General features: G+C 65.5%; 48 protein-coding genes, 4 tRNA genes and 1 other RNA gene. 23 read left to right on the plus strand and 30 right to left on the minus strand.

What is annotated here, in order from left to right:
* Positions 1-745 (minus strand): biotin/lipoyl-containing protein (locus tag BP26_RS0114235; RefSeq protein WP_029921247.1); only part of this gene is annotated, 745 nt, incomplete at its 3' end.
* A gap of 12 nt (positions 746-757) precedes the next feature.
* Positions 758-3,475: a pyruvate dehydrogenase (acetyl-transferring), homodimeric type gene (aceE, locus tag BP26_RS0114240; protein WP_084183099.1), complete on the minus strand. Its 2,718-nt coding sequence runs from the start codon at positions 3,473-3,475 to the stop codon at positions 758-760.
* A gap of 187 nt (positions 3,476-3,662) precedes the next feature.
* Between aceE and BP26_RS0114245 the strand changes: the two genes are divergently transcribed.
* A complete protein-coding gene (locus tag BP26_RS0114245; RefSeq protein WP_029921249.1) occupies positions 3,663-4,607 on the plus strand; it encodes a LysR substrate-binding domain-containing protein in 945 nt (314 codons plus the stop codon).
* A complete protein-coding gene (locus tag BP26_RS0114250) occupies positions 4,588-5,265 on the plus strand; it encodes a DUF2459 domain-containing protein (protein WP_084183100.1) in 678 nt (225 codons plus the stop codon). Before BP26_RS0114245 ends, BP26_RS0114250 begins: the two co-directional genes overlap by 20 nt.
* Positions 5,266-5,513: 248 nt before the next feature.
* Here BP26_RS0114250 and BP26_RS0114255 read toward each other — a convergent pair whose 3' ends face one another.
* Positions 5,514-5,756, minus strand: coding sequence for a hypothetical protein (locus tag BP26_RS0114255; RefSeq protein WP_157572535.1), 243 nt, complete (start codon positions 5,754-5,756; stop codon positions 5,514-5,516).
* A 274-nt stretch (positions 5,757-6,030) separates the two neighbouring features.
* Between BP26_RS0114255 and BP26_RS0114260 the strand changes: the two genes are divergently transcribed.
* Positions 6,031-6,228 carry a hypothetical protein gene (locus tag BP26_RS0114260; RefSeq protein WP_029921252.1) on the plus strand — a complete coding sequence of 66 codons (198 nt, stop codon included), beginning with the start codon at positions 6,031-6,033 and terminating at the stop codon, positions 6,226-6,228.
* A 270-nt stretch (positions 6,229-6,498) separates the two neighbouring features.
* Here the strand turns inward: BP26_RS0114260 and BP26_RS0114265 are convergent.
* Positions 6,499-6,574, minus strand: a tRNA-Glu gene (locus BP26_RS0114265).
* Between the two features lie 32 nt (positions 6,575-6,606).
* Positions 6,607-6,682 (minus strand) — tRNA-Ala (locus BP26_RS0114270).
* Between the two features lie 190 nt (positions 6,683-6,872).
* Between BP26_RS0114270 and efp the strand changes: the two genes are divergently transcribed.
* The 8 genes from efp (at position 6,873) to BP26_RS0114315 (ending at position 13,671) form a co-directional block, all read left to right on the plus strand.
* The gene (gene efp, locus BP26_RS0114280; RefSeq protein WP_029921253.1) at positions 6,873-7,442 is read left to right on the plus strand and encodes an elongation factor P; all 570 of its coding nucleotides are present in this window, start codon (positions 6,873-6,875) and stop codon (positions 7,440-7,442) included.
* 39 nt (positions 7,443-7,481) lie between these two features.
* Positions 7,482-8,507: a recombinase RecA gene (gene recA, locus BP26_RS0114285; RefSeq protein ID WP_029921254.1), complete on the plus strand. Its 1,026-nt coding sequence runs from the start codon at positions 7,482-7,484 to the stop codon at positions 8,505-8,507.
* Positions 8,504-8,977, plus strand: coding sequence for a regulatory protein RecX (locus BP26_RS0114290; protein WP_245611806.1), 474 nt, complete (start codon positions 8,504-8,506; stop codon positions 8,975-8,977). Before recA ends, BP26_RS0114290 begins: the two co-directional genes overlap by 4 nt.
* Positions 8,978-9,086: 109 nt before the next feature.
* Positions 9,087-11,738: an alanine--tRNA ligase gene (alaS, locus tag BP26_RS0114295; RefSeq protein ID WP_029921256.1), complete on the plus strand. Its 2,652-nt coding sequence runs from the start codon at positions 9,087-9,089 to the stop codon at positions 11,736-11,738.
* Positions 11,739-11,806: 68 nt separating this feature from the next.
* Positions 11,807-13,033: an aspartate kinase gene (locus BP26_RS0114300; protein WP_029921257.1), complete on the plus strand. Its 1,227-nt coding sequence runs from the start codon at positions 11,807-11,809 to the stop codon at positions 13,031-13,033.
* A 144-nt stretch (positions 13,034-13,177) separates the two neighbouring features.
* Positions 13,178-13,369 carry a carbon storage regulator CsrA gene (gene csrA, locus BP26_RS0114305; RefSeq protein ID WP_029921258.1) on the plus strand — a complete coding sequence of 64 codons (192 nt, stop codon included), beginning with the start codon at positions 13,178-13,180 and terminating at the stop codon, positions 13,367-13,369.
* 99 nt (positions 13,370-13,468) lie between these two features.
* Positions 13,469-13,560 (plus strand) — tRNA-Ser (locus BP26_RS0114310).
* A 34-nt stretch (positions 13,561-13,594) separates the two neighbouring features.
* A tRNA-Arg gene (locus BP26_RS0114315) sits at positions 13,595-13,671 on the plus strand.
* Between the two features lie 198 nt (positions 13,672-13,869).
* Here BP26_RS0114315 and BP26_RS0114320 read toward each other — a convergent pair.
* Positions 13,870-15,069, minus strand: a complete 1,200-nt coding sequence (locus tag BP26_RS0114320; RefSeq protein WP_211254927.1) for a tetratricopeptide repeat protein — start codon at positions 15,067-15,069, stop codon at positions 13,870-13,872.
* Positions 15,070-15,322: 253 nt separating this feature from the next.
* Here BP26_RS0114320 and BP26_RS0114325 point away from each other — a divergent pair, with 253 nt between their 5' ends.
* Positions 15,323-15,955 (plus strand): LysE family translocator, encoded by a 633-nt coding sequence (locus tag BP26_RS0114325; protein WP_029921260.1) that lies wholly within the window; start codon positions 15,323-15,325, stop codon positions 15,953-15,955.
* Between the two features lie 28 nt (positions 15,956-15,983).
* On the opposite strand, the gene BP26_RS0114330 is transcribed toward BP26_RS0114325, so the two are convergent.
* The 15 genes from BP26_RS0114330 to ndhC form a co-directional block, all read right to left on the minus strand.
* Positions 15,984-16,781 (minus strand): hypothetical protein, encoded by a 798-nt coding sequence (locus BP26_RS0114330; RefSeq protein WP_029921261.1) that lies wholly within the window; start codon positions 16,779-16,781, stop codon positions 15,984-15,986.
* Positions 16,782-16,816: 35 nt separating this feature from the next.
* A complete protein-coding gene (gene nuoN / locus BP26_RS0114335) occupies positions 16,817-18,361 on the minus strand; it encodes an NADH-quinone oxidoreductase subunit NuoN (RefSeq protein WP_029921262.1) in 1,545 nt (514 codons plus the stop codon).
* Complete coding sequence (nuoM, locus tag BP26_RS0114340; RefSeq protein ID WP_029921263.1) at positions 18,358-19,905, minus strand: NADH-quinone oxidoreductase subunit M; 1,548 nt, start codon at positions 19,903-19,905, stop codon at positions 18,358-18,360. Before nuoM ends, nuoN begins: the two co-directional genes overlap by 4 nt.
* Complete coding sequence (gene nuoL / locus BP26_RS0114345) at positions 19,902-21,752, minus strand: NADH-quinone oxidoreductase subunit L (RefSeq protein ID WP_029921264.1); 1,851 nt, start codon at positions 21,750-21,752, stop codon at positions 19,902-19,904. The genes nuoM and nuoL overlap by 4 nt, the downstream gene beginning before the upstream one ends.
* A 7-nt stretch (positions 21,753-21,759) precedes the next feature.
* Entirely contained in the window at positions 21,760-22,068 is a 309-nt protein-coding gene (gene nuoK / locus BP26_RS0114350; protein ID WP_029921265.1) for an NADH-quinone oxidoreductase subunit NuoK, read from the minus strand.
* A 95-nt stretch (positions 22,069-22,163) separates the two neighbouring features.
* Positions 22,164-22,661 carry an NADH-quinone oxidoreductase subunit J gene (gene nuoJ / locus BP26_RS0114355; protein WP_029921266.1) on the minus strand — a complete coding sequence of 166 codons (498 nt, stop codon included), beginning with the start codon at positions 22,659-22,661 and terminating at the stop codon, positions 22,164-22,166.
* Positions 22,662-22,711: 50 nt separating this feature from the next.
* Positions 22,712-23,065 (minus strand): four helix bundle protein, encoded by a 354-nt coding sequence (locus BP26_RS28655; RefSeq protein WP_211254929.1) that lies wholly within the window; start codon positions 23,063-23,065, stop codon positions 22,712-22,714.
* A 54-nt stretch (positions 23,066-23,119) separates the two neighbouring features.
* Entirely contained in the window at positions 23,120-23,677 is a 558-nt protein-coding gene (gene nuoI, locus BP26_RS0114360) for an NADH-quinone oxidoreductase subunit NuoI (protein WP_036516956.1), read from the minus strand.
* Positions 23,678-23,687: 10 nt separating this feature from the next.
* Entirely contained in the window at positions 23,688-24,695 is a 1,008-nt protein-coding gene (gene nuoH, locus BP26_RS0114365; RefSeq protein ID WP_029921268.1) for an NADH-quinone oxidoreductase subunit NuoH, read from the minus strand.
* A gap of 154 nt (positions 24,696-24,849) precedes the next feature.
* Positions 24,850-27,588, minus strand: coding sequence for an NADH-quinone oxidoreductase subunit NuoG (nuoG, locus tag BP26_RS0114370; protein ID WP_029921269.1), 2,739 nt, complete (start codon positions 27,586-27,588; stop codon positions 24,850-24,852).
* Between the two features lie 25 nt (positions 27,589-27,613).
* Positions 27,614-28,912, minus strand: a complete 1,299-nt coding sequence (gene nuoF, locus BP26_RS0114375) for an NADH-quinone oxidoreductase subunit NuoF (RefSeq protein ID WP_245611807.1) — start codon at positions 28,910-28,912, stop codon at positions 27,614-27,616.
* Positions 28,909-29,448 (minus strand): NADH-quinone oxidoreductase subunit NuoE, encoded by a 540-nt coding sequence (nuoE, locus tag BP26_RS0114380; protein ID WP_084183102.1) that lies wholly within the window; start codon positions 29,446-29,448, stop codon positions 28,909-28,911. Before nuoE ends, nuoF begins: the two co-directional genes overlap by 4 nt.
* Positions 29,435-31,222 carry an NADH-quinone oxidoreductase subunit C/D gene (gene nuoC / locus BP26_RS0114385; protein ID WP_029921272.1) on the minus strand — a complete coding sequence of 596 codons (1,788 nt, stop codon included), beginning with the start codon at positions 31,220-31,222 and terminating at the stop codon, positions 29,435-29,437. Before nuoC ends, nuoE begins: the two co-directional genes overlap by 14 nt.
* Before the next feature lie 3 nt (positions 31,223-31,225).
* Positions 31,226-31,885: an NADH-quinone oxidoreductase subunit B gene (locus BP26_RS0114390; RefSeq protein ID WP_029921273.1), complete on the minus strand. Its 660-nt coding sequence runs from the start codon at positions 31,883-31,885 to the stop codon at positions 31,226-31,228.
* 10 nt (positions 31,886-31,895) lie between these two features.
* On the minus strand, positions 31,896-32,249 hold the full coding sequence (ndhC, locus tag BP26_RS0114395) for an NADH-quinone oxidoreductase subunit A (protein WP_084183107.1): 354 nt from the start codon (positions 32,247-32,249) through the stop codon (positions 31,896-31,898).
* Between the two features lie 469 nt (positions 32,250-32,718).
* Here ndhC and BP26_RS0114400 point away from each other — a divergent pair, with 469 nt between their 5' ends.
* The 7 genes from BP26_RS0114400 (at position 32,719) to ffs (ending at position 37,182) form a co-directional block, all read left to right on the plus strand.
* Positions 32,719-33,903, plus strand: a complete 1,185-nt coding sequence (locus BP26_RS0114400; RefSeq protein WP_029921275.1) for a class I SAM-dependent rRNA methyltransferase — start codon at positions 32,719-32,721, stop codon at positions 33,901-33,903.
* 80 nt (positions 33,904-33,983) lie between these two features.
* A complete protein-coding gene (gene lgt / locus BP26_RS0114405; protein ID WP_029921276.1) occupies positions 33,984-34,799 on the plus strand; it encodes a prolipoprotein diacylglyceryl transferase in 816 nt (271 codons plus the stop codon).
* A 12-nt stretch (positions 34,800-34,811) separates the two neighbouring features.
* Entirely contained in the window at positions 34,812-35,204 is a 393-nt protein-coding gene (locus BP26_RS0114410; protein ID WP_029921277.1) for a tautomerase family protein, read from the plus strand.
* A 3-nt stretch (positions 35,205-35,207) separates the two neighbouring features.
* Positions 35,208-36,002 carry a thymidylate synthase gene (locus BP26_RS0114415; RefSeq protein ID WP_029921278.1) on the plus strand — a complete coding sequence of 265 codons (795 nt, stop codon included), beginning with the start codon at positions 35,208-35,210 and terminating at the stop codon, positions 36,000-36,002.
* Entirely contained in the window at positions 35,999-36,487 is a 489-nt protein-coding gene (locus BP26_RS0114420) for a dihydrofolate reductase (RefSeq protein ID WP_029921279.1), read from the plus strand. The genes BP26_RS0114415 and BP26_RS0114420 overlap by 4 nt, the downstream gene beginning before the upstream one ends.
* 203 nt (positions 36,488-36,690) lie before the next feature.
* Entirely contained in the window at positions 36,691-36,957 is a 267-nt protein-coding gene (locus BP26_RS0114425) for an acyl-CoA-binding protein (protein WP_029921280.1), read from the plus strand.
* 128 nt (positions 36,958-37,085) lie between these two features.
* Positions 37,086-37,182, plus strand: an RNA gene (gene ffs, locus BP26_RS28660) — signal recognition particle sRNA small type.
* A 112-nt stretch (positions 37,183-37,294) separates the two neighbouring features.
* On the opposite strand, the gene BP26_RS29550 is transcribed toward ffs, so the two are convergent.
* The 6 genes from BP26_RS29550 to BP26_RS0114455 form a co-directional block, all read right to left on the minus strand.
* A complete protein-coding gene (locus BP26_RS29550; protein ID WP_157572536.1) occupies positions 37,295-37,453 on the minus strand; it encodes a hypothetical protein in 159 nt (52 codons plus the stop codon).
* A 211-nt stretch (positions 37,454-37,664) separates the two neighbouring features.
* Complete coding sequence (locus BP26_RS26740; RefSeq protein ID WP_051748984.1) at positions 37,665-38,534, minus strand: phosphatase PAP2 family protein; 870 nt, start codon at positions 38,532-38,534, stop codon at positions 37,665-37,667.
* A 1-nt stretch (position 38,535) separates the two neighbouring features.
* On the minus strand, positions 38,536-40,140 hold the full coding sequence (locus BP26_RS0114440) for an ArnT family glycosyltransferase (protein ID WP_051748985.1): 1,605 nt from the start codon (positions 40,138-40,140) through the stop codon (positions 38,536-38,538).
* Positions 40,133-41,179 (minus strand): glycosyltransferase family 2 protein, encoded by a 1,047-nt coding sequence (locus BP26_RS0114445; RefSeq protein ID WP_029921283.1) that lies wholly within the window; start codon positions 41,177-41,179, stop codon positions 40,133-40,135. The genes BP26_RS0114440 and BP26_RS0114445 overlap by 8 nt, the downstream gene beginning before the upstream one ends.
* Before the next feature lie 25 nt (positions 41,180-41,204).
* A complete protein-coding gene (locus tag BP26_RS0114450; RefSeq protein WP_029921284.1) occupies positions 41,205-42,155 on the minus strand; it encodes a lysylphosphatidylglycerol synthase domain-containing protein in 951 nt (316 codons plus the stop codon).
* Positions 42,152-43,180: an NAD-dependent epimerase/dehydratase family protein gene (locus tag BP26_RS0114455; protein ID WP_084183103.1), complete on the minus strand. Its 1,029-nt coding sequence runs from the start codon at positions 43,178-43,180 to the stop codon at positions 42,152-42,154. The genes BP26_RS0114450 and BP26_RS0114455 overlap by 4 nt, the downstream gene beginning before the upstream one ends.
* 309 nt (positions 43,181-43,489) lie before the next feature.
* Between BP26_RS0114455 and dnaX the strand changes: the two genes are divergently transcribed.
* The 3 genes from dnaX (at position 43,490) to recR (ending at position 46,294) form a co-directional block, all read left to right on the plus strand.
* A complete protein-coding gene (gene dnaX / locus BP26_RS0114460; protein ID WP_029921286.1) occupies positions 43,490-45,199 on the plus strand; it encodes a DNA polymerase III subunit gamma/tau in 1,710 nt (569 codons plus the stop codon).
* A gap of 25 nt (positions 45,200-45,224) precedes the next feature.
* Positions 45,225-45,545: a YbaB/EbfC family nucleoid-associated protein gene (locus BP26_RS0114465; RefSeq protein ID WP_029921287.1), complete on the plus strand. Its 321-nt coding sequence runs from the start codon at positions 45,225-45,227 to the stop codon at positions 45,543-45,545.
* A 149-nt stretch (positions 45,546-45,694) separates the two neighbouring features.
* Positions 45,695-46,294 (plus strand): recombination mediator RecR, encoded by a 600-nt coding sequence (gene recR, locus BP26_RS0114470; RefSeq protein ID WP_029921288.1) that lies wholly within the window; start codon positions 45,695-45,697, stop codon positions 46,292-46,294.
* Between the two features lie 7 nt (positions 46,295-46,301).
* On the opposite strand, the gene BP26_RS0114475 is transcribed toward recR, so the two are convergent.
* A complete protein-coding gene (locus BP26_RS0114475) occupies positions 46,302-46,655 on the minus strand; it encodes a winged helix-turn-helix transcriptional regulator (protein ID WP_029921289.1) in 354 nt (117 codons plus the stop codon).
* A 124-nt stretch (positions 46,656-46,779) separates the two neighbouring features.
* On the opposite strand from BP26_RS0114475, the gene BP26_RS0114480 reads away from it, so the two are divergent.
* Positions 46,780-47,796 (plus strand): zinc-binding alcohol dehydrogenase family protein, encoded by a 1,017-nt coding sequence (locus BP26_RS0114480; protein WP_029921290.1) that lies wholly within the window; start codon positions 46,780-46,782, stop codon positions 47,794-47,796.
* 91 nt (positions 47,797-47,887) lie between these two features.
* Here BP26_RS0114480 and BP26_RS0114485 read toward each other — a convergent pair whose 3' ends face one another.
* Together BP26_RS0114485 and BP26_RS0114490 are read right to left on the minus strand one after the other, a co-directional pair.
* On the minus strand, positions 47,888-48,223 hold the full coding sequence (locus tag BP26_RS0114485) for a 4a-hydroxytetrahydrobiopterin dehydratase (RefSeq protein WP_029921291.1): 336 nt from the start codon (positions 48,221-48,223) through the stop codon (positions 47,888-47,890).
* 124 nt (positions 48,224-48,347) lie between these two features.
* Positions 48,348-49,520, minus strand: a complete 1,173-nt coding sequence (locus BP26_RS0114490; protein ID WP_029921292.1) for a cystathionine gamma-synthase — start codon at positions 49,518-49,520, stop codon at positions 48,348-48,350.
* Positions 49,521-49,776: the final 256 nt, after the last annotated feature.

Consider the following 49,776-nt stretch of genomic DNA (forward strand, 5'->3'; position numbering starts at 1 on the left):
CGTAGGGGATGGCGTCGCTTGAGGCTGGTGCAGCGGGGGCCGGAACCGGCGCTGAAGCGGCCGGAGCGGCTTCGGCCTTCTTCTCCGGAGTGGGTTTGTTTTCTTCCGCTGCGGCAGCCGGCTCGGCTTCCCCGCCACCGGAAACCTCCAGGGTGCACACCGCATCGCCCTGGGACAGCTTGTCGCCGACCTTGACCTTCAGGCCGCTGACGATGCCCGCCGCCGGTGCAGGCACATCCATGGTGGCCTTGTCGGATTCCAGGGTCAGCAGGGGGGCGTCTTTCTCGACAACATCCCCGTCCTTGACGAAGACTTCGATCACGGGAATGTGGTCGTAGTTGCCGACGTCGGGGATGGTGACGGCGAGCTTGGAAGGAGCAACGGCCTTGGCCGGCGCGGCTGGTGCCTTCTCCGGAGCCTTTTCGGCTTTGGGCGCTTCCTTCTTTGGTGCGGGCTGCTCCGCTTCGGCCGGGGCTCCCGCTTTCGGAGCGGCTTCGGCTTCGCCGGCCAGCTCCAGCACCAGGACGGCATCGCCTTGCGAGACCTTGTCGCCGACTTTCAGTTTGATGCTCTTGATGACGCCGGCTTCAGGGGCCGGAACGTCCATGGTGGCTTTATCGGATTCCAGGGTGACCAGGGAGGTTTCCTTCTCCACCTGGTCACCGACCTTGACCAGCACGTCGATCACCGGCACGCCGTCGTAGTTGCCGATGTCGGGGACTTTGACTTCCAATTCCTTTGCCATAAGAGAGATTCCTTATTCCTTGGCCGGATTGGGCTTGTCGACGTTGATGCCGTACTTCTGGATGGCTTCGGCGAGTTTCTTCCTGGGGAAGCTGCCTTGCTCGACCAGGGCGGTCAGCGCTTTCAGGGTGACCCAGCGGCGGTCGACTTCGAAGAAGTCGCGCAGCTTCTCGCGGGTATCGCTGCGGCCGAAGCCGTCGGTGCCCAGGACGTGGTAGGGCATCGGCACGAAAGGACGGATCTGCCCGGCGTAGGCTTTCATGTAGTCGGTGGCGGCGATGGCCGGGCCGGCCAGTCCCCCTAAGCATTCGGCCACATAGGACTTTCTGGGCTTGTCGTTGGGGTGGAGCAGGTTCCAGCGCTCGACGTCCTGGCCGTCGCGGGCCAGCTCGGTGAAGCTGGGGGCGCTCCACACGTCGCTGGTCACGCCCCAATCATTCTTCAGCAGCTCGGCGGCGGCGATGACTTCGCGCAGGATCGAGCCGCTGCCCAGCAGCTGCACGTGCTTGTCGCCCGGCTTTTCGCAGGGCTGCAGGAGGTACAGGCCCTTGATGATGCCCTGCTCCACGCCTGCCGGCATCGCCGGGTGCTTGTGGTTCTCGTTGTAGACGGTGAGGTAGTAGTAGCCGTCCTCGTCGTCCACCAGCATGCGCTTGAGGCCGTCGTGGATGATGGTGACCAGCTCGTAGGAGAAGGCGGGGTCGTAGGAGCGGCAGTTGGGAACCACGCTGCTGAAGATCTGGCTGTGGCCGTCTTCGTGTTGCAAGCCTTCACCGTTGAGTGTGGTGCGACCGGCGGTGCCGCCCAGCAAAAATCCGCGCGCACGCATATCGCCGGCGGCCCAGCACAGGTCGCCGATGCGCTGGAAACCGAACATGGAATAGAAGATGTAGAAGGGCAGCAGGCTGACGCCGTGGTTGGCGTAGCTGGTCGCCGCGGCGATCCAGCTGGACATGGCGCCGGCTTCGGTGATGCCTTCCTCCAGCACCTGGCCCTTGATGTCCTCGCGATAAAACGCGAGCTGGTCGGCGTCTTCCGGTTTGTACTTCTGACCCACCACCGAATAAATGCCGAGCTGGCGGAACATGCCTTCCATGCCGAAGGTGCGGGCTTCGTCCGGGATGATCGGTACGACGCGTTTGCCGACCTTCTTGTCGCGGATCAGGGCCTGGAGGAACTGCACGAAGGCCATGGTGGTACTGATCTCGCGCTCGCCGCTGCTGTCCAGCAGGCGCTGGAAGCTGCCGAGCGGCGGCAGCGGCAGGTTTTCCTTGGTCACCCGGCGCTGCGGCAGGTAGCCGCCCAGGGCTTCGCGCCGCTGCTTCATGTACTGCATCTCCGGCGCATCTTCCGCCGGCTTGTAGAACGGCATGTCCTTCAGCTGCGCATCGGAAATCGGCAGCTGGAAGCGGTCGCGGAAGGCGCGCAGCGAGTCTTCGCCCATCTTCTTCTGCTGATGGGTGGTGTTCTGGCCTTCGCCGTCCTCGCCCATGCCGTAGCCCTTGACCGTCTTGGCCAGGATCACGGTGGGGCTGCCGGTGTGCTTGCTGGCCGCGGCATAGGCGGCATAGACCTTGTGCGGATCGTGGCCGCCGCGGTTGAGACGGCCGATGTCCTCGTCCGTCATGGTCGAGACCAGCTTGAGAAGCTCCGGATGCTTGGCGAAGAAGCTCTCGCGGACGTACTTGCCGCCCTTGGCCTTGTAGGCCTGATACTCGCCGTCGACGGTTTCGTTGAAGGCCTTGATCAGCAGGCCGGTCTTGTCCTGCGCCAGCAGCGCATCCCAGCCGCCGCCCCACAGCACTTTCAGGACATTCCAGCCGCCGCCGCGGAACACGCCTTCCAGCTCCTGCACGATCTTGCCGTTGCCGCGCACCGGGCCGTCGAGGCGCTGCAGATTGCAGTTGACCACGAAGATCAGGTTGTCGAGTTTCTCGCGCGCGGCGATATCCACCGCGCCCAGGCTCTCCGGCTCGTCCATCTCGCCGTCGCCGCAGAAGCACCAGACCTTGCGGCTGCCGGGCTTCATCAGGCCGCGGTTTTCCAGGTACTTCATCAGGCGCGCCTGGTAGATCGCCATGATGGGGCCGAGGCCCATGCTGACGGTGGCGAACTGCCATAGGTCCGGCATCAGCCAGGGATGCGGGTAGCTGGACAGGCCGCGGCCGGGTGCACGGTCCACTTCCATGCGGAAGCGGCGCAACTCGTCTTCGCTGATGCGGCCTTCCAGGAAGGCGCGGGCATAGATGCCGGGCGTGCAATGGCCCTGGATGTAGATCAGGTCGCTGCCGTCGGCGTGATCCGGTCCCTTCCAGAAATGGTTGAAGCCCACGTCATACAAGGTGGCGGCGGAGGCGAAGCTGGCGAGGTGGCCGCCGACGCCGGTGTTGCCGCGGTTGGCGTTGATCACCATCGCCATGGCGTTCCAGCGCATCAGCGACAGCGCTTTCCATTCCAGCGCCTGGTCGCCGGGAGAGCGTTCCTCCAGGTGCGGTGGGATGGTGTTGATGTAGGCGGTGTTGGGTGAGAAGGGGATGTAGGCACCGGACAGGCGCGCTTTCTCCTGCAAGGCCTCCAGCAGGAAGTGGGCGCGCTCGGGGCCTTCGCGCTCCAGCACCGCCTGCAGCGCCTCCAGCCACTCCCGCGTTTCCTGCGGATCGGCGTCGTTGTGGATTTCGATGCGGGTGCCGCTGTCCACCAGATTGCTGCGGTCTGCGCTGCCTGCGTCCATCGCTCGCTCCTCGCACACGCCGGAGGCGCATGGTTTGTCTGATATCGGGCAGGTCTCCGCAGGGAGCCCGCCCGCTGTGAAACGGCCGCGTGGAGACGGGCCGCTCGGAATGGCGCGACTGTAGACGCCGCAATTTCATATGTCTAATATCTTGAAACAGACAACTCGATATGTTTGAGATATACATATGGAATTGCGCCACCTGCGCTACTTCATCACCGTCGCGGAAGAACTCAACTTCACCCGCGCCGCGAAACGCCTGGGCATGGAGCAGCCGCCGTTGAGCCAGCAGATCCGGCACCTGGAGGAGGAAGTCGGCACGCCCTTGTTTCAGCGCCTGCCGCGCGGCGTCGCGCTGACCGGCGCCGGCGGCTCTTTCCTGCTCGATGCGCGGGATATCCTGGAGCGGGTGCGGCTGGCCACAGAGCATGCGCAACGCGTGGCGCGCGGCAACCTCGGGCGCATCCGCGTCGGCATGATCAACTCCGCGCCGTTCCATCCGTTCCTGCCGCGCCTGATCCGCGAATTCGGCCAGCGCTATCCGGAAGTGGCGCTGTCGCTGGAGGAGGACACCACGCCGGAACTGGCCGAGGCCACGCGCGACGGCTCGGTCGACGTGGCTTTCGTGCGTCCGCTGCTGGGCGAGGCCGCGGATCTGGTGATCGAGACGCTGTTCGACGAGGAGATGGTGGTGGCGCTGCCGGAAGGGCATCGCCTGACCCGGCTGCGCTCGCTGCCACTGACTGCGCTGGCCCAGGAAAGCTTCGTGCTGTTTCCGCGCCCGGTCGGGTCCGGCCTTTACGACGAGATCATCTCCGCCTGTCGCCGCGCGGGTTTCGGCCCGCACATCGGCCACGAGGTGCGGCAGGTAACGTCCATCGCCAACCTCGTCGCCGCCGACCTGGGTGTTTCGGTGGTGCCGGCGTCGATGCAGCAGGTGCTCTCCACCGGCGTGGTTTACCGGCCGATCGAGGGCGATGCGCCGAAAGCGCGCATGAGCATGGCGTACCGCCGGGACGATCCCTCGGCCACGGTGCGCAATATGATCGAACTGGCGCACCAAGTGCTGCGCAAGATGTCACTACAGCGCACTTCGAAGAGTTCGACGCGGCGTGAAAAGCATTCGACATGATCGCCCGACATTACTGCGCGCCTGCCTGTGTTGGCTTGCGGTGTTATTGCTGACGGCCTGTGGCGCCGCCGGCCATCGCCCCGATCCCGCGCCTGTTTCAGCGCCTGGACCGACGACCAAGGTCTATGTGTTGCGTCGTGGCTGGCACACCGACATCGCCTTTCCCGCCGACGGGATACCCGGCCCGCTGGCCGGCATCGCGCGTGATTTCCCCGGGGCGCAGTACCTGGTATTCGGCTTTGGTGATCGTCGCTATCAAGTGGCGGAGCACAAGGCGGGTAGCGCCGCGCTGGCGCTGATCTGGCCGGAGCGTGGCCTGATTCTGGTCAGCGCGCTGAAGAACAAGCCGGAGGAGGCCTTCGGCGTCGGCAATACCGGGTGGTTCGACCTGCCGGAATCACAGGGTCGGGCGGTGGCGGATTTCGTATGGCAGTCGCTGGAGCAAGGGACGGATGGCGGCGTTCCTCATCCTTATGCAGATGGCCCCTACGCGGACAGCCGGTTTTATCCTTCAACACGTGTTTATGCGGGAGTTCGCACCTGCAATACCTGGACCGCGGAAGCGCTGCATGGTGGAGGTCTGCCGGTGCAGAGCTTCGGCGTCATGTCATCCGAGCAGGTCTGGATGCAGTTGGAAGGTTTGCGCCCGGATTCCTGAGCGCGAGCACGCTGAAACGCCCCATTTGCAGGGCGGTTGTCTGCCGTCGGAACAGGCCGCCGTGGTGCCTGCGGGCACGACGATAGTGGTCGACGGCGGCGGTCCTTCGACGATGTGTTTGATTTTGAGTCGAGCGCCGCGCGCGAAGTTCCCCTTGACTCACCTTTGGGCAGGAGCATCCCGACTCTTGCACACAAACAAAAAGACCCGCACGAAGCGGGTCTTTTTCAGCAGCCGGGTTTCGACGCTCAGGCAGCCTTGGCAGTCACCTGATTGGCAGCTGCGGCGCGGCGGCGCGACGACACCGGCGTCGCCTGTTGCAAGCGCTTCTGCATCAAGGCGTCAAGACGCGCATCCGCCTGGAGATCTGCATTGCCCTGGGTGCGGCGGCTTTCCAGCCAGTCCAGACCAAGCAGGACGGCCAGCGCGACTACGCTCAGGCCGGTTGACCAGAGAATCACATTCACCATCAATAAAACGGGAGTATCCATTGCTTCATCCTTTGCCGGATTCCCTGGTTCGCATCATGCGAAGAGGGGACTCCAGCCATTTCGATGAATGAATTTATACGCCGCTTGTTGCGCTGCAACAATTGATATTTAGTGCAGGGATCGTTTAGGAAAACTAAATTGTCCTTTTTCCGTACGGGTTCATCCGGGCTGTCCAGATCGATAACATGGACAGTTGCGCTAACTACTGGACACATGTACAGTAGTTGCAAGCGGTAACCGAACGCCTGGCGCGGAACGGAAGAAGGAGCGGCAGATGAAGCGTAAGCCAGTGGCAGGGAAAAGCAAAGGCGCGGCGCGCTACAAGGTGTATACGCGCCCGGAGCTGTACGACGATCAGCGCCCGCTGGCGACCTGGGCTGTGCGGCTCGGCATCGTGTTGAGCATGCTCTGCATGGTGGTGGTATTCCGCCAGCCCCTGCAGGCGGCAATCGCTTCGGTTTTCGGAGCCTGAAGAAAAAATGAGCAGCGCTTTCACAGGCGATGTCGCCGCCAATAAAGAACCCGCCTCGCGGGCGGGTTCTTTATTGACTGGCGTCCCCACGGGGATTGTTCGGCGCATCCCTGCGCCTCACCCCGCGCTGAAGCGCGGGGCTGCCGCCGCTGCGCGCCGGCGCGTCGATTCGCTCCCGGCGAATCGGTCGAACCCCTGCGGGGTTCTCATCCCCGAAGAAATCGGTGGAGCTAATAAAAAACCCGCCACAAGGGCGGGTCTTTTATTAGCTGGCGTCCCCACGGGGATTCGAACCCCGGTTCTCACCGTGAAAGGGTGGTGTCCTAGGCCTCTAGACGATGGGGACGAACATCATGAAAACGTACAGCAACAAAAATTTGGTGGAGCCAGACGGGATCGAACCGTCGACCTCTTGCATGCCATGCAAGCGCTCTCCCAGCTGAGCTATGGCCCCGAGTCAAGGCGCGAAATTATACACGTGCCCGCCCTCAAGTCCAGCTATTGGAACATAAATATTTCAACCTGTCTCGCCATGTGCCCGAATCCTCTGAAGACCCCGCTGCGGGCGGCATCGCGGCTGTCCGGCAATTCGGCATCCGTTATGATGCGCACTTCGTCTTCACGCACCTAGAAAGCACACTCCAATGGCGACCGTCAGCACCAATGAAATGAAGTCCGGGACCAAGGTCCTGATCGATGGCGAACCGTACTCCATCGTCGACAACGAATACCGCAAGCCCGGCAAGGGGCAGGCGACCAACACCATCAAGATCCGCAACCTGAAGAACGGGCGCGTGATCGAGCGCACGCTCAAGTCCGGCGACAGCTGGGAACTGGCGGACGTGGAAACGGTGGAAATGCAGTACCTCTACAGCGACGGCGAATTCTGGACCTTCATGGATCCGAAGACGTTCGAGCAGATCCAGGCCGGCGCCGCCGCCATGGAAGAGGCCAAGCAGTACCTCAAGGGTGAAGAGACCTGCACGGTGTTGCTGTGGAACGGCGTGCCGCTGTCGGTGGCCGCGCCCAATTTCGTGCTGCTGAAGATCACCGAGACCGATCCCGGTCTGCGTGGTGACACTTCCGGCGGCGGCGGCAAGCCCGCAACGCTCGAAACCGGCGCAGTGGTGCGCGTGCCGTTGTTCGTGCAGCAGGGTGAAGTGGTCAAGGTCGACACGCGCACCGGTGAATATCTAGGACGGGTGGGAAAGTAAATGGCTAAAGCTTCAGCGGCAGCGAAGGAGACGGTTTCCATGGACGACAATCGACGCAAGGCGTTGGATGCGGCCCTGGGGCAGATCGAGCGCCAGTTCGGCAAGGGCGCCATCATGCGCATGGGCGCCGACGATCCGGCGCGCGATATCGACGTCGTCTCCACCGGCTCGCTGGCGCTGGACGTGGCCCTCGGCATCGGCGGCCTGCCGCGCGGCCGCGTGGTCGAGATCTACGGCCCTGAATCCTCCGGCAAGACCACCCTGTGCCTGCAGGTGGTGGCGGAGATGCAGAAGCTCGGCGGTGTCGCAGCCTATATCGACGCCGAAAACGCGCTCGATCCGGCCTATGCCGAGAAGCTCGGCGTCAATGTCAGCGACATGCTGATCTCGCAGCCGGACACCGGCGAGCAGGGTCTGGAAATCGCCGACATGCTGGTGCGTTCCAACAGCGTCGACATCATCGTCGTCGACTCCGTCGCGGCGCTGGTGCCGAAGTCGGAAATCGAGGGCGAAATGGGCGAGGCCCAGGTCGGCGTCCAGGCCCGCCTGATGTCACAGGCCCTGCGCAAGCTGACCTCCAGCATCAAGCGCGCCAATGCCCTGGTGATCTTCATCAACCAGATCCGCATGAAGATCGGCGTGATGTACGGCAGCCCGGAGACCACCACCGGCGGCAACGCGCTCAAGTTTTACGCCTCGGTGCGCCTTGACATCCGCCGTACCGGCGCGATCAAGAAGGGCGAGGAAGTGGTCGGCAACGAAACCCGCGTCAAGGTGGTGAAGAACAAGATGGCGCCGCCGTTCCGTGAGGCCCATTTCGAAATCCTCTACAACGAAGGCATTTCCAAGCTGGGTGAGCTGATCGACCTCGGCGCCGAAAACGGCCTGGTCGAGAAGTCCGGCGCCTGGTACGCCTACAAGGGCGACAAGATCGGTCAGGGCAAGGACAATGCCCGCACCTATCTGAAGGAACATCCGGAAGTCGCAGAGGAGATCGAGACCGCCCTGCGCCTCAAGCTGATGCCGACGGCGCGCACCACCCGGGTTACGCCTGAAGAAGATTGAAGAAGAGCAAGGACCTGCAAGATCCCGCGGTCGCCCGCGCGCGCGCGCTGCGCCTGCTGGCGCGCCGCGAGCACGGCGCGAAGGAGTTGCAGCACAAGCTGGCGGTGCGCGGGATCGATCAGGAACGCGCCGCTGAAGTGGTTGGTGAACTGGCCCGTTCCGGCTGGCAAAGCGATACCCGTTATGTCCAATCCCTGGTGCGAACCCGTGTCGCCCAGGGCTTCGGTCCATTGCGCATCGAATCCGAACTGGAAGGGGCGGGGGTTGCCGACGCCCTGATCCGCGAGACCCTGGCGGCGGTGGGCGCGGACTGGAAGGCGCTGGCGGTGGATCTCCATGCGCGCAAGTTCGGGCAGCCGCCCCAGACCGGCCCGGAATGGCAGAAGCAGTACCGCCATCTCGCCGGCCGCGGTTTCGAGTCGGAGCAGATTTACGCCGCCCTGAAGCGGGAGCCGCCCGAGGAAGAGTAGGGCGCCCGCCCCAGCGCCCTGTGGAAATGGCGTCGGCAGCCCGTTCCGGACGTGGCGGCGGTAGGGGCTAAAGCGTTACCATTCGGCCCTTTCCCGCCGTCATTTGCCCATGAACAGCAACGAACTCCGCTCGCGCTTCCTGGAGTATTTCCGCAGCCAGGGCCATACCGTCGTGCCGTCCAGCCCGCTGGTGCCGGGCAACGACCCCACGCTGCTGTTTACCAACGCCGGCATGGTGCAGTTCAAGGACGTCTTCACCGGCCGTGAAACGCGCAGCTACAAGCGCGCCACCAGCAGCCAGAAATGCCTGCGCGCCGGCGGCAAGCACAACGATCTCGAGAACGTGGGCTACACCGCCCGCCATCACACCTTTTTCGAGATGCTGGGCAACTTCAGCTTCGGCGACTATTTCAAGGAAGACGCGATCCGCTTCGCCTGGGAATTCATCACCGGCAAGGACTGGCTCAACCTGCCGAAGAGCCGCCTGCTGGTCACCGTGTACCACAGCGACGACGAAGCCTACGAGCTGTGGCACAAGAAGATCGGCATGCCGCCCGAGCGCATCGTGCGCATCGGCGACAAGCCGGGCGGCGGCTCCGACAATTTCTGGCAGATGGGTGATACCGGCCCCTGCGGTCCCTGCACCGAAATCTTCTACGACCACGATCCGGACGGCTCCAAGGGCATCGCTGGCGGCCCGCCGGGCTCGCCCGAGGAAGACGGCGACCGCTGGATCGAGATCTGGAACCTGGTGTTCATGCAGTTCGACCGGGCGCCGGACGGCACCCTGAGCAAGCTGCCCGCGCCCTCGGTGGATACCGGCATGGGCCTGGAGCGCGTCGCCGCCGTCATGCAGGGCGTGCACAACAACTACGACATCGACCTGTTCAAGACCCTGATCGGCGCCGTGGCCAAACTGGCGAACGTTGCCCCCGATTTCAGCCCCTCGCTCAAGGTCATCGCCGACCACATCCGCGCCACCAGCTTCCTCATCTGCGACGGGGTGGTGCCGTCCAACGAAGGCCGCGGCTATGTCCTGCGCCGCATCATGCGCCGCGCCATCCGTCACGGTTACAAGCTGGGCCTGAACGAGCCCTTCTTCTACAAGCTGGTCGCTCCGCTGGGCGAAGTGATGGGCGGGGCTTATCCGGACTTGGTCGAAAAGCGCGCCGTGCTGGAGCGCGTGATCAAGCAGGAAGAGGAGGCTTTCGCCGCGACCCTGGACAAGGGCATGCGCTTGCTCGAAGACGCCATTGCCAGGTCCGGTGGCGCCAAGGCTGGGGTGATTCCCGGCGACGTGGCGTTCAAGCTGTACGACACTTACGGCTTCCCGCTGGACCTCACCGCCGACATCGCGCGCGAGCGTGGACTGAGCCTGGATACGGAAGGCTACGAGCGCGAGATGAAGGCGCAGCAGGATCGCAGCCGCGCCGGCGGCAACTTCACCGCCGACTATTCGCAGGGTGCGGTGAGCAATGTCCTGGGCGATGCCAGGACCGAATTCACCGGCTATGAACATGAAGCTGGCGCCGCCAAGGTGCTGGCGATCATCCGCAATGGCCAGGCGGTCGAGCGCATCGAGGCCGGCGACGAGGCCGTGGTGTTCCTCGATCGTACCCCGTTCTACGCCGAGTCCGGCGGCCAGGTCGGTGACACCGGCGCGCTGACGGCGCCGGGCATGCGTTTCGCGGTGAGCGACACACAGGCGCTGAATCCGAATGCGCGCGGCCATATCGGCAAGCTGGAAAGCGGCGTGCTGCGCACCGGCGACAACCTCAAGGCCGAGGTCGACAGCGTGCGGCGCGATGCCGTCCGCCGCAACCACTCCGCCACCCACCTGCTGCATGCGGCGCTGCGCAGCGTGCTGGGCGCCCACGTGGCGCAGAAGGGTTCGCTGGTCTCGCCCGAGCGCCTGCGATTCGATTTCTCGCACGACCGTGCCATGACGGCGGAGGAAATCGCCGAGGTGGAGCGCCTGGTCAACCGCGAGGTGCTGGCCAATATCGCGGCGGACATCCGGCTCAGTTCCTATGACGAGGCCGTCGCCGCCGGCGCCATGGCCCTGTTCGGCGAGAAATACGGCGACGTGGTGCGGGTGCTGAAATTCGGCGACTTTTCCACCGAGCTGTGCGGCGGCATCCACGTCTCCCGCACCGGCGACATCGGCCTGTTCAAGATCGTGGGCGAATCCGGCGTGGCCGCCGGCATCCGCCGCGTCGAGGGCGTTACCGGCCAGAATGCGCTAGCCTACGTGCGCGAGCTGGAAGGCCGCCTGCGCGAGGCCGCGGCGGTGCTGCGCAGCGGCCGCGACGACCTGGTCGACAAGGCGCAACAACTGCTGGACCGCAACAAGCAGCTGGAAAAGGACCTGGCCCAGCTCAAGGGCAAGCTGGCCTCCAGCGCCGGCAGCGACCTGGCCGGCCAGGCGCGCGACATCAAGGGCGTGAAGGTGCTGTCGGCCCGGGTCGACGGCGTCGAGGGCAACGACCTGCGTACCCTGATGGATCAGCTCAAGAACAAGCTCGGCTCCGGCGTGGTCCTGCTGGGTTCTGCCAGCGGCGCCAAGGTCAGCCTGATCGCCGGCGTCAGCGCCGACCTCACCGCGAAGGTGAAGGCGGGCGAGCTGGTCAACATGGCCGCCACCCAGGTCGGCGGCAAGGGCGGCGGTCGCCCCGACATGGCCCAGGCCGGCGGCACCCAGCCGGAACACCTCGACGCGGCCGTCCAGTCGGTCTACGCCTGGGTCGAAAGCAAGTTGTAGAATGCTGCCCCGCCGTGGGTTCGACGAGGACCCCGACGGCGCGGGCACCTACTTGAAGCGGAATGACGATGGCACTCCTGGTACAGAAGTACGGCGGCACCTCGATGGGCTCGGTCGAGCGCATCGATCACGTGGCGTCCAAGGTGGCGGCGGCGCGCGAGCGCGGCCACCAGATCGTGGTGGTGGTCTCGGCCATGTCGGGCGAGACCGACCGGCTGATGAAGCTGGCCAAGGGCATCAACCCGCGGTCGAATCCGCGCGAGCTGGACCAGATGCTGGCCACCGGCGAGCAGGTCACCATCGCCCTGCTGGCCATGGCTCTTGAGAAACGCGGCGTGCCGGCGCGTTCCTACCTGGGTTCGCAGGTGGCGATCCACACCGACCAGGCCTACAACAAGGCACGCATCAAGAGCATCGACGGCGAGCGCCTGCTGGCCGACTGCAAGGCCGGCATCGTGCCGGTGGTGGCCGGATTCCAGGGCGTCGACGACGAGGGCAACATCACCACCCTCGGCCGCGGCGGCTCGGATACTACCGGCGTGGCCCTGGCGGCGGCGCTGAAGGCCGACGAGTGCCAGATCTATACCGATGTCGACGGCGTCTACACCACCGACCCGCGGGTGGAGCCCAAGGCCCGCCGCCTCGACCGCATCACCTTCGAGGAAATGCTGGAAATGGCCAGCCTCGGCTCCAAGGTGCTGCAGATCCGCTCCGTTGAATTCGCCGGCAAGTACAAGGTGCCGCTGCGCGTGCTCAGTACCTTCCAGGAAGGCCCGGGCACGTTGATCACATTCGAGGAAACCAAGATGGAAGACGCACTCATTTCCGGCATCGCCTTCAACCGCGACGAGGCCCAGCTGACGGTCTCCGGCGTGCCCGACCGCCCCGGCATCGCCGCGGCCATTCTCGGCCCGGTGGGCGAGGCGAATATCGAAGTCGACATGATCGTGCAGAACGTGGCCGCCGACAGCACCACCGACTTCACTTTCACCGTGCACCGCAACGATTACGAGCGGGCTACCGAAGTCTCCAAGAAGGTGGCGGAAGAGCTCAAGGCCAAGGGCGTGCGCACCGCCCTGGATATCGTCAAGGTCTCCCTGGTCGGCGTCGGCATGCGCTCGCACGCCGGCATCGCCGCGCAGATGTTCCGGGTGCTGGCCGCCGAGGGCATCAACATCCGCATGATTTCCACCTCCGAGATCAAGATCTCGGTGGTGATCGAGGACAAGTACCTGGAACTGGCCGTGCGGGCCCTGCACAAGGCCTTCAAGCTGGACGAAAACCCCGCCCATTAAGCGTTTTCACCGGGGCCGGCACCGCCGGCCCGGCCTCGCGGGCACTTCCGTGGCCGGGCAGGGTGGTACCGCCCAGTAGTAAGTTTTTTCGGCTATACGGCGCCTGTGGACAGTATGAAACTGTAGCTGCAAAGGAGAACTTTCATGCTGATTCTGACAAGGCGCGTCGGTGAAACGGTTGTGATCGGTGACGAAGTCACGGTAACCGTGCTCGGCATCAAGGGCAACCAGGTACGTATCGGCGTCAAGGCGCCGAAAAACGTGGCGGTGCATCGTGAGGAAATCTTCGAGCGCATCCGCGTGGAGCGTGGCGAAGAAGCGACCATCTCCGGATAAACATTAAATATTTCCGGGTTTTCCGCGAGTTTTCCCTTTACCTAGGCCGCATCCACGGCTATCCTATTGCGGCTTTATTGCTGCCTTGCCTCTCGGCACGGAGAGATGGCCGAGTGGACGAAGGCGCTCCCCTGCTAAGGGAGTATAGGGTTTATCCCCTATCGCGGGTTCGAATCCCGCTCTCTCCGCCATTCAGGCAGGCGCGAGCAATAGCTGAAGCGCAACGCGCCCGTAGCTCAGTTGGATAGAGCACCTGGCTACGAACTAGGGGGTCGGAGGTTCGAATCCTTCCGGGCGCACCATTCGCTTCATGTTTGAACGTAAAGGCCTCGCTTAGCGGGGCTTTGTCGTTTCTGCGCCATGCATGGATTCTCACCTCCGACTGCGTCGGAGGTTGTCAGGCCCATCCATGGGCCTGACCCTTCGCCGCGCTCAGGGCCGGCCTGCGGCCGTCCCAATTCGTTCCTGACGAATTTGTCGAATTCTTCCGGGCGCTCGATTCAATTCAGCTTCTGACGCATTCGGCCGATGCCTGCCGTATAGGCGTCGCTGTGCCTGGCGTTTTCTGCGGCCTGGTAGCTGTCCAGTGCCTTGACCCATTCCGACTTCGATTCGTAGATGCGCGCGATGTTGTAATAGGAGCTGGCGCGTACTCGCGGCGCATCGGCGCCGGAGGCGAGGGCGATGGCCTTGCGGTCGGCCCAGATGGCCTCGGCTTCATTGCCGGCTTTATCGAAAGTCAGGCCCAGGTTGCTGTAGGCTTGGCCGAAGCCGGGATTGAGTTCGATGGCTTGCTGGAACAGGCGGATGGCGGTGTCGTAGTCCATCCTGTGGTAGGCGGCCTCGCCGTCGCGGTTGAGTTCGTTGGCCTGGGCCCGGTCGTTGGCGCTGATACTGCGCCTGGAGACCCGCAGCGAGCCGCTCAGATCGCTTGCAAGCGCGGGCGCGACGTCCTCGGGGTGGCTGACGTCGGTGTACCGGTCCAGGTCTTCGATGTCGCCGCTTTCGGTGATGGCGAATACGCTCCACAGGTTGCCCTTTCTGGCGGGGTCGATGGTGTAGCTGCGTACCAGCGTCTGGCCGACATAGACACGCACCTGCGGCCGTCCTAGTTCCATCGCGTTGGTGCCGATGAGGGCGCGGTCGCTGTAGTCGTGCACGGCGTAGATATAGCGTTGTCCCCGATGCCGGTTCTGGATGGTCACGGTTTCGGGGCCGAAGCCAGCGGTCTGATCCACGTCCAGCGCCGCTTCATCGCCCTGCTTGGAATACCAGTAGATATGCTCTCCGGGATAGACCAGGTGCGCGTCCAGATCGAGTGGCGTCTGGCCCCAGTTCAGCACCACGCGCAGGCCGTCGAGCTCGCCCATCACAGGGCTGATGGCGTAGGTGAGTCCGTTGCAGGGGCACTTGGCCACCAGTGTGGAGTACCCGTTCTTCCTGATGATGAGGGTGGCGCCTGGGTCGTCTGCGGAAAACCGGATGAGGTCGTGGAATTTGCCGTCGTCGTCGCTGTAACCGTGCGCGGTCTGCTGTCCGTTTTTCTGTAGCAGGACTTCGGCGCCGCCGATGGATTGGTCCCTTACGGTGGCGCTCAGCACATGGATTTCGACCGGCTCTGCCCTGGCTGCGAAGGCACAGACCAACAGGCTGAAGGTGGTGAGGGCTTGTTGCAGACGGTGGATCGTATTGCGGTTCACGGCGTTCTCCCTGGGCGGTGGTTGCAGCTGGCGGGGAGTATCGGTACCGGGTGTGCAGTCCGGCGGTGGCGTCCATGCAAGCGCCGCGAAACTGTGTGCAGATTTCGTGCGTGGTGAGCTGCCCCGGCTTTTTTTGCCCACTATTCCAGCGATGCCACGAGGCCGACTGTGCCGCCTGATTTTTCCGGTAACTGTTGGCTGTCGGACGCGGCGCTGCTATCTACACTGGTATCCGCCAAACAAGGGGAGCCGCATGCCGACCGCCGCACACTGGGTCACCTTCGCCCTGGTGGCCCTGGGCCTGGTCGTGACCCCCGGCCCCAACATGATCTACCTGGTTTCGCGCAGCATCTGCCAGGGGCGCATGGCTGCCTTGTTATCCCTGGCAGGCGTGGCTGTCGGCTTCCTCATCTACATGCTGTGCGCGGCACTCGGCATCACCGCCCTGGTCATGGCCGTGCCCTATGCCTATGACGGCCTGCGTTTCGCCGGCGCCGCCTACCTGCTGTATCTGGCCTGGCAGGCGGTGCGCCCCAACGGGCGCTTGCCGTTCGAGGTGCGCAAGCTCCCGCCCGACAGCCCGCGCCGCCTGTTCGCCATGGGCCTGTTCACCAACCTGCTCAATCCCAAGGCCGCTGTGCTTTATCTTTCGCTGCTGCCCCAGTTCGTCGATCCGGCCGGGGCGAGCATGCTGACGCAGTTGCTGGTGCTGGGTTTCACCCAGATCTTCATCAGTGTTTCGGTCAACGGCGCCATCGTGTTCGGCGCGTCCGCCATCGCCAGCCTCCTGGCGCGGCGTCCGCGCTGGCAGCAGGTGCAGCGCTGGACGATGGGGACGGTATTGGGTGCTTTGGCGCTGCGGATGGCGCTGGAGCAGCGGCGCTAGACAGTCGCTGCTTCGGACGCAGACCAGGCTATTCGATCTTGCCGGGTGCTATGGCTTCGAGCGGCGCGGATTTCGCGGGATTGAGAAACGAGCGCGATCCGGCCTGGATGAACAAGGCGCATGCCAGCGCAAGGCAGAAGCTGGTGGTGATCCCCATACGGGGCAGCGTCAAGGCGAGCACCAGGCAGAAGCCGGCAAAGGCGTAATAGCCGAAGACCATCCCGCGCAGGAGCCTGACGGTGAATGCCGCCCCGGACTGGCGCTGTGAAAATACCGCCAGCACACCCGCCATCACCGGGAACATCGCGAGTAAGCCGCTCAACCTTGGCCCCAGGTCCGAAGCGAAATGCGTGACCAGCAGCACCAGTACCGCGCCGACCATCATGCGCAGCAACACATCGAAGCCCTGCGGTGCGGCCAAGCCTGATATCGCATCGAGGCGTGGGAACGCGTAAGGGGCAAGCAGCATGCTCAGGGACGTCAGAAGTGCAGCGACGGCCATGGATGGCGCCAGTGCGTCCAATGCGAGTATACCGACGAAGTACACAGCCAGAGCCGTCAGCAGGCAGGGAAACCAGGACCAGCGCGTCGCCGCCCAGGCATAGCTGACGCCGAACAGCAGGATTGCGACCACCGCGGACAGCGTACCGATCGCGGCCTGCGCCGTGAATTCCGGTCCACGCTCGACCGCCAGGAACAGCAGCACCGGCCCCGAGACCACCGGGAAGCCGGACAGCCATCCGGCTACCGCGGGCCCCCAACGATGGGCGGCGAGGGTGATCAGGCCAATCAGGGCCGGGACCAGCAGGAGCTTCAGGGCGAGCATGCGCGAGTGCTATGCCGCCCTCAGAACATCTGACTCTATTGCCCCGCCAATCCCGCCGCCTGCACGATGGCGATGAACGGCGTCGGGTAGACACCCAGCAGCAGCATCAGGAAGGCCAGAGCCAGCAGCATCAGGCCGCCGGTGTTCTGCGCCCAGTCCAGGGGGGCGGAGAACTTGCGCACCCAGGGGGCGCGCAGGTAGAGCTGAGCCATGGCGCGGAGGTAGTAGAACAGGCCCACGGCGCTGCCGAAGACGACGGTGGCCATCAGCAGCCACAGGCGATGGTCGACGCCGGCGGCGATGACGTAGAACTTGCCGATGAAGCCGGCGGTGAGCGGGATGCCGGCCAGCGACAGCAGCGCCACGGTGAGGATGGCGGCGAGGTTGGGGCGGCGCCAGAACAGGCCGCGGTAGTCCCACAACGTATCGGCGTCATGGTCGCCGTATGGGCTGGACACCAGGGTCACCACGCCGAAGGCGGCGAGGGTGGTGACGACGTAGGTGAGCAGGTACATGCCGACCGCTTCCGTGGCCAGCGCGCCGGTGGCGATGAAGGCCACCAGGATGTAGCCGAAGTGGGCGATGGACGAGTACGCCAGCAGGCGTTTCACGTTGTCCTGCAGCAGCGCCAGGATGTTGCCGATGACGATGGACAGGATGGCGATGACGGTCAGCACGTTCATCAGCGAGACGTACTGATAGGCCTTGGTCTCGACGAAGTAGCGCAGCAGCAGCGCCAGCACCGCGGTCTTCGAGGCGGTGGCCAGGTAGGCGGCGACCGGGGCGGGCGCGCCCTCGTAGACGTCCGGGGTCCACAGGTGGAACGGCGCCAGCGACAGCTTGAAGGCGACGCCCACCAGCAGCAGGCCGGCGCCGACCGTCAGTACCAGCCGGGCGGGACTCATGGCGGCGGCGGAAGCGGCGCGATGGCCGATCTGCGCGAAGTCGAGGGTGCCGACCTCGGCGAAGATCAGGGCCATGCCGAACAGGATAAAGGCCGAGCCCACCGCCGACAGCACCAGGTACTTGATGCTGGCTTCGAGCGAGCGGCGCTCCTTCACCAGGTAGCCGATCATGCCGTAGAGCGGCAGCGACAGCAGTTCCAGGCCGATGAAGAAGGCGGCGAAGTGGCGGCTGCACACCACCACCAGTCCGCCCAGGGCGGACAGAGCCAGCAGGATGTAGACCTCTTCCTGGTTGCCCTTGTAGCCCTCCATGTAGGCATAGGTGAGGGTGGCCGTGGCCAGGCCGGCGGCGAGCACCAGGCCCATGTAGAAGGCGGCGTAGCTGTCGATCACCAGCAGCGGCGTGACCAGCTGCGGCAGCGGCGGGTGCCCGAAGAAATCCAGCATCTTCAGGATCGGCGCCTGCAGGAATCCGGGCAGCTGATCGGCCAGTTGCGGCAGCACCAGGTAAGTAGCGGAGATCAGGGCCAGGTTCAGGCCCACCGCGACCACCGTGGCGTTCCACCAGTGATGGCGGCGGAAGGCGATGGCGACCATCACCCACATGATGGTGGCGCTGACGATCAGGATCGGCGCGAGCGCCAGCCACTGATTGGCATTGAGGGCGAAATTCATGGTGCGCCCCCGGCCTGGGCCGCGGCCAGCGTGGCCTGGGCTGCCTGGTAGAGGTGCTGCACCGCCTGCATCGGCGCCTTGGACAGCTCGAACACCGGTTGCGGATAAAGGCCGAAAAACACCAGCAGGGCCATCAGGGTCAACATGGTGGCGATTTCACGGCTGTTGAGGTCACCGAGCTTGTTCTTGTCGCCGCCCTGCACCGGGCCGTAGAACGCGCGCTGCACGAACATCAGCGAGTACACCGCGGCCAGGATCAGGCCGGTGGAGGCGATGACCGTCACGAACCTGTCCACCGGCCAGGTGCCGAGCAAGATCAGGAATTCACCGACAAAGTTGGCGAGGCCGGGCAGGCCCAGGCTGGCGGCGGCGAAGAACAGGGCGATCGGCGGCAGGAACGGGAAGCGCGACCACAGGCCGCCCATCAGTCTCAAGTCACGTGTATGCAGCCGTTCGTACATTTCGCCGCAGAGGATGAACAGGCCGCCGGCGGAGATGCCGTGCGCCAGCATGTTGATCACCGCACCCTGCAGGGCCTGCTCGGTGCCGGCATAGATGCCGATCAGCACGAAGCCCATGTGGCTGATGCTGGTGTAGGCGACCAGGCGCTTGACGTCGTTCTGGGCGAAGGCCAGCCAGGCGCCATAGACGATGCCGAGCACGCCCAGCCACATCGCGACCGGGGCGAACTGCGCCGAGGCATGCGGGAACAGCGGCAGAGCGAAGCGCAGCAGGCCGTAGGCGGCGGTCTTCAGCAGGATGCCGGCCAGGTCCACCGAGCCGGCGGTGGGCGCCTGCGAGTGCGCGTCGGGCAGCCAGTTGTGCAACGGCACCACCGGCAGCTTCACCGCGAAGGCGATGAAGAAGCCCAGCATCAGCCACCATTCCACCGTTGCGCTCATCGGCGTGTTGAGCAGCGCCGGGTAGTCGAAGGTGAAGACACCGGTGCTGTTGTGGTGCACGAACACCAGGCCCAGGATGGCCAGCAGCATCAGCAGGCCGCTGGCCTGGGTGTAGATGAAGAACTTGGTCGCCGCGTAGACGCGTCCCTTGCCGCCGGGGGCGTTATGGCCCCACAGCGCGATCAGGAAGTACATCGGCACCAGCATCATTTCCCAGAAGAAGAAGAACAGGAACAGGTCCATGGCGAGGAACACGCCGATGACGCCGCCCAGGTTCCACAGCAGGTTCAGATGGAAGAAGCCGACGTTGCGCTGCACCTCGCGCCAGGAGCAGGCGATGGCCATGATGCCGAGCAGGCCGGTCAGGCCCACCAGGATCAGGGACAGGCCGTCCAGCGCCAGGTGGAAGCTGATGCCGAAGCGCGGAATCCACGGCACCTGGAATTCCTGCATCCACTGGTGCTTGTCGCCGAGCAGGGTCAGCGAATAGTCGCCGACCAGCCACAGGTGCGCGGCCAGGCCCAGCACGGCGAACATGGTGCCCAGCGCCACCCAGCGCGGGAAGCCGCGCCCGAAGCGCTCGATCTGCCAGCAGAGGAAACCGCCGATGAAGGGCAGTACGAACAGCCAGACTAGGATCATTGGTAGACCACCACCGCGGCGATAATGAGTACGGCGCCGAATGCCACGCTGGCGGTGTACCAGCGCAGGCGTCCGCTCTGGCTGAGCGCCGTCGCCTTGTTGAACGAAACCAGCACCACCGGAATGCAGCCGATGATCTGGTCGAATACATCCTTGCTGTTGATGCGCACCAGCCACAGGAAGGGCTTCACGAACAGGCGGTCATAGAGCCAGTCGAAGCCGAAGGCGCTGTACCAGTAACGGCTCAGCAGCTTGGCCAGGCCGGTGCCTTCCAGCCATTGCAGCAGGCGCGGCTGGCCGAAGAAACGCCAGCCGGCGATGGCGATGCCGCATATGGCAACGAAGCCGGACAGGGCTTCCACCAGGTGCTGTTCCGAGCCGCCTTCTTCCGCGGGGTTGGCCGGCAGCACATTGGCCAGGGGCGGATGGATCATGCCGCCGACGAAGGTCGACAGCACCAGCAGCACGCTCAGCGGCAGCCAGTAGGACACGCCGTGGCCGGCATGGGCGTCGGTCTTGGCCTCGCCGAAGAACACCGTGAAGATCAGGCGGAAGGTGTAGAGCGAGGTGAGGAAGGCGCCGAGCAGGCCGGCCCAGAACAGGCCGATATGGCCGCCGGCATAAGCCTGCCACAGGATCTCGTCCTTGCTGAAGAAGCCGGCGGTGAGGTAGGGCACCGCGGCCAGGGCCGAGCCGCCGACCACGAAGCTCCAGAACGCCAGCGGGATCTTCTTGCGCAGGCCGCCCATCTTGCGGATGTCCTGCTCGTGGTGGCAGGCCAGGATCACCGCGCCGGAGGCGAGGAACAGCAGCGCCTTGAAGAAGGCATGCGTCATCAGGTGGAATACCGCGGCCGACCACGCGCCGGCACCCAGCGCCAGGAACATGTAGCCGATCTGGCTCATGGTGGAGTAGGCCAGCACGCGCTTGATATCGGTCTGCACCAGGGCGGTGAAGCCCGCCAGCAGCAGCGTCACCGCGCCGACCAGGCCGACCATCTCCTGCGCGAACGGCGCCAGCTCGAACAGGGTATGGGTGCGGGCGATGAGATACACGCCCGCGGTCACCATTGTGGCGGCGTGGATCAGCGCGGAGACCGGGGTGGGGCCGGCCATCGCATCCGGCAGCCACGTCTGCAGCGGCAGCTGCGCCGACTTGCCGACCGCGCCGCCGAGCAGCAGCAGGGCGATGGCGGTGACAGTGAGGCTGCCCGGGTGGAAGGCCTGCGGCGCGAGCTGGAGGATCTCCTGGATGTTGAGCGTGCCCAGCGTCTGGAACAACAGGAACAGGCCGATGGCCATGAAGGTGTCGCCGACGCGGGTGACGATGAACGCCTTGCGCGCCGCCGCGCCGTTGGCCGGATCCTGGTACCAGAAGCCGATCAGCAGGTAGGAGCACAGGCCCACGCCTTCCCAGCCGAAGTACAGGAACAGCAGGTTGTCGCCCAGTACCAGGAACAGCATGCTGGCGACGAACAGGTTCATGTAGGAGAAGAAGCGGCCGTAACCCTCGTCGCGGCGCATGTACCAGGAGGCGAACAGGTGGATCAGGAAGCCCACCCCGGTGATCACGCCCATCATGGTCAGCGACAGCCCGTCCAGGCGCAGCGCGAACTGCGGTGCGAAGCCGCCGACCTGCATCCAGGTCCACAGCGGTTCGACGTAGGCGCCGTCGGCTGGAGGATGCTGCAGGAACTGCGCGCCGACGATGGCGGCGACCAGTGCCGACAGGCCGATGGAGCCGACGCCGATCACGGCGGCGAGCTTCTCCGGAATCTTGCCGCGGCCGAAGGCCAGGATCAGGAAGCCGAGCAGGGGAAACAGGAAAACCAGGAACAGGATATTCATGATCGGGTCAGCCCTTCATCTCGCTGGCCGCATCCGTATCCAGCGTGTTGAAGCGCCGGTAGATCTGCAGCACCAGGGCCAGTCCGACACTGGCTTCGGCCGCCGCCAGGGTCAGGATGAGGATAAACATGATCTGTCCGTCGGCTGCGCCCCAGCGACTGCCGGCGGCGACGAAAGCCAGGGCCGCGCCGTTCATCATCACCTCGATGGACATCAGCACGAACAGGATATTGCGGCGCAGCAGGATGCCCAGCAGCCCCAGTGAAAACAGGATGCCGGACAGGATCAGCGCGTGCTCCAGCGGTATGGCGCTCACTCCGTTCATCTTCGTAAGTTCGTTCTGTCCTTATCTGTACCGCCCCGCCGCCAGGGCAGGGGAGAGCTTGCAGCTTTTGTTGTCCGTTACTACGTTCAGTCTTCGTGCCGGCCAAGATGGAAGGCGGCGACCAATGCCGCCAGCAGCAGCATCGATGCCAGTTCCACCGCCAGCAGGTACGGCCCGAACAGCGCCATGCCGACTTCGCGCGCGCCGATGGTGCCGTAGCCGACCATGTGCTTGTCGCCACCGATCGGATGCAGCACCCGCACCAGTTCGAACAGCAGCACCAGCGACAGCGCGCTGGGGCCGATCCAGGCCTGCCAGCGCAGCCAGCGCTTTTCCTGCTCGATGGTGGCGCGGCCCAGGTTGAGCATCATCACCACGAAGACGAACAGCACCATGATGGCGCCGGCATAGACGATGATTTCGAGGATGCCCGCGAACGGCGCACCGATGGAGAAGAACACCATCGCCACCGCCAGCAGGGACACGATCAGGTACAGCAGCGCGTGCACCGGGTTGGGGTTGGTCACCGACATCATCGTGGAGATCACGGCGACTGCGGCTGCTAGATAAAACGCGATTTCCATAACGGCCAGTGGTCAGTGGTTAGTGATTAGTGACTAGTTAAAGACGTTGTTTATTTGAGCGCAACAAGAAGTCCATTCAACAGGCGGCCGACTTCATCACCTGACGCCATCAGGTCGCCTGCTACTTCATTGTCCAGATAACCAAAAGAAATCGCCAAATGCATTTGCGTCTCCAACTCGTACAACGAACCTCTTGCATGCCCTAGAAACTGCTTGAATTCACCTTTACTCAAGCGGCCTTGCCCTTCAGCTATGTTACTCGGCACAGATATCGCAGCTCTCCGCATCTGTGCCGTCAATCCAAATCGCTCTTCACCCGGAAATCCTTGACTCACACGATAGACATCTTTTGCAAGCTGTATCGCCTTTTGCCAAACCACCAAGTCCGTATAGCTCTTGATCATCCTTCCGGCCAGTTTTTACTGACCACTAATCACTAGTCACTAGCCACTCAATCTTCACGGCAGGAGCGACTTGACGTCGACCGGCTTGGCCTCGTTCTTCGCCGCGCCCTTGGGCTTGCCGGCGATGCTGAGGCCGGCGATGCGGTAGAAGTTGTAGTCGGGGTACTTGCCGGTGCCGCTGATCAGCAGGTGCTCCTTCTCGTACACCAGGTCCTGGCGGCGATACTCGCCCAGCTCGAAGTCCGGCGTCAGCTGGATCGCGTTGGTCGGGCAGGCTTCCTCGCACAGGCCGCAGAAGATGCAGCGCGAGAAGTTGATGCGGAAGAATTCCGGGTACCAGCGGCCGTCATCCTGCTCGGCCTTCTGCAGCGAGATGCAGCCCACCGGGCAGGCGGCGGCGCAGAGGTTGCAGGCGACGCAGCGCTCCTCGCCGTCCGGATCGCGGGTCAGCACGATGCGGCCGCGGTAGCGCGGCGGCACATAGGGCTTCACTTCCGGATACTGGATGGTGTCGCGCTTGCGGAAGGTGTGGCTGGCCACCATCACCATGCTGCGCAGGTTGGTGTAGATGCCGATGAAGATGGCGACGAGTTTGGCGAAAAAGTCTTTCATTGGCGGTCTTCTAGCCTCCCTGGTTGGCGAGGATCACGGCGCCGGTGACCAGCATGTTGACCAGGGCCAGCGGCAGGCAGAACTTCCAGCCGCCCGCCATCACCTGATCATAGCGAGGCCGCGGCAGCGCGCCGCGCAGCAGGATGAAGAGCATGATGAAGATGAAGGTCTTGATGAAGAAATAGATGAAGCCCAGCCAGGCGTGGCTCTCGGCGCCGGGGCCGTGCCAGCCGCCGAAATACAGCGTGGTCAGCAGGCCCGACACCACCACCACGCCGACATACTCGGCGACGAAGAACATGCCGAACTTCATGCCGGAATATTCGGTGTGGTAGCCGGCGGCCAGTTCCTGCTCGGCCTCGGGCAGGTCGAAGGGATGGCGGTGCGTGGTGGCCACGGCTGCCAGCGCGAAGGTGCAGAAGCCGAAGAACTGGGTGAGGATGAACCAGTGGTGCGCGCCCTGGTAGGCGATGATGTCGTTGACGGCGAACGAGCCGGTCTCCATCACCACGCCCATCAGCGCCACGCCCATGAACACCTCGTAGCTGAGCATCTGCGCCGCCGAGCGCAAGCCGCCGAGCAGGGCGTACTTGCTGTTGCTGGACCAGCCGCCGAGCATCACCGCGTAGACGGCAAGGCCGGCCAGGGCGAAGAACAGCAGCACGCCGATGTTGAGGTCGCCGGCCACGTTCCAGCCCGGCGCCACCGGCACCAGCACGAAAGCCATCATCATGGTGGTCATCGCCACCAGTGGCGCGATCAGGAAGGCCGGCTTGTCGACGAAGGGCGGCATCCAGTCTTCCTTGAAGAAGATCTTGATCATGTCCGCCACCACCTGCCCCAGGCCGAACGGTCCGACGCGGTTGGGGCCATAACGGTCCTGCCACACGCCGAGCAGGCGGCGTTCCACCCAGATCAGCATGGCGGCGACGATGACCGAGCCGAACAGCAGAACCAGCGCCTTGAGGCTGGCGATGATGGCGTCGACCACTTCAGGGTGGTTGGAGAACCAAGTGATCATAGCGGCGCGAGCAGCGTGGAGGGGCCCCGTGCGGAGCATGGGGATCCCAGCGTCGCGAGTCGGCGCAGGCATGAGACCTGCGCACTCGGGAGCGCGGGATCGCGAAGGCGGGAAAGCGATCCGCCCTGTTCGGAGGCTGTCATTGACGGTCTCATGCGGCATTCACCCGCGAGAGCTTGATGGTGGCGCCCGCCTCGGCGTAAGCCATGCCTTCGACACCCAGCGGCAGGCCCACGGTGCCGCGCGGCAACGTCGGCAGCAGGCGCAGCGGCAGGCGCACCGCCGAACCGGCCAAGGCCACGTCGATCAGCATGTTGGCGCCGATGCCGAGGCTGTCGGCGTCGGCCGGGTTGAGGCCGACGTAAGGCTTGGGCGCGCGCTCGGCCACCGGCGCGGCACGGGCGGAGAGCTCTTCACCGCCGAAGATGTGATGCAGGTTCACCGTGCGCCATTCGCCGGCCTTGGCGGTGAAAGCGGCAGGGATGGCGTCGAAGTAGGTCTTCACCGCGGCATGCGCCTGCGGCTCGAACAGTCGCACGCCGGCATCGCCGCCGCGCAGGTGTCCGCCCACCTCGTCCTGGAACTTGTTCCAGGACTGCGGCGAGTTCCAGCCCGGGGCCCAGGCGAAGGGGATCAGGGCGGAGGGGCGGTCGCCAGCCTCGGTGCCGTGATGGCCTTCCATGGAGAAGGCGAGGGCGGTGTCCGCGTCCTGGCTGGCGCGCGGCTCGTGCACCGAGATGTTGGCGCGCATCGCGGTGCGGCCGCTGTAGCGGTGTGGCTCGCGCGCCACCTTGAGGCCGTGCATGCGGAACTGCGCGTTCGGTGCGGCCTTGACCATGCCGTTCAGCTGCGGCAGCGCCTGCTCGCAGGCGATGCTGACATCGTCGAAGTGTTTCCACTCGGAGGCGACGTTGCTGTATTGCGCGCGCAGGTCGTTGAGCCAGTACCAGGCTTCGCGGATGGTGACCTTGGGATCGTAATAGGTCGCGTCGTAGACCTGGAAGTAGCGCTGGGCGCGGCCTTCATTGTTGACCACGGTGCCGTCACCCTCGGCGAAGCTGGCGGCGGACAGCACCACCTCGGCCTGCTGGGCGGTGTCGGTCATCTGGTGATCGGCCACCACCACCTTGGCGTTCTTCAGCGCGGCATCGACCAGCGCCTTGCCGGCGCGGCGATAAAGATCGTTCTCCACCACCACCACGGCATCGGCGGCGCCGGACTTCAGGGCTTCCAGCGCCTGGTCCAGGCCGGCGGCCTGCATCAGCGCCAGGCCCATGCTGTTCACTTCCGGCACCACCAGGCTCAGCTCGACATGCTTGCCCTTGGCCTGCAATGCACGCACCACGTTGGCGGCGGCGTCGATCACCGACTCCAGGCCGGTGCCGGTGCCGGAGACCACCAGCGGCTTGTCGGCGGCGAGCAGGCCGTCGGCGATGGTCTTGACCAGGGCGGTGCTGGCTTCATCCAGGCCGGACACGGCAGGCGCGGTGGCATCGATCGCATGCGCCACGGCGAAGCCGAGACGGGCGATGTCTTCCGGCGCGGCGCGGTAGGTCTGCGCGGCGATGTCGTCGATGCGGGTGGCGTCGACGCTGGCGACGTACAGCGGGTTCTTCTCGTGCTGGCCGATGTCGGCCAGCGCGGCGGCCTGCCATTCGGCGATGTGCTTGTCGCGCGCGAGCGTGGTCTGGCGGCCGCGCGCGGTCTGGCGCAGGGCCAGCGCGATGCGCGGCGCGGTGTTGGTGACGTCCTCGCCCAGCACGAAGGCGGCGTCGGCCTGCTCGATCACGCGCAGGGAGGGGATGCGCACATGCCCTTCGCTGAGGATCTTCGCGGCCTTCTGCACCAGCTTGCCTTCGGCGGCGGAGTGGCCGTCGAAGAAATTCTCCGCTCCGACCAGGGTGCGCAGGGCAAAGTTGGCTTCCAGGCTGGCGCGCGGCGAGCCGATGCCGATGACGCGCTTGGCCGACTTCAGCAGGTTGGCGGCGTGCAGCACCGCCTCGTCCGGCGGCAGTGCGACAAAGCTGCCGTCGCGCTTGACCAGCGGCTGGCGCGGACGGTCCTTGCGGTTGACGAAGCCGTAGCCGAAACGGCCGCGGTCGCACAGGAAGTAGTGGTTGACCGCGCCGTTGTAGCGGTTCTCGATGCGGCGGATCTCGCCGTAGCGTTCACCCGGGCTGGTGTTGCAGCCCACCGCGCAGCCCTGGCAGATGCTGGGGGCGAACTGCATGTCCCACTTGCGGTTGTAGCGGTCGCCGTGGGTCTTGTCGGTGAACACGCCGGTGGGGCAGACCTCGGTCAGGTTGCCGGAGAATTCGCTTTCCAGGATGCCGTCGGTCTCGCGGCCGAAGTACACATTGGAAGCGGTACCGTAGACGCCGAGGTCGGTGCCGCCGGCATAGTCCTTGTAGTAGCGCGTGCAGCGGTAGCAGGAAATGCAGCGGTTCATCTCGTGATTGATGAACGGCCCCAGGTACTGGTTCTGGTGGGTGCGCTTGGTGAAGCGGTAGCGGCGCGTGGCATGGCCGGTCATCACCGTCATGTCCTGCAGGTGGCAGTGGCCGCCTTCCTCGCACACCGGGCAATCGTGCGGGTGATTGGTCATCAGCCATTCCACCACGCTGGCACGGAAGGCCTTGGATTCCTCGTCGCCGATGGAGATGTAGGTGCCGTCGGTGGAAGGCGTCATGCAGGACATGACGATGCGGCCCTGCTTGTCGTTGGCGTCGCGGTAGGCTTTCACCGCGCACTGGCGGCAGGCGCCGACGGAGCCCAGCTCCGGGTGCCAGCAGAAGTAGGGGATATCGAGGCCCAGCGACAGGCAGGCGTGCAGCAGGTTGTCCCCGCCGTCCACCTCGTACTGCTTGCCGTCTACGTGAATGATCGCCACGTCGTTTCTCTTTTCCGTATTTCGGTTAAGCCGCTGCCTGCGCCGGTGCCTTGGCGATGCCGGCCTCGAATTCGGCGCGGAAGTATTTCAGCGCCGACTGCAGCGGCTCCATCGCGCCGGGCGCGTGGGCGCAGAAGGTCTTGCCGGGGCCGAGGAAGCGGGTCAGCTGCTCCAGTGTCTGGATGTCGCCTTCGCGGCCCTGCCCCTGTTCCAGCGCATACAGCAGCTTCTCGGTCCAGGGCAGGCCGTCGCGGCAGGGCGTGCACCAGCCGCAGGATTCGCGGGCGAAGAATTCTTCCAGGTTGCGCACCACCGAGACGATGTTCTGCTTGTCGTCCACCACGGTGAGCAGGCCCGTGCCCATGCGGCTGCCGGCCTTGGCGATGGTGTCGAAATCCATCGCCAGGTCCAGGTGCTCGGGCATCAGGAAGTCGGTGGAGGCGCCGCCCGGCAGCCAGCATTTCAGCTTGAGGCCGTCCTTCATGCCGCCGGCATGCTCTTCCAGGATCTCGCGGGCGCTGGTGCCGAAGGGCAGTTCCCAGCAGCCGGTCTTCCTGGCGCGGCCGGAGACGCCGTACAGCTTGGTACCGGCGTCCTTGCTCTTGCCCTGCGACAGGCCCTGGAACCAGGCGCCGCCGCGCAGCACGATGTGCGGCACGTTGGACAGGGTCTCGACGTTGTTCACCACCGTCGGCTTGCCCCACAGGCCGGCGATCTGCGGGAACGGCGGCTTCGCGCGCGGATTGGCGCGGCGGCCTTCCAGCGAATTGATCAGCGCGGTTTCTTCGCCGCAGATGTAGCGGCCGGCGCCGGTGTGCACAAACAGCTCGAAATTCCAGCCCGAGCCGAGGATGTTCTGACCCAGGTAGCCGGCGGCCTTGGCTTCGGCCACGGCCTTGTTGAGGCGTTCCGCGGCCACCACGTATTCGCCGCGCAGGAAGATGTAGCCGCGGGTCGCCTGGATGGCGTAGCCCGAGACGATCATCGCTTCCACCAGCTGGTGCGGCAGGCCTTCCATCAGCAGCCGGTCCTTGAAGGTGCCCGGCTCCATCTCGTCGGCATTGCAGACGATGTACTTGTTCTTCGGCGCGTCGGCGCCCATCGGCACCAGGCCCCACTTGACGCCGGTGGGGAAGCCGGCGCCGCCGCGGCCGCGCAGGTTGGCGTCCTTGACCGCCTTGGTCACTTCGGCCGGCGCTTCCTTCACCACTTTATGCAGCGCGGCGTAGCCGTCCTGCGCCTCGTAGGCCTTGAGGTCGAGCGGGTTGGCCAGGTTGACGCGGTAGGTCAGGGGCTTGCTGTCGGCGTAGGGGAGCGCGCTCACTTGTATTGCTCCAGCAGCTGGTCGATATGGTCCGGCGCGATATCGAAATGCGTGTCCTGGTCGATCATCAGCACCGGGCCCTTGTCGCAGGCGCCGAGGCAGCAGATCGGCAGCAGGGTGAAGCGGCCGTCCGGCGTGGTCTGGCCCAGTTCCACGCCGAGCTTGGCGCTGAAGGCCTTTTTCACGTCGTCGTAACCGGTGAGGAAGCAGGACACGCTGTCGCACATCTTGATGACGTGGCGGCCCACCGGGCGGCGGAAGATCAGGTTGTAGAACGTCGCCACGCCTTCCACGTCGGAGCCGGGAATGCCCAGCACTTCGCCGATGGCGGGGATTGCGCCGTCCGGCACCCAGCCGTGGCGGTGTTGCACGATCTTCAGCGCCTCGATGGTGGCGGCGCGGGGATCCTCGTAATGATGCGTCTCGTGCTCGATCGCCGCGCGGTCGTCGGCGTGCAGCACGAACGGTTCCTGCCGCGGCAGGTCGGCCAGCTTGATGATCGGCTGTGTGCTTTCCATGGTGTTAGCGGTCGACATCGGCCATCACGAAGTCAATGGAGGCCAGCAGCATGATCAGGTCGGGGATCATGCTGCCGTTGATGATGTGGGGAATCATCTGCAGGTGCGCGAAGCTGGGCGTGCGGATGCGCGTGCGGTAGCTGGTGGTGCTGCCGTCGCTGCTCAGGTAGTAGCTGTTGATGCCCTTGGTGGCCTCGATCAGCTGGCTCGATTCGCCTGGCGGCATCACCGGTCCCCAGGACACGCCCAGGAAGTGGGTGATGAGGGTTTCGATGTCCTGCAGGGTGCGCTCTTTCGGCGGCGGGCAGGTCAGCGGGTGGTCGGCCTTGTAGGGGCCGGCCGGCATGTGGTCGAGGCACTGCTTGATGATGCGCACGCTCTGGCGCATCTCTTCCAGGCGCACCATGCCGCGGTCGTAGGCATCGCCGTTCTTGCCCAGCGGCACTTCGAACTCGAAGTTCTCGTAACCGGAGTAGGGACGGGCCTTGCGCAGGTCGTAGTCGCAGCCGGTGGCGCGCAGGCCGGCGCCGGTGGCGCCCCATTCGATCGCCTCGGCGGTGTTGTATTCGGCGACGTGGATGGTGCGGGCGCGCAGGATGCCGTTCTTCATCGCCGCCTTTTCGTATTCGTCGAGGCGCTTGGGCAGCCATTCGACGAAATCGCGCACCAGCTTGTCCCAGCCGCGCGGCAGGTCATGCGCCACGCCGCCGATGCGATACCAGGCCGGATGCATGCGGAACCCGGTGATGGCCTCGATCACGTCGTAGGCCTTCATGCGGTCGGTGAACATGAAGAAGATCGGCGTCATCGCGCCCACGTCCTGGATATAGGTGCCCAGGAACAGCAGGTGCGAGGTGATGCGGAAGAACTCCGCCATCATCACGCGGATGGTCTTGACCCGGTCCGGCACGGTGATGCCGGCCAGTTTCTCCACCGCCAGCACGTACGGCAGGTTGTTCATCACCCCGCCGAGATAGTCGATGCGGTCGGTGTAGGGGATGAAGGTGTGCCAGGACTGCCGCTCCGCCATCTTCTCGGCGCCGCGGTGGTGGTAGCCGATGTCCGGCACGCAATCCACGATCTCCTCGCCGTCCAGCTGCAGCACGATGCGGAAGGCACCGTGCGCGCTCGGATGGTTGGGGCCGAGATTGAGGAACATGAAGTCATGGTCCGAGGTGCTGCGCTTCATGCCCCATTCTTCGGGCTTGAACTTCAGGCCTTCCTGCTCGAGGTCCTGCTTCGCCGCATCGAGCATGAACGGATCGAACTCGGTGGCGCGCGCCGGGTAGTCCTTGCGCAGCGGGTGGCCTTTCCAGGTGCGCGGCAGCAGGATGCGCTGCAGGTTCGGATGGCCCTCGAAGACGATGCCGAACAGGTCCCAGGCTTCGCGCTCGTACCAGTTGGCGTTGGCCCACAGCTTGTGGATCGAGGGGATGCTCGGCGCGTCGCCGGACAGGGCCACCTTGATCCTGACGTCGGAGTTACGGTCGATCGACAGCAGGTGATAGAACACCGTGAAGTCGGCCGAGGGGCCCAGGCGGTTGCGGCGCAGGCGCTCGTCCACCGCGCTCAGGTCCAGCAGCATCTTGTACGGACGCGGCACCCCGTTCTTGAGGAAGGCCAGCACTTCGGCGAAGCGCTCCTTCGGCGTCCACAGCGTCGGGACGTCGTCCTTGGTCGGCTGGAAGGTGAAGGCGTTCTCGCCGAAGCGCGCGTACAGCTCGCGCACCACTTCCGGCAGGGTGCCGGGCGCGGTAGCGGGATTGAGGGGTGCGGGAGCGTCGTCTGCCATGACTTAGATCTGGTCGGGCGTGCGCAGGGTGGTCTGGGCGCGGCGTTCGGCCAGCTTGCGGTCGCGCTCCGCCTGCATCGGCTGGCGGTACACGCCCTGGTCGCCCACCACCCAGGACAGCGGGCGGGTTTCCTTGCCGATCGAATCCTGCAGCAGCATCAGCGCCTGCAGGAAGGCTTCCGGGCGCGGCGGGCAGCCCGGGATGTAAACGTCCACCGGCAGGAACTTGTCCACGCCCTGCACCACGGAATAGATGTCGTACATGCCGCCGGAGTTGGCGCAGGAGCCCATCGAGATGACCCAGCGCGGTTCCACCATCTGCTCGTACAGGCGCTGCACCACCGGCGCCATCTTCACGAAGCAGGTGCCGGCGATGACCATCAGGTCGGCCTGGCGCGGCGAAGCGCGGATCACCTCGGCGCCGAAGCGGGCGAGATCGTGCGGCGCGGTGAAGGCCGTGGCCATCTCCACATAGCAACAGGACAGGCCGAAGTTGTACGGCCAGATCGAATTCTTGCGGCCCCAGTTGACCACCTTGTCCAGCGTGGTGGTCAGCACGGTGCGCTTCACCTGCTCTTCGATGTAGCCGGTGCCCTCGTTGACGCCGGCCGGGGTGGCCGAGCGCTTGGCGTTGGGGTCGATGCGTGTCAGCGAATATTCCATGCCTGCACTCTCAAATCTTGTCGGTCGCCGCGGCCGCCTGCGCTTCGCGCAGACGCTGCAGGCGGGGTTTCGGGGCCCAATCCAGGCCGCCCAGCCGCCATACATAAACCAGGCCAACCAGCAGCACGGCTATGAAAATGGCCGCCTCGATGAAGCCGGACCAGCCGCTTTCACGCAGCGAGACCGCCCAGGCGTAGAGGAACACGGCTTCGAGATCGAAGATGACGAAGAACATCGCCACCAGGTAGAACTTGGCGGAGATGCGCAGGCGGCCGCTGCCCACCGACACCACGCCGGATTCGAAGGGATCGTTCTTGGCGCGCCCGGTATTGCGGCCGCCCAGGACCCAGGACAGGCCGAGCATCAGCAACACCACGCCGAGCACCGCCACGGTGTAGACCAGGAAGGCCCAGGTTTGCGGCGAGCGCGGTAAATTTTCGATTAGGAAATGCACGCCCCAGTCTCACGATAGGTTGCGATGCGCCGTCCACGCAAAGTCCGGTGGAACAGCCCCGGGCGTCGTTGGCGGCGGCCAAAATCAGATGGCGCGTATGATACGCGAACGTTCCTCCGATCGCAGCTTGTGCGATCCCCTTTATCTGAGCTAGGCACTCCGGGCCCCCGTTGCGGTGAGTCGATCATCGGGTCCCGCGGTCCGGAATGCCCGGGCGGGCCGGGTCAGGATCCTGCGCAAAACCTGTCGTTGCAGGGGATTCTCCGGCATGGCCACCACGCTCGTCGTTGATGCGCGTCAAGTACACTGCGCCCATCCTCATCGGCGCCGCGTGCAATCCGTCCCGCCGCACTGCTCAAAATAATAGCGAACCATTCTCATGTCCGACATCCTCCTGCGTCTGAAGCCCAACGAAGAGCGCCGCCTGCGCGCCGGTCACCTGTGGGTCTACTCCAACGAGATCGACACCGAACGCACCCCGCTCAAGACCCTGCCGGCCGGAGCCCTGTGCCGCATCGTCGACTCGCGCGGCAATCCGCTGGGCACCGGTTACGTCAACCCGCATGCGCTGCTGTGCGCGCGCCTGCTCACCGGGCAAGGCGACGCCAGCATCGATACCGACTGGTTCGCCCGCCGCCTGCGCGCCGCCGCGGCGATGCGCGACCGCCTCTACGGCAAGCCGTTCTACCGCATGGTCCATGGCGAGGCCGACGGTCTGCCCGGCCTGGTGATCGACCGCTACGGCGATGTCTACGTGGTGCAGATCGGCACCGCCGGCATGGAGAACCTGAAGGCGCAGCTGCTCGATGCCCTGCAGGCCGAATTCAAGCCGCGCGGCGTGGTGTTGCGTAACGACTCCTCGGCCCGCGAGGCCGAGAACCTGCCGCTCTACGTCGAGGACATTGGTGCGGTGCCGCAAACGGTCACCATCGACGAAGGCGGAGTGTTGTTCGACATCGCCATGCACGGTAGCCAGAAGACCGGCTGGTTCTACGACCAGCGCGACAACCGCGACCGCCTGGGGCGCTATGTCCGCGATGCGCGGGTGCTGGATGTCTTCAGCTATGTCGGCGGCTGGGCCCTGCGCGCGCACGGCTTTGGTGCAAAGGAAGTCAGCTGCATCGACAGCTCCGCCCCGGCCCTCGAAGCCGCCGGCCACAATGCCGAACTCAACGGCGCCAGGCTGGAACTGCTCAAGGGCCAGGCCCTGGACGTGATGAAACAGCTCGCCGCCGACGGCCGCCGCTTCGAGGTGGTGATCGTCGATCCGCCGGCCCTGATCAAGCGCAAGCGCGACCACGAGGAAGGACTCTCCTTATATGGACGCCTCAACCGCGCCGCCCTCAGCCTGCTGACCCCGGGCGGCTTCCTGGTGTCCTGCTCCTGCTCCTACCACCTGGAGCCGGCCGAATTGCAGCGTGTGCTGCTGCGCGAGGCGCGCGCCACCAGCCGCCGCCTGCAGATCCTCGAACAGGGCGGGCAGGGGCCCGACCATCCGGTACATCCGGCCATCCCCGAAACGCGCTACCTCAAGGGCTTTTTCTGCGCCGCCGCGCAGGAGTGACCGGTACAATAGCGGTGCCGGCCGCGGCCCGCCGGCCCGGCTTCCACCACCTGTAATCCAGCACCCATAAAGCTCAGCGCATGCTCGTCCATCCGAACATCGATCCGGTCGCCATCCACCTCGGCCCGCTAAAAGTGCACTGGTACGGCTTGATGTATCTGCTAGGCTTCTGGGGCTTCTGGTGGCTGGGCTCGATCCGTGCCCGCTGGGCCCATGTGAACTGGCCGAAGGAGCGGGTCGGCGACCTGCTGTTCTACGGCGTGCTTGGCGTGATCCTCGGCGGCCGCACCGGCTACATGCTGTTCTACGCCTACGATGCGCAGGGCCACTGGACCCTGGGCCAGGACCCGCTGGCCTTCTTCCGTATCTGGGACGGCGGCATGTCCTTCCACGGCGGACTGATGGGCGTGATCGTGGCGATGATGGTTTTCGCCCGCCAGCAGAAGCTCACCTTCTTCGAAGTGGCCGATTTCGCCGCCGTGCTGACCCCCTTCGGCCTGTTCACGGGCCGCCTCGGCAACTTCATCAACGGTGAGCTGTGGGGCTCTCCCACCACCTTGCCCTGGGGCATGGTGTTCCAGGGCGCCCACGACAACCTGCCGCGCCATCCGAGCCAGCTTTACGAAGCTTTACTCGAAGGCCTGGTCTCGCTGGCCATCCTCTGGTGGTTCGGTCGCAAGCCGCGCCCGCGCGGCGCCATCAGCGGCCTGTTCCTGCTGCTCTACGCCAGCTTCCGTTTCCTCATCGAATTCGTGCGCCTGCCCGACAGCCAGCTCGGCTACCTCTACGGCAGCGGCTGGTTCACCATGGGCATGCAGCTGTGCATCCCGATGTTCCTGTTCGGCGCGGCCTTTGTCTGGATGGCCTATCAGGGCAAGTTCGAGAAAAGGCCCTAGGACGGTATAGGGATGCCCAGCACCCTGATCTCGATCCGCCGGCAACGCTCCGTTGAGGAGCGCCGCGCCATGGTCGAGGCTGTGCATGAAGTGCTGGCCCGGGTGCTCAAGGCGCCCGACCATGACCGCACCGTGCGCCTGCAGACCTTCGCCGCCGAGGAGTTCGCGGTAGGTCCGCAGGTCGGCGAGAACTACACGGTGGTCGAAATCTCGCTGTACCCCGGCCGCACCCTGGCGGTGAAGCGCGAGCTGTACCAGGCGCTGGTGCAGGCGCTCGGCGCCTTCGGCGTCCCGCCGCAGGAAACCAAGTTCATTCTCAACGAAGTGGCGCCGGACAACTGGGGGCTGCGCGGCGGCATCCCGGGTTCCGAAGTCAGCGCGCCGGTCAAGAAGCTGGAGGTGTAGGGCATGAGGCAGTATCTCGATCTGATGCAGCACGTGCTGGACCACGGCGCGGAGAAGTCCGACCGCACCGGCACCGGCACCCGCTCGGTGTTCGGCCACCAGATGCGCTTCGACCTGCAGCAGGGCTTCCCCCTGCTCACCACCAAGAAGCTGCACGTGCGCTCGATCATCGTCGAGCTGCTCTGGTTCCTGCGTGGCGACACCAACATCGCCTACCTCAAGGAAAACGGCGTCTCCATCTGGGACGAATGGGCCGACGAGAACGGCGATCTCGGTCCGGTCTACGGCAAGCAGTGGCGTTCCTGGCCCACCGCCGACGGCCGCCACATCGACCAGATCAAGCAGCTGCTCGAGCTGCTGAAGAAGAGTCCGGATTCACGCCGCATGCTGGTCTCGGCCTGGAACGTCGGCGAGCTGGACAAGATGGCCCTGATGCCCTGCCACGCCCTGTTCCAGTTCTACGTCGCGGACGGCAAGCTGTCCTGCCAGCTGTACCAGCGCAGCGCCGACATCTTCCTCGGCGTGCCCTTCAACATCGCCTCCTACGCCCTGCTCACCATGATGGTGGCCCAGGTCAGCGGCTACCGTGCCGGCGATTTCGTCTGGACCGGCGGCGACTGCCACCTCTACTCCAATCATCTCGAGCAGGCGCGCCTCCAGCTCAGCCGCGACACGCGCAAGCTGCCGACCATGACGCTCAACCCGGACGTGAAGGACCTGTTCGCCTTCCTCCCGGAAGACTTCGTGCTCAGCGACTACGAGCCGCACGCCCACATCAAGGCGCCGGTCGCGGTTTGAAGCCCCGGCTGACACTGGTCGTCGCCGTCTCCGAAAACGGCGTCATCGGCCGCGACGGCGGCCTGCCCTGGCGCCTGCCGGAAGACCTCAAGCACTTCCGCCGCCTCACCCTCGGCAACACCGTGCTGATGGGGCGCAAGACCTTCGAATCCCTGGGCAAGCCGCTGGAAGGCCGCGCCAACTGGGTGCTGACCCGCGATGCGGCGTTTGCAGCCGCCGGTGCGCGGGTGTTCCGCGATCTGGATGCTGCGCTGGCGGCGTCGCCGCAGGGCGAGTTGCTGGTGATCGGCGGCGCCGAGCTGTACCGGCAGACCCTGCCGCTGGCCAGCCGCCTGGAGCTGACGCGGGTGCATGCGCAGGTCGAGGGCGATACGCGCTTCCCGGATTACGACGCGAAGCAGTGGCGCGAAACATCGCGGGTGGATCATGCCGCCGACGAGCGCCATGCCCACGCCTACAGCTTCCTCACGCTCGATCGCATCTGAATCGTTTTGCGCTCAAGGTAGGTCGGCTCAAGCGCAGCGGAGCCGACATCTCCCGGCAGCGCGTCGGTTCCGGGCGCAAGCGCCCTTGAACCGACCTACACGCCAGCTTGTTTGAGCGAGTTTGACGCGCCTGCTATAAGACTGTTCCGGACGGAAGCGTATGGCTTCCGCCGTCTACAATTCCAAGAATCGAGGAAGCAGACATGGCAGATCTGAAGGCGCAATTCGAAAAGGCCCAGGCGGACGTCAAGACCCTGACCAAGCGTCCGGGCAACGAGGACATGCTGACGCTCTACGCGCTGTTCAAGCAGGGCAGCCAGGGTGACGTCAGCGGCTCGCGTCCGGGCATGCTGGACATGGTCGGGCGCGCCAAGTTCGACGCCTGGACCAAACTCAAGGGCACCGGCAAGGACGCCGCGCTGCAGAAGTACATCGACAAGGTCGCGGAGCTGCTCAAGACCCACAAGTAAGCGGCTTGACGAGCCGGGTTCGGCCTCCATCGCCGCGTTCGCGGTGACAGGGGCGGTGATGAGGGCCGCGTCAGTCCGGTTCGTCCTTGCTGTCGCGGCCCATACGAGGGACAATGCGCCCCGGTCCGCGCCGGTGCCCTCGCGACGGCAAGCTGTGAACCCCGCCAGGCCCGGAAGGGAGCAACGGTAGCGGTGTAGCCGGGTGCCGGGGTGTCGCTGGCGCGGGCCGCCTGTCTTCGACAGGACTTGAATTTCCAGATCGCGTTTTGCACTGCGGGCAGTACAGCCGCGGTTTCCGCGTGCATGGGCCATTCCTCCTGTGATGCGTGGTTTGCGCCTAGCGCTTCCTGTCGCCCCGGGAAAGTGCGGGATTGCTGGGCAGGCGCCCGCCGGCCAGCAGCAGCGCCAGGCCCAGCGAAAGCGCCAGCGCGCCGAAGGCGAGACCAATCACCAGCGGTGCCTGCAACAGGATGTGAAAAAGCTGGTTCGAGGACATGAGCGCCTCCCGCGTTCATCCGCCGCCGCCGGACATGGCAACGACGGCTGACGTTTATTGAAGCGCCTGGGCCGATAGGAAATCGAGAGGACCCGTGCCGCTGAATCATCAGCGGGCGATAAACAAATCCGGGTGCGGCGTTAAGCGCGCATAGCCGGAGGCGTGAATGGCGCTTCGCGCGCGGATTTGCCGCCGTTGCGGCGTGCGCGGGCTACCGCGGTACGGCGGCGCGGCGGTCGATTGCCTGCATGCCCGGCGCGATCAGGTAATCCCAGGCCGTCAGCGCCAGCGCCAGCACCGCCACGCCGTGCGCCCACCACAGGGCCAGGGGATAGGCCGGCTGGCCCAGCAGCAGGGCCAGTGCGCAGCCTGCCAGCACGGCTACCGTCAGGAAGTGGGCCGGCGCGCTGAGCCCCCAGGCCTGCCAGCGCTGCGCCAGCGGTGCGCCCAGCAGCACCGCCAGCGTGCCCACGCCCATGCCCGCCACCACGTCCAGCGGCCAGTGCGCGCCGACGCCCACGCGGCTCAAGCCCACCAGCAGGGCCAAGGTAAAGGCGCACCAGCGCATCCAGTTCAGCGGCAGGAACCAGGCGAAGGTCCCCATGGTGACGAAGGCGGTGACGGTATGGCCGGAAGGAAAGCTGTGTGTCAGGTACAGCGGGCCGACCAGGTGGAAATGATCCGCCGGCAACACGGCGCCGGGGCGCATGGCATTGAAGGCCGCCTTCAGTCCGCGCGACAGCACCGTGGCGATCAGCGCATTGGGCAGCGCCAGCCATACGATCTGCGGAAAACGCCGCGCCAGCAGCAGCAACAGCGCCAGGGCGAAGAGGGTGTCTCCGCTGTAGGTCACGCACTCGGCCAGCCAGTCCGGCACATGCGCCCACACTGCGTTCAGCGGGTGGAACACCGCGTGGTAGCCGCTGAGCGCGAACCACACCGTGCCGACAATCAGTGCCGCCACCAGCCACCAGCGCAGCGTCGCCAGCGCGCCCGGCTGCCGCCACGCCAGGATGTCGCGGCGCGCGGCGAGGTCATTGGTCAACAGGCGGCGATAGGCCCTGGCTCTGGCTCCGAACATGTCACGACGGCCGCGGGCTGCCGCTTTTCACCGGGCCGGAAGTCGGCGCCGGCGGACGCAGCAGCAGGGCCACGCCGCCGCGCTGGAATTCCGGGATCAGCGTCACCTGCTCGCCCAGCTCGGCCTGGAGATCGGGCAGGCGGTCCAGCCGCACGAACACCAGCTCGCCCGGTTCCGGCAGCCGGTTCGGCGTCACCGCGCCGCGGTACACGGAAAAGGTCGGCAGGAAGGTGCGATAGCTCACCGCCGGCAGGTTGAGATCGCGTGCGCGCAGGGCGGCCTCGCGGATCGGCCCCTGTTGCGCGGCGGCCAGCACCGGCACCACGCCGAACCAGACCAGCACGCCGAGCGCCAGTCCGGCGCCGAGCACGGCCCGCCACGATTCGGTGCCGCGGCGGAACAGCAGCACCAGCAGGCTCAGCATTGCCGCCGCCGCCAGCACGTAATAGGAGCGGCTGAAGGAATTGATCGCCAGGGTGACGATGCCGCGCTCGTAGACGCGCTGCTCCGGAATGTGGATCAGGGGCAGGATCCAGGGCAGGGCGCCCAGCACCGCCACCAGCAGCAACGCCGGCAGCAGCACCCAGCCGCGCGCCGGTGCGTTGCGCCAGCCGCGGCCGAACAGGATGAACAGCGGCGTGCAGCCGTAGAGCAGGTAATGCGGCAGCTGCGTGCCGGAGAAGGAGAAGAACACGAACACCACGGCGAACCACAGCAGCAGGAACACATCGAGCGGATCGGGTTTGCGCGCCCGCCACAACGCCGCCGGCAGCAGGGCGGTGAAGGGCAGCACGATCAGCGGCAGCCACACCAGGTAGTACCAGGGCTTGCCGCCGTGACCTTGCAGCGTGTTCTCGTAGCGGTTGAGGTTGTGGTCGAGCAGGAAGTGGCGGAAGAACTCGCCGTGGTCCTGCAGGTACAGCAGCCAGGCCCAGGGCAGCACCACCGCCGCGAACACCAGCCAGCCGAGCGGATTCAGCACCGCCTTGAGCCAGTCCAACGGCCGTCGCTGCCAGGCGTAGAACAGCAGGCTCACCAGCAGCGGCAGCGCCACCGCCACCGGGCCCTTGGTGAGGAAGCCCAGGCCCATCCACAGGTAGATGCGCAGCAGCTTGCCCAAGGAGGGCGCCACGCAATGCCGGTAGATGTCCAGCATGGTCAGCGCGATCAGCATGTCGAGCAGCGCGTCGGCAATGGCGGCATGGCCGATCACGCTGGGCATTAGCCCCAGCCCCAGGCTGCCGGCGGCGAGCAGGGCGGCGCGGCGCTCGCGGGTGAAGCTCCAGGTGAAGCCGTACACCGCGAACAGCCAGACGCTGGCGCATAGCGCCGAGGGCAGGCGGAAGGCGAACTCGCCGAAGCCGAAGGTTTTCACCGCGGCGGCCTGCAGCCAGTAGATCAGGATCGGCTTGTCGTAGCGCGGCTCGCCGTTGAGCGTGGTCGAAAGATAATTGCCGCTGTCGATCATCTCGATGGTGGCCTGGCTGAAAGCGCCCTCGTCGAGGTCGAACAGCGGCACCGAGCCGAGCTTGCTCCAGAAGCCCAGCAATAACGCCGCGAGCAGGAACAGGATATGTCCTGCGTGCAGCCGTTCCGCCTCAACCACTGTGCGACGCAACCTCGCCGGACTGGGTCACCGGGACCTCGAGCGTGTGCTGCCAGCCCAGGACTCCGCCGGGCAGGTCCGGCGTGATGGTCAGCGGGCCTTCCTGGCGCTGGTAGAAGATGCGGGTGAGCATTTCCGCCAGCACGCCGGTGGTCAGGAACTGGATCGAGAACACCAGCAGCAGCACCGACACCAGGAACATCGGCCGGCTGCCGATGGATTCGCCGAGGATGAACTTCACCACCGCCAGGTACGTCATGCCGATGCTGCCGAGCACGCCGAACAGCAGCCCGATGGAGCCGAAGAAATGCCCCGGGCGCGAACGGAAGCGCAGGAAGAAGAACACCGTCAGCAGATCCAGGATCACGCGGAAGGTGCGCGAGATACCGTATTTGCTCTCGCCGAACTGGCGCGCATTGTGGCTCACCGCGGTTTCGCCGATGCGGCTGGGCGAGGTGACCATCGCCGCCCACACCGGGATGAAGCGGTGCATCTCGCCGTACAGGCGCACTTCCTTGATCACCTTGGAGCGGTAGATCTTCAGGCTGCAGCCGTAGTCGCGGATTTGCACCCCGGTGACCTTGCCGATCAGCTTGTTGGCCAGCTTCGACGGCAGCTTGCGCGACAGCCAGGCGTCCTGGCGGTTGGCGCGGTAGCCGGCGAGCAGGTCCAGGTCGCGCGCATACATCTCCTCGACCATGCGGGGGATGTCGGCGGGGTCGTTCTGCAGATCGCCGTCCAGCGTGGCGATGACTTCGCCGCGTGCGGCGTCGATGCCGGCCTGCATCGCCGTGGTCTGGCCATGGTTGCGGGCAAAGCGGATCACCCGCACGTGGGCGCCGTACTTCTCGCCCTCGGCGATCAGGCGCTTGCCGGTATCGTCCTGGCTGCCGTCGTCGACACAGATCAGCTCCCACGGCCCGCTGTAGGCGGCCAGGCCTTCGTGCACCCGGGCCAGCATGGGCGCGACGTTGTCCTGCTCGCGATACATCGGGATGACGATGCTCAAGCTGGGACTGATGGCGGGTCGATCCGTCAAGGGGCGTTTCCGTTATTGAATAGCTTCAAAGTTTAGCATCCGTACGCCGGCGTGCGGCCCCGGCCAGCCAGGCCGCGGCGCCCGACAGCAGGCTGGTGGTCAAGACCAGCAGGTGCAGGTTGGCGGCGGCGGCGAACAGGGCCCCGGAGAGGGGAGCGCCAGGCGCCAGCAGGGCCATCACGCCCACCTCGTAGGTACCGAAGCCGCCGGGCGCATGCACCGGCAGCACCGTGCTGAGGTCGCCGCCGATGGCGCCTAGCGTGCCCAGCACCTGCGGGATACTGGCCAGCCGCGACAGCACCCAGCCCAGCGCCGTCAGCTTGATGCCCCAGGACAACCAGCTCAGGCCCAGGTCCAGCGCCAGCCCGGCATAACGCCGCGGCAGACCGGTCAGGGCGCGCGATACCAGCTTCGGGATCTTGCCCTCGCGGCCCGCCAGCCTTGCCGCCAGGGGACGCCGCGAGGCAAACAGCAGCAGCGGCGACAGCGCCGCCGCGCCGGCGGCCAGCCAGGCCAGGCCCGACAGCCCGTGCCGCGCATCGAGCCAGCCGCCGGCGGCGCAGGCCGCGCCGATGGTGGCGAGCACATGCAGGTCGAGCAGGCGCAGCCACACCAGGGTGCCGGTGGCGCGGGCGGGGTCGATGCCGAACCAGCGGTTCATCAGAATCGGAAAGCTGGCCTCGCCGGAGCGCGCCGGCAGCAGCAGGTTGACGGCATTGTTGAGCAGGATCAGGCGCAGGCAGGCCAGGTAGCGGCCGCGCGGGATATCGCGCTCCGCCAGGTAGATGCGCAGTGCGCGCACGCCGTAGCTGAGCAGCATGCCGCACACCGCCAGCAGCAGGATGGGCAATTCAAGATCGTGCCAGGGCGTGAGCAGCCGCCCCCAGCCCCAGTAATGTTCCACCGCCCAGACGAACAGGCCGAGCACCAGCACGTTGAGCAGCAGCGCCGGCACACCGGCGCGCAGGCCGCTCATCCGGCCTTCCCACCTTCCAGCCGCAGGCGTTCCTGCAGCCACGCGGCAAAGCGTCGCAGCCCGGTGTCGAAATCGGTCTTCACCCTGTAACCGAGCAGACGCTGCGGCTTCTCGATATTGGCCCAGGTGCGGCGCATCTCGCCCGGCTGCCAGTCCTGCCAGTCGATCTTCGCCTTGACATTGAGCACATCCTCCAGCTTGCGGATGGTGTCGAGCAGGCCGATGGTGCGGTTGTTGCCGAGGTTGAAGATCTCGTAGTCGCTGCCGGTGTAAGCCATCGAGGCGCGGACGCCGCTGACGATCTCGTCCCAATACGTGAAATCGCGCTCGGAGGAGCCGTCGCCGTAAACCGGGATCGCCTTGCCCGCCAGCATCAGGCGCGAGAACTTGTGGATCGCCAGGTCCGGCCGCTGCCGCTCGCCGAATACGGTGAAGAAACGCAGGCCGACGAAGCGCAGGCCGAAGGTGCGGCTGTAGACATAGCCCAGGTGCTCCCCGGCCAGCTTGGTGCTGGCGTAGGGATTGATCGGCAGCAGGTCGAGGTCGTTCTCGCTCCAGGGCAGGCGCGGGCAGTCGCCGTAGACGCTGCTCGAGGAGGCGAACACGAACTGCTTGATCTTGCGCTGGTAGGCGTAGGTCAGCAGGTTCTGCGTACCGATGACATTGGTCATCTGGTAGCCGAGCGGATCGAGCAGGGAGTTGCGCACGCCGGCCTTGGCGGCGAGGTGCACGATCACCGTGTACCCGGTTTTGTCGGCGCCTCCGAAAGGCTGGTCGAGCGCCGCATGCAGCGCCGCCGCGTCGCGCAGGTCGACCTGCAGCAGGCGGTAGTTGCGCTGGTCGAGGTGCTGCGCGATGTTGAGGCGCTTGGTCGACTCGGCATAGTAGGGATCGAAATTGTCGACCACGGTGACGGTCCAGCCGTCCGCCAGCAGGCCGTCGACCAGGTGGCTGCCGATGAAGCCGGCGCCGCCGGTGACCAGGGCGTGGCCTGGTGTCTGTGCGGCGGCTTTCGGTTCGGTCACGGCGGGCTCCTCTTAAGCAAGTCGCAGATTTTACTCCGTGTCGTGCCGTCCGCGTGCATTCGTACGGAAATTCAGTGGCTTGCGTTACGTGACTGGCGCGGTTCGGGATCATCCGCGACAATGCGCCAGTGACTCTCTCCACCATCTTTGCATGAGCTCTCCTGTCCCCATCCCGGAGCGTGGCTTGCCGCTGCGCTCACGCCTGCGCCGACTCGCGACGCTAGGATCCCCGCGCTGGCCATCCCACGAAATCTGCGATTTCGCGGGGACCCCGGGCGCACGGGGCCCCTCCACGCTGCTCGCGCCGGTATGAGCTATCTCGCGCTAGCGCGTAAATGGCGTCCGCGTCGTTTCGAGGATGTGCGCGGCCAGAATCACGTGGTCAAGGCGCTGCAGCACGCGCTGGAGCGCGACCGCCTGCATCCCGCCATCCTGCTCACCGGCACCCGCGGCGTGGGCAAGACCACCCTGGCGCGCATCATCGCCAAGGGCCTCAACTGCGAGACCGGGGTGACGGCCCAGCCCTGCGGCGTCTGCTCCGCCTGCAAGGAAATCAACGACGGCCGTTTCGTCGACCTGCTGGAAATCGACGCCGCCAGCAACACCGGCGTCGACGATGTGCGCCAGCTCATCGACAATGCCCAGTATTCGCCCGCGCGCGGCCGCTACAAGGTCTATCTCGTCGACGAAGTGCACATGCTCTCCAAGAGCGCCTTCAACGCCCTGCTGAAGACGCTGGAAGAGCCGCCCTCGCATGTCAAGTTCATCCTCGCCACCACCGATCCGCAGAAGCTGCCGATCACCGTGCTGTCGCGCTGTCTGCAGTTCAACCTCAAGCGCCTGCCGCAGAACCTGATCCGCGACAACCTCAGCGACATCCTCAAGGAAGAGGGCATGGAGTTCGAGCTGGCCGGGGTGGGCGAGCTGGCCCGCGCCGCCGATGGCTCGATGCGCGACGGCCTGTCCCTGCTCGACCAGGCCATCGCCTTCGCCGGCGGCCTCGGCATCAAGCGCGAGGGCGTGGAGGAGATGCTCGGCACGGTCGGCCGCCGCACCCTGTTCGAGATCCTCGATGCGCTGGGCCGCGGCGACGGCCAGGCCCTGCTCGACGGCATCCACAAGCTGGACGAGTCCGCGCCCGACCACGCCGCCCTGCTCAACGACCTCGCCGCCGCCCTGCAGCGCATCGCCGTACTGCAGCTGCTGCCCAAGGCCGGCGACGAGGACGACGAACCCGCGCTGGAGCCGCTGGCCAGATCCATCGCGCCGGAAGACATCCAGGTCTGGTACCAGATCGCCGTGCTCGGCCGCCGCGACCTGCCCTGGGCCCCGGACCCGCGCCTCGGCTTCGAAATGACCCTGCTGCGCATGCTCGCCTTCCGCCCGGACGGCGCAGCGCCGGCAGCGGGCGCCCCCCCCGCAGCGGCCGCGGGCGGCAGGACCCAATCCGCACCGGGTACGCCGCCGGCCCCGGGCCGCGCCGCCGCCGCGCCGGCAGCAGCACCGAAGCTTGCCGCTGCCGCGCCTGTCGCGCCGGCACCGGTTGCCGCCGCGGCACCGATCACCGTTGCCCCGGCCACCCCGCCGCCCCCGGCAAGACCGGCCGCGCCGCCGCGTGCCGCCGTCAACTCGGACGACCCCTGGGCCCTGCGCATCGAAGCCATCGGCCTGGACGGCATGACGCGCCAGCTGGCGCGCCACTGTGCCTGGGTGGGCGAGTCCAACGGCACCGTGCACCTGGCCCTGGAAGCGCGCACCAAGCACCTGCTGAACGAGGAGCGCCGCCTCGCCATCCAGCGTGCCCTCAGCGCGCAGACGGGCAGTGAAATCAGCCTCAATATCGAAGTCGGCGGCGCCACGGATCTGCTGAGCCCGGCGGCGGCGGACGACAAGCGGGTGATCGAGCGGCAGCGCGCGGCGGAAGCCGCCATCGAAGGCGATCCCGAAGTGCTGGCTTTCAAGGAAGCCTTCGGTGCCACCGTGCGGCCCGGTTCGGTGCAGCCGGTCGACGGCAAGTAATCAACAATTTCCGGAGAATGTTTTTATGAAAGGTCCCCTCGGACAGATCATGCGGCAGGCCCAGCAGGCGCAGGAGGCGATGAAGCGCGTGCAGGAAGAGATCGCCCGCGCCGAAATCACCGGCGAAGCCGGCGGCGGCATGGTCAAGATCACCCTCACCGGCAAGCACGAGGCGAAGAAGGTCGAGATCGCCGCCGACGCCCTGCAGGAATCGAAGGACTTCCTCGAAGACCTGATCGCCGCCGCCATCAACGACGCCGCCCAGAAGCTGGAGCGCAACGCCTCGGAAAAGATGGCCAAGGTTGCCGGCGGATTGAACCTGCCCGCGGGACTGATGGGCGGCTAGGGTTTGATGCAATCTGAATTCTCCCTTCTCCCTCCGGGAGAAGGGTCGGGGATGAGGGGCTATCCCATCAAGGGAGTGCATCTCCTGTCGATACAGCGTCCCTCACCCCAACCCCTCTCCCGAAGGGAGAGGGGCAACCAATTAAGACTATGGCTGCCTATTCCCCACGCCTGACCCGCCTGATCGAGGCCCTGCGCCGCCTGCCCGGCGTCGGGCCCAAGTCGGCGCAGCGCATGGCGTTCCATTTGCTGGATCGTGACCGCAACGGCGCCGACTACCTGCGCAACACGCTGGCCGAAGCGCTGGAAGGCATCGCGCGCTGCCCGACCTGCCGCATGTTCTTCGAAGACGGCAAGTGCGCCTACTGCACCGAGTCCCGCACCACTGCCGGCCAGATCTGCGTGGTGGAGAATCCCGCCGATCTCGCGGCGATCGAGAGCGGCACCGCCTATCGCGGCCGCTACTTCGTGTTGATGGGGCGCCTGTCGCCGCTCGACGGCATCGGCCCCGAGCAACTGGGCCTGGACCTGCTGGGCCGCCAGCTCGCCGGCGGACAGGTGCAGGAAATGATCATCGCCACCAATCCCAGCGTCGAGGGCGAGGCCACCGCCTACTACCTCGCCGAGATGGCGCGCGCCAACGGCGTCAAGGTGACCCGCATCGCCCACGGTGTGCCGATGGGGGGCGAGCTGGAGTACGTCGACAGCGGCACGCTGTCGCATGCCTTTACCGGACGTACGCTGGTCTAGTTCAAGTCTAAGCCGCGCGCTTGCGCGGCACCGGCTCCTGCAGGTAATTCTCTCCCCAGCGCTTCAGTGCCAGCACGATCGGCCGCAGCGACTCGCCCAGCGGCGTCAGGCTGTACTCCACCTTCGGCGGCACCTCGGCATAGACCTGCCGGTGGATCAATCCATCGCTTTCCAGTTCACGCAACTGCTTGGTCAGGGTGCGTTGCGTCACCTGGGGCAGGCGGCGGCGCAGTTCGTTGAAGCGCTGCGTGCCGTCGAGCAGGTGGTACAGCAGCATGCCTTTCCACTTGCCGCCGATCAGATTCAAGGTCGCCTCGACCGGGCAACCCGCGGAACAATCGTATTTGCTGTGCCTGGCCATGTTACCGTCCTCGACAGTATCCAGATGGATACTACATGCACAAAATGTGCGTACTTGTATCTTTGCATGCAAGGCGCAAACTATAACGCAAGGCGCTACGGCGCGAAGCGAACCAGGAGTTCCCATGAAAGCCGTCGGCTTGCTCAAGTACCTGCCCATCACCCATCCTGAATCCCTGCTGGATATCGAGTTGCCCAAGCCGCAGCCCAAGGGGCGCGACCTGCTGGTCGCGGTGAAGGCGGTGGCGGTGAACCCGGTGGATACCAAGGTGCGTGCGCCCAAGGACAAGACCGAAGCCGCGCCGCGCGTGCTGGGCTGGGACGCCGCCGGCATCGTCGAATCCACTGGTCCCGGCGTGAAGCTGTTCAAGCCCGGCGACGCCGTGTTCTATGCCGGCGACATCACCCGCCAGGGCAGCAACAGCGAATTCCAGCTGGTGGACGAGCGCATCGTCGGCCGCAAGCCGTCCAGCCTCGGCTTTGCCGAGGCCGCCGCGCTGCCGCTGACCGCGATCACCGCCTGGGAAGGATTGTTCGATCGCCTGCATATCTCGGCCGAGGGCGCCGACAAGGGCAAGAGCCTGCTCATCGTCGGCGGTGCCGGCGGCGTCGGCTCCATCGCCATCCAGATCGCCAGGCGGGTGGCGGGTTTACGCGTCATCACCACTGCGTCCCGTCCGGAGACCATCGCCTGGTGCCGCGAGCTGGGCGCCGATGAAGTGGTGGATCATCGCGGCGACCTCGCCGCCAATCTCAAGGCCAAGGGCATCGAGTCGGTCGATTACATCCTGTGCTGCAACAACACCGATCAGCACTTTCCAGCGTTGGCCAAAGTGATCGCGCCGCAGGGCACGATTTGCACCATTGTCGAGAACGCAAAGCCGGTGCCGGTGGAACTGCTCAAGTCCAAGAGCGCCGCATTCGCCTGGGAGTTCATGTTCGCACGCTCGATGTTCCAGACGCCGGACATGATCGAGCAGCATCACCTGCTGAATCGTGTCGCGGAATTGATCGAAGCCGGCACCTTGCGCACTACGCTGAAAGGCGTGCTCGGTCCGATCAATGCGGCCACGCTGAAGCAAGCGCATGCCGAACTCGAAGGCGGCAAGGCCATCGGCAAGCTGGTGCTGGAAGGGTTCTAGAACCCGGGTCGACAACCGACATTTGTCATTCTGAGGCGGCGAAGAATCCGGACGATTCCTTCGCCGCCTCAAATGACCTTGAGTAACTGCCTCACTTCACCAACCCGTCGATCTTCGCCGCGCAGATGAAGTCATTCTCCGACAGCCCGTTCACCGTATGCGTCCAGAAGTTGATGGTCGCGGTCTTGTAGCCGAAGCTGATATCCGGGTGATGGTCTTCGTTGATGACGATGTAGGCGACGGCATTGACGAAGGCTAGCGTACGAAAGTAGTTCTTGAATTCGAAGGTCGCTTCGATCTTCTTCGCGCCGTCGAGCAGCTTCCAGCGCGGGTCGAGCTGCTTCAGCAGCGCCTCGGCGTCGTCCTTGCTCAGGGCTGTGCCGCCGCCTTCGCAGGGGATGCAGCGTTTCTGGGCGAGTTCAGTCATGGCGGCTCCGCAAATCGAATAGGGTGATGCCGCATTGTACCGGCGTCAGCCGGTGCGGGGCGTGGATTCAGATATTCCCGGCACTCCGGGCGGCGTAAGCGGTGGTCCGGGGTTGTCGCGGCAATCAGCCGGTCAATGCCTGCTGCAGATCGGCCTTGAGATCTTCCAGGTCCTCGATGCCGACCGACAGCCGGCACAATGAATCGGAAATTCCCAGCTGCGCCCGTGCCTCGGCGGGAATGCTGGCATGGGTCATGATCGCGGGGTGCTCGATCAGGCTTTCCACGCCGCCGAGGGATTCCGCCAGGGCGAAGATTTCGCAGCGTTCGAGGAAGCGGCGCGAATCCTCCAGGCCGCCCTTCAGCTCGATCGAGATCATGCCGCCATAGCCTCGCGTCATCTGCTTGCCGGCGAGCGCGTGCTGCGGATGCGAGGCCAGGCCGGGGTAATACACCTTGGCGACCTTGGGGTGTTTCTCCAGCCAGTGCGCCAGCGCCAGCGCGTTCTCGCAATGGCGCTGCATGCGCACCGCCAGCGTCTTCAGGCCGCGCAGCACCAGGAAGGAATCGAAGGGGCCGGCCACGGCGCCCACGGCGTTCTGCAGGAAGGTGATGCGCTCGGCCAGTTCGGCGTCGTCGCCCACCACCAGCATGCCGTTGACCACGTCGGAATGGCCGTTGAGATACTTCGTCGCCGAGTGCATCACCAGGCCGAAGCCGTGCTCCAGCGGCCGTTGCAGGTAAGGGCTGGCGAAGGTGTTGTCGGCGGCGGCGAGCACCTTGTGCTTGCGGGCGATGGCGGCGATGGCCGACAGGTCCACCAGCTTGAGCATCGGGTTGGTCGGCGTCTCCACCCAGATCAGGCGCGTCTCCGGGCGGATCGCGGCCTCCACGTTCTTCGGTTCGCGCATGTCGACGTAGCTGAACTTCAGCCCGGCGGACTTCTCGCGCACGCGCGCGAACAGGCGGTAGGTGCCGCCGTACATGTCGTCGCTGGCGATGACATGCGAGCCGGGTTCCAGCGTGTCGAGCAGGGTGGCGGTGGCCGCCAGCCCCGAGGCGAAGGCATAACCCTGCTTGCCGCCTTCCAGGTCGGCGACGCAGCGCTCGTAGGCGAAGCGGGTGGGGTTCTGGGTGCGCGAATATTCGAAGCCCTTGTGCACACCGGGGCTGCTCTGCACATAGGTCGAGGTGGCATAGATCGGCTGCATCACCGCGCCCGTGGTCGGGTCGGGCGACTGCCCGGCATGGATGGCGCGGGTGGCGAAATGCTGTCCTGCGGTGGTCTTGGTGCCCATGTCCTGGTCCGTGAAGGTGGCTGCCGACAGTCTAACGCTACGGTCCCGCGAGGGATTGACGGAGCGAGTGACGCGATTAAGAGCCTGTAACAGAATGAATCGCACCTGCGTTGCAGTCCAAAATCGCGTCAGGCAAGGCGGAGGCCCCAGCCATGGTGATTCCATGGCTGGGGCTGACAACGATCGCCCGCGACACGGTGCCGCGTCAGCGTGGGTGCGGGAGCGGGCGAAGGCGGCCCCTCCCGCACCCACCTCG

This window comes from Nevskia soli DSM 19509, assembly GCF_000711955.1.
GTDB classification, from domain to species: Bacteria; Pseudomonadota; Gammaproteobacteria; order Nevskiales; family Nevskiaceae; genus Nevskia; species Nevskia soli.

What these genes read in the sequence shown, in the direction of transcription:
- recR (WP_029921288.1), top strand. Translation starts at nt 45,695, where the DNA reads ATGGCTGCCTATTCCCCACGCCTGACCCGCCTGATCGAGGCCCTGCGC.
- BP26_RS0114490 (WP_029921292.1), bottom strand. Translation starts at nt 49,520, where the DNA reads ATGGGCACCAAGACCACCGCAGGACAGCATTTCGCCACCCGCGCCATC.
- lgt (WP_029921276.1), top strand. Translation starts at nt 33,984, where the DNA reads ATGCTCGTCCATCCGAACATCGATCCGGTCGCCATCCACCTCGGCCCG.
- alaS (WP_029921256.1), top strand. Translation starts at nt 9,087, where the DNA reads ATGAACAGCAACGAACTCCGCTCGCGCTTCCTGGAGTATTTCCGCAGC.
- BP26_RS0114300 (WP_029921257.1), top strand. Translation starts at nt 11,807, where the DNA reads ATGGCACTCCTGGTACAGAAGTACGGCGGCACCTCGATGGGCTCGGTC.
- BP26_RS0114465 (WP_029921287.1), top strand. Translation starts at nt 45,225, where the DNA reads ATGAAAGGTCCCCTCGGACAGATCATGCGGCAGGCCCAGCAGGCGCAG.
- nuoE (WP_084183102.1), bottom strand. Translation starts at nt 29,448, where the DNA reads ATGTCGACCGCTAACACCATGGAAAGCACACAGCCGATCATCAAGCTG.
- BP26_RS0114390 (WP_029921273.1), bottom strand. Translation starts at nt 31,885, where the DNA reads ATGGAATATTCGCTGACACGCATCGACCCCAACGCCAAGCGCTCGGCC.
- nuoC (WP_029921272.1), bottom strand. Translation starts at nt 31,222, where the DNA reads ATGGCAGACGACGCTCCCGCACCCCTCAATCCCGCTACCGCGCCCGGC.
- BP26_RS0114450 (WP_029921284.1), bottom strand. Translation starts at nt 42,155, where the DNA reads ATGAGCGGCCTGCGCGCCGGTGTGCCGGCGCTGCTGCTCAACGTGCTG.
- BP26_RS29550 (WP_157572536.1), bottom strand. Translation starts at nt 37,453, where the DNA reads ATGTCCTCGAACCAGCTTTTTCACATCCTGTTGCAGGCACCGCTGGTG.
- BP26_RS0114485 (WP_029921291.1), bottom strand. Translation starts at nt 48,223, where the DNA reads ATGACTGAACTCGCCCAGAAACGCTGCATCCCCTGCGAAGGCGGCGGC.
- aceE (WP_084183099.1), bottom strand. Translation starts at nt 3,475, where the DNA reads ATGGACGCAGGCAGCGCAGACCGCAGCAATCTGGTGGACAGCGGCACC.
- BP26_RS26740 (WP_051748984.1), bottom strand. Translation starts at nt 38,534, where the DNA reads ATGTTCGGAGCCAGAGCCAGGGCCTATCGCCGCCTGTTGACCAATGAC.
- nuoL (WP_029921264.1), bottom strand. Translation starts at nt 21,752, where the DNA reads ATGAATATCCTGTTCCTGGTTTTCCTGTTTCCCCTGCTCGGCTTCCTG.
- csrA (WP_029921258.1), top strand. Translation starts at nt 13,178, where the DNA reads ATGCTGATTCTGACAAGGCGCGTCGGTGAAACGGTTGTGATCGGTGAC.
- BP26_RS0114415 (WP_029921278.1), top strand. Translation starts at nt 35,208, where the DNA reads ATGAGGCAGTATCTCGATCTGATGCAGCACGTGCTGGACCACGGCGCG.
- ndhC (WP_084183107.1), bottom strand. Translation starts at nt 32,249, where the DNA reads ATGCTCGGCCTGTCCTGGGTCCTGGGCGGCCGCAATACCGGGCGCGCC.
- nuoI (WP_036516956.1), bottom strand. Translation starts at nt 23,677, where the DNA reads ATGAAAGACTTTTTCGCCAAACTCGTCGCCATCTTCATCGGCATCTAC.
- BP26_RS0114410 (WP_029921277.1), top strand. Translation starts at nt 34,812, where the DNA reads ATGCCCAGCACCCTGATCTCGATCCGCCGGCAACGCTCCGTTGAGGAG.
- BP26_RS0114425 (WP_029921280.1), top strand. Translation starts at nt 36,691, where the DNA reads ATGGCAGATCTGAAGGCGCAATTCGAAAAGGCCCAGGCGGACGTCAAG.
- recA (WP_029921254.1), top strand. Translation starts at nt 7,482, where the DNA reads ATGGACGACAATCGACGCAAGGCGTTGGATGCGGCCCTGGGGCAGATC.
- nuoN (WP_029921262.1), bottom strand. Translation starts at nt 18,361, where the DNA reads ATGAATTTCGCCCTCAATGCCAATCAGTGGCTGGCGCTCGCGCCGATC.
- BP26_RS0114260 (WP_029921252.1), top strand. Translation starts at nt 6,031, where the DNA reads ATGAAGCGTAAGCCAGTGGCAGGGAAAAGCAAAGGCGCGGCGCGCTAC.
- BP26_RS0114480 (WP_029921290.1), top strand. Translation starts at nt 46,780, where the DNA reads ATGAAAGCCGTCGGCTTGCTCAAGTACCTGCCCATCACCCATCCTGAA.
- BP26_RS0114245 (WP_029921249.1), top strand. Translation starts at nt 3,663, where the DNA reads ATGGAATTGCGCCACCTGCGCTACTTCATCACCGTCGCGGAAGAACTC.
- BP26_RS0114475 (WP_029921289.1), bottom strand. Translation starts at nt 46,655, where the DNA reads ATGGCCAGGCACAGCAAATACGATTGTTCCGCGGGTTGCCCGGTCGAG.
- dnaX (WP_029921286.1), top strand. Translation starts at nt 43,490, where the DNA reads ATGAGCTATCTCGCGCTAGCGCGTAAATGGCGTCCGCGTCGTTTCGAG.
- BP26_RS28655 (WP_211254929.1), bottom strand. Translation starts at nt 23,065, where the DNA reads ATGATCAAGAGCTATACGGACTTGGTGGTTTGGCAAAAGGCGATACAG.
- BP26_RS0114330 (WP_029921261.1), bottom strand. Translation starts at nt 16,781, where the DNA reads ATGCTCGCCCTGAAGCTCCTGCTGGTCCCGGCCCTGATTGGCCTGATC.
- BP26_RS0114325 (WP_029921260.1), top strand. Translation starts at nt 15,323, where the DNA reads ATGCCGACCGCCGCACACTGGGTCACCTTCGCCCTGGTGGCCCTGGGC.
- efp (WP_029921253.1), top strand. Translation starts at nt 6,873, where the DNA reads ATGGCGACCGTCAGCACCAATGAAATGAAGTCCGGGACCAAGGTCCTG.
- BP26_RS0114400 (WP_029921275.1), top strand. Translation starts at nt 32,719, where the DNA reads ATGTCCGACATCCTCCTGCGTCTGAAGCCCAACGAAGAGCGCCGCCTG.
- nuoM (WP_029921263.1), bottom strand. Translation starts at nt 19,905, where the DNA reads ATGATCCTAGTCTGGCTGTTCGTACTGCCCTTCATCGGCGGTTTCCTC.
- nuoJ (WP_029921266.1), bottom strand. Translation starts at nt 22,661, where the DNA reads ATGGAAATCGCGTTTTATCTAGCAGCCGCAGTCGCCGTGATCTCCACG.
- BP26_RS0114255 (WP_157572535.1), bottom strand. Translation starts at nt 5,756, where the DNA reads ATGGATACTCCCGTTTTATTGATGGTGAATGTGATTCTCTGGTCAACC.